Source organism: uncultured Tateyamaria sp. (assembly GCF_947503045.1).
GTDB lineage: Bacteria > Pseudomonadota > Alphaproteobacteria > Rhodobacterales > Rhodobacteraceae > Tateyamaria.
In genome coordinates, this window is sequence record NZ_CANNCF010000001.1 from 551,196 (window position 1) to 608,866 (window position 57,671).

Below are 57,671 nucleotides of genomic sequence, written 5' to 3' on the forward strand. Positions count from 1 at the left end.
GCGGATGTCGGTATCATAAGAGGTTTTGAAAACAAAGCGCATCTTCAGACCTTCTTTCGCTGTGTCTGGGAAAAGATGCCGCCGGGGCGGAAGATCAGGATCAGCAGCAGAATCGCATAGGGCGCAATCTGGCTGACCCCGGGCGGCCCGTAGCGAGAGGCCAACGGTTCGACCAATCCGATGATCAGCCCACCCAAAAGCGCGCCGGGCAAGGAACCAAACCCCCCGATGGCCGCTGCGGCAAAGGCCTTGATCCCAAGCAACCCGGTCGAGGGATCAATCGCCCCCTTCGAGGCAAAGAGGACCCCCGCAACCGCCGCGACCATGCCCGACAGGCCCCAGACAAGGCTGTGTATGCGCTTGACCGGGATGCCCATGTAATAGGCCGCCAACTGGTTTTGCGAGGCGGCCTGCATCGCCAGACCCACCCTTGTGCGCGAAAAGAACAGGAAAAAAGCGAGGGTCAGCGCGGCGGTGACAATCACGATCAGCACTTCGTCGACGCCGAGAACCAGACCGCCGGAGCGTATGTCCTGCCCGGCATAGGGGGTTTCGAGCGATGTGGGCTCATGGCTCCAGATCGCGCCGGCGGCAAAGCGGATGATAAAGCCCATGGCGATGGTCAGGATCACGATCGACGTCTGGGACTGGCCGAACATGTGGCGCAGGATGCCCCAGTTGAACAGGTAGCCAAAGGCCCCCATCACGAGGATCGACAGGGGCACGGCCAGCCAGAAATTCAGCCCCATATATTCGTGATTGGTGAACCCGATGCAGACAAAAGCGCCCAACATCATAAAGTCGCCTTGGGCGAAATTCACCGCTTCGGTCGCCTTGTAGATCAGCACAAATCCCAGTGCGATCAGCCCATAGACACAGCCATTGGCAAGACCACTGATGATCAGTTGCACAAAATCCACGGCGCTCCTCCCAAAGACCATTTGAAGAACGATACCCGCGTAAGTCGCCAGATCACAACGCTTTCTGCAGGGAAGTGGTGCGAACCCGTTTGGTCAGCGGCGCGCCGCTTGGACGCGCCCTAGTCCTTGGCGAGCACCACGTCGAAGGTGACCGCAAGGAACGGCGCATCGATCTTGCCCGACAGGGCCATGCCATCGGGGAAATCGCTCGCCGGTTTTTCCTCATAGGACATGACCAGATCGTCGCGCACACCAAACACGGTGTCCTGATCCAGATAGGGATCATCGTCGGGGAAGATCTCGGTCACAAGCGTGCGATAGCCGGGCGCCTTGACGATGAAATGCAGGTGCGAGGGGCGCCACGGGTGGCGTCCACAGGCGCGCAGGATATCGCCCACCGGACCGTCCGTGGGCACCGTGTATTCCACAGGTTTGACGGTTGTGAAGGCGTACCGCCCGTCGTCCCCCACCGTCATCAACCCGTGAAACGAAAAGGTGTCCTGTGCCTCATCCTGACTGGCATAAAGCCCGTTGGGTGCGGTTTGCCAGATGTCCAGCTCGGCCCCGGCAATCGGGTTGCCTTCGGGGTCGCGGATGACCCCTTCGGCCAGCAAGACCGGACCACCAAAGTCGCGCTTCATGTCTCCTCCGACCGGCAGAGGCGGGGCGCCGGACACATGGAATGGCCCCAGCACCGAGGACGAGGTCGCAGCCGGGCTCGAATGCAGCATATCGACCAGCGACGACAGGCCCAGCACGTCCGAGGCAAGGACAAATTCGTGACGGTCCTCAGTCTCAATCGCTGCGCAACCTTCAAGAAAGGCGATGCCCTGCCGCCATTCTTCATGGGTCAACTGGGTCTCGCGGGCAAAATCGTGCAGGTGCTGGACCAGCGCTCCCATGACCTCTCGCGTCCGCGGGGCCATGTCGTCGGCCATGTAGCTGCGGAAAACGTCGGTGATATTATCCTTGGTCACATTGCGCATAGGCGTGGCTCCTTACAACAGGGCGAGGCTGAGGATCGGGAATTCGATCAGGATGAAGAGGATGATCAGCATCACAAAGGCAAACGGCAACGCCCCCATGAACACGTCCTTGAGCGAGATGCGATCGTCGTTAAGTGTCGATTTGATCACGAAACAGGATATCCCGAGTGGCGGGGTCAGTAGGCCGATCTCGGCCCCGACGACGGTGATGATGCCAAACCAGATCAGCGACATGTCAAGCGCCTCGACCAACGGCAGGAACAGCGGCACGACGATCAGGATGATCGAGGCCGTATCGAGGATCGTGCCGAGGAATATCATCAGCAGCACGTAAAGCAGCATGATCGTCCAGAATGTCGCCGAATTCCCCGCCAGCAGGTCCTGCAACTGGTTGGGCAGGCCCGCAAGGCCCAGCATCCGGCTGTAGATCGAGGCGGCTGTGATCAGGAACAGGATGGCGGCGGTGATGTGACCGGTCTCAAGCAGCGCCTCCCAGAACCCTTTGAGCGTCATCGATTTGCGGGCAAGCGCGATGACCAGCGCCACAAGCGAGCCTGTGGCCCCTGCCTCAACAGCCGTCATCCAGCCGGTGTAAATGCCGCCGAGGACGATAGTGATCAGGCCAATGGTGGGCAGGGTTTTTGATGCAACCTCCGTCTTGGACATCCACTCGGTGTCCTCCACAACCCGCCCGCCAACGAAAGCGGGGGTAAAGCGGCCCATGACCCAGATCGCGCCCACATAGGCGATGGCCAGCATGATGCCGGGGATCACACCGGCCAGGAACATGTCGCCCACCGATTGTTCGGCCACAAAGCTGTAGATGATCAGCATCGCCGAGGGCGGGATGATCATGCCGAGCACAGAGGACCCGGCGACCACGCCCACGGCAAAGCGTGGGTTATAATCCTGCGCGATCATCTGCGGAACGGAGACTTTGGTGAACACCGATGCACTCGCAATGGACGAGCCCGTAACGGCCGCGAACACCGCGTTGGCGCCCACGGTCGCCATGCCGATCCCGCCTTTGACCTTGCGAAAACGCATTGTCATGACTTCGTAGATGTCACGGCCCAGCCCTGCCTTGGACACGATGAGGCCCATAAAGGTGAATAGCGGGATGGTGGCAAAGCTGTAGACCATCGCGCTGTCGCCGACGGCGATTTTCAGCAGGTTCAGCGACAGGGTAAAGTTGTCGCGCATCAGCCAGATCGACACCAGCGACACCATGCCAAGCGCGATGGGAATGTAGACGCCTGCATAGATCAGAAAGACAATGGCAACGACCGAAATCAGGCCGATTTCAATAGGGGTCATGGGTTTGATCCCCCTGCATTTTCATCGTCATGTTCGGGGACCCGAACCAGCGCGGGGCGGTCCTGCGCGGTGATCACCTTGAGCACAAAGATCAGGCAGGCCAGCGCACTGCCGCCCGCAATCACCAGTTTGACCGGCCACCACGGCACGGTGAAAACACCGGGAATGCCAAAGAAATCCTGCGTATCCCACATTTTGAGAAACTCAGGAAACATGATGTAGGCGATCAGCCCCATGAAAATCGCCGACGTCGCGTTGATGATGCGCCGCAGGTTCGCCGTGAGGCCCGGGCGGCGAGCATGGATCAGGTTCAAAAACCCGTCCGAGCGGGTCAACCGGTCGACCCGCACCACGTCCGGCAGTTGCAAAAAGATGATAAAGACCACCGCAAGCTGGACAATTTCGTACGTCCCCTTGAGCGGTGCATTGAACAGACTTCGCGCAATCACGTCGACATTCAGAATGGCGACCAACGTCAGAACGGTCAGCGTTCCGGCGACATTGGCTGCAATAGCAAGGGAATTTGCGACCCGAGAGAGACTGCCGATTGCAGACTTGAGCATAATTCTGGCCCCTTCTCGGGTCGTTTGCCAATTAGGGCTTTGTCCAGTCACGCACGCCGACAAAGCCTTCGGCTTCGAGCTTGGCGAGGTACGCGGCCAGCATTTCTGTGCCCGGCTCGCCATTGCCGTTCAGCGTGGCCGCCCATTCCTGCGCGATGTTGGGCATGGCAGATGCCCAGGCGGCGCGGTCCTCAGGCGAGACGTCGATGACAGTGCCACCTGCGGCCACATAAGCCTCTTCAGCGGCGGCAGCGCGGTCCATGGCGATACCGGCAAGGTGGTCGCGATAATCAACCGCGACGGCTTGCAGCACCTCTTTGACCTCATCAGGCAGACCATCCCAATACTGCTTGTTCACGGTGATTGTCTTGGAGTTCACCGCACCCAGATCAGCGCGCAGCATGTAGGGCGCCACCTCGGAAATCTTGAAGGTCGCCGCCGCTTCGGGCCAGAGCATGCCAGCATCCGCCAGACCGGTTTGTAGCATGTTGTAAAAATCGGTCAGACCTCCGCGCACGCCCGCCGCGTCCTTGATACCCTCAAGATAGCGCAGGTTCATACCCGCACCCGCAACCTTGAACCCCTGCAAATCCGAGACGCTGGACACATCCTTGGTCGAAAACACCTGATAGCTGTTCAGCACCACGCCGGTGGCAAGGTAGACTTGGTTCTGGGCTGCAAATTCGTTCTGCATTGCAGGGTATTCGCGCGCGATTTCGTCCACTGCCTTGGCCACCGCACGCGCGTCCGAAGACACGAAAGGTGTCACCGCCGACAGGCCCTGGCTCGGCAGTTTCGAGGAATGAAAGATTGTTGTGACGATGCCGATATCGCCAAGACCAAGCTCGATGCCTTCGAGAACACCCTTGGGTTTGACGATGGAGCCGCCGTAGTTTTCCTGCCAGTTCATCTTGTAGTTGCCGGTCTCGGCCAGACGGCGGTCGACCTCGGGGATGAAGAAGTTGGTGAACTCCTTGACCCACAGCGCGCGGTCCGGATAGCCGTCGATCACCACGGCGGAAATGGTTTCCTGTGCCGCCAAAGGCATGGCCGTCATCGCGGCCAGCGCGGCACCGATCACCGTGCGTCTTGTCCAGTTCATCATGTGTTTTTCCTCCCAGAAATGCGGGCTTTTTGGTGCCCGGTTGAAGTCAGTCCGCCTTTTGCCAGTTGACGGTCAGGTTTGTTCCCGCCGCCTCGAAAAGTTTGGCGATGGCGCAGTATTTCGAAGTCTCTGTCCCGACCACATCCAGCTCTTGCTGGCTGGCCGGGGTCTTGCAGTTCACCGTGAGCGTGATTTCGGGAAACGGCAGGTCGATCTCTTCTTCCATGAGCACGCCGCGCCGGTCGAACTTGCAGTCCGCGTCAATCGTGACATCGCCCAGATCAATACCCAAACGGTGCGCATTCTTGTGGCCGATCACGTTGGTGCAGGCGATCAGCGCCGTCATCGCGGATTCGGTTGGCGTGGGGCCAAGGTTGGTGCCGCCCCGCTCGGTCGGCTCGTCAATCACCACATTCAGATCGCGCACCGGGATTTCCGTGCGCGCATGGGTCGGACAGGCCGCGGTGGTGCGGTACGTCACGACGGTTTTCATCTTTATGGCCATCCGTGCCTCCTTCAGATCACGCTGCAGGTTTGCTCAAACGAGAAACGCGGCAGTTTCTGGAACAACGCAGTTTCGTCCGCGTAGCCGATGTTGCACAGGAAATTCGATTTCAGGCTGGTCCCGGCAAAGAATTCCTCGTCCACGATCGCGTTGGAAAAACCCGACATCGCGCCCACATCCAGTCCCACGGCGCGGGCTGCGATCATGAAATAGGCACCCTGCAACGTGGCGTTGCGATAGGCGGTGTCGGCGCAATAGGCGTCCTTGCCAGCAAACAGATGTCGGCGATCCTCATGCGGGAACAGGAACGGCAACTCGTGCCAGAAATTCATGTCCTGCGCGATGATCGCGGTGACCGGTGCGCCCATCATCTTGGGCACATTTTGCGGTTTGAGCGACTTGGCCAGCCGTTCTTTGGCTTCGGGCGATTTCACAAAGACAAAGCGCGCAGGCAGCGTGTTCATCGAGGTCGGGCCGTTGATGGTGATCTCGTAAATCTCTTCGAGTAGCCCGTCGGGGATCGGTCTGTCTGTCCAGGCGTAGTGCGAGCGTGCATCGCGCAAGATCAGATCAATGGCGTCATCCGACAGTCTGCTGATGCGGCTACGCAGGGCCCGATGGTCGGCCTGTGCTTGCGCGCGCAATGCCTCCAGCGTCTGACCGGTCGGCGCGTTCATTCGGCGGCTGCCATGTTTGCGTGGTCTTTTTCGTCCACAATCGGGTTCGAACAGATGCCGATCCCCTCGATCTCGATATCCACGACCTCACCCGGCACCAGCCAGCGGGGGTTGGGTTTCTTGGCGTGACCAACGCCCGGGGGTGTACCCATGGCGATCAGGTCACCCGGTTCCAGCGTGGTATATTCCGAGATCGTCGCGATGGTCTGCGCCACCGACCAGATCATGTTGCCGGTGTTCGAGGATTGCAGGATTTCGTCGCCCACGCGGCTTTCGATTTTCAGGCCCGCCGCCCCGACAGGCACCTCGTCCGGCGTGACCACAAAAGGGCCAATGGCGCCCGTGTTGTCGAAATTCTTGCCCGGGGTCCATTGATGCGTCTTTCGCTGATAATCGCGCACTGACCCGTCGTTGAACACGGTGTAGCCAAACACGTGATCCAGCGCGTCCGCTTCGGCAATATGGCGTCCGCCCTTGCCGATGATGAACATCAACTCCGCCTCGTAATCGAGCTTGTCCGAGCAGGTTGGACGCACCAGCGGCGCACCTGCGGCCATGATCGAATTCTTGCCGCGCATGAACAACGCCGGGTATTCGGGGATTTCGTATCCGCCTTCCTTGATGTGATCGGTGTAGTTCAGTCCAAGGCAGATGATCGTCCCTGGCTTGGCCACAGGCAGGGCAGGGGTGATCGAGGCCACTGGCACTTCGAGCGCACCAGCGACCCTCGCAGCCACTGATTCTGCCAATGCCGGGTCAGAGATAATTGCCATCAAGTCCTGCCCCACAGCCGCATCAATTGCAGTGAGATTAACGGCCTTGTCGCCCTGAACGGCAAAAACCGCGTCGCCGTTGGGTGTTTCCCCGACCAGGTATTTCATGCGTACAATCCTTGTAAGTTTCCTCAATTTCTGCCTACAATATGAAAAGATGTCAATAAATATCGATATTTTTGAACAATAGGGAAAAGGCCATGGTCGCTTGGGCAGAGTACAAGGCAGAAGCAAAGTCGCGCGGGGCACTGGCGCTTGAACTTTACGTCGCAATGTCGACCCCTGCGAAGGAACCGCAGAACGTGAAAGCGTCGCTGCCCGACCACCTCGCCTATCAGGCAGAGCTGGAACGCGCCGGGGCGCTTGCATTTGCCGGGCCGATGTCGGACGAGACCGGCGCACATATGCAAGGCATGGGGCTGATCATCTACCGCGCCGAAAGCCTTGAGGCCGCGCGCGCACTGGCCGACAATGACCCGATGCACAAAAGTGGTGCGCGCACATATGTCTTGCGTCGATGGATGATCAACGAAGGATCGTTGACCCTGTCTGTCGGGCTGTCTACCAGCCATGTGGCGCTGAGTTAGAAAGGGCCGTTGGCCATGAACATGATGGATGACACAGGCAGCAGAGAGATCTCGGCCACGCGAGCGGCCTACCTGTCCTTGCGCGAAATGATCCTGATCGGAAAACTGCCCGCCGGGAAAAAGCTGAAGATCGAAGAGCTGCGCACCATGCTAAATGTCGGGGCCTCCCCGGTGCGCGAGGCGCTCAGCCTGCTCACTTCAGATATGCTGGTGGAGCGGATCGATCAGCGGGGCTTTCGCGCCGCTCCGGCGAGCCTCGCCAATTTCGAAGAGATCCTGACCCTGCGCTCGACCCTCGAGGATATGGCCCTGCGCCAGTCCATCGCGCGCGCCACGCCCGACTGGGAAGAACGCCTCGTTTTGTCCCATCACCGCATGAAGCGGCTCGCGGGCAGCGAGACCTTTGAAGAGGCGCACAAGTCCTTTCACATGACGCTGCTCAGCAACGCGGATTCGCCAATGCTGCAACGCTATTGCAGCCAGCTTTATGATCTTAACATCCGCTACAGGTACCTCGCCGCAGGCGGGTCCACCTATCAAAACCGCGATATCGCCGCCGAGCACGAAGAGATCTTTGACGCCGCCGTCGCAGGCGATGCCGAGGCCGCCTCGGCCGCGCTGCTCAGCCACTACCGCCTGACTGGCGACTATCTCTCCACGCAGCTTGGCGCGCTTTAGGGCAGACCCAGCGCGAAGGACCAGAATATGACCGTGCAGCGCAATCGTTTCCTGACTGACATGCTCTCGACCCTGTTTGATCGCAGCGACCGCTTGCGCGGCAAAAACGATGCGCGTGACATCCAGGATCTGTGCCGGGCACTGTTGACCACAGAAGGGGTGATTTCCGGCCAGACGTTGGCGGCCACGGTGTTCGACCGCTACCGGTCGCTATCGGATGACGAAAAGCACACGTTTTTCCGGTTCCTCAATGACGAGTTGGACATCGACGCCGAGGCCCTCGCCACGCTCGCCACGACATATGCCCAAGAACAGACAACCGAGGCCTTTGTCGCCCTGTCGCGCGGGGCCGAACCGAAACGGCAGGAATTGCTGCGCCGCCTGAACCAGCCGATGGGGGCGACAGCGGATATCGTGGCGATGCGGGTCGATCTGCTGCGCATTCTCAAGGACAACCCTGATCTGGCCCGTACGGATCACGATTTCACCCACCTGCTGCGCAGTTGGTTCAATCGCGGCTTTCTGGTGCTCAAGGCCATCGACTGGGACACGCCCGCACGCATTCTCGACAAGATCGTGGCCTATGAGGCGGTCCACCAGATCAATGATCTGGACGATCTGCGCCGCCGTCTCTACCCGCCAGACCGGCGCTGTTTCGCGTTCTTTCACCCCGCCATGCCGGATGAGCCACTGATTTTTGTCGAAGTCGCCCTGACCGAGGCCATCCCCGGATCGGTGACCAATCTCCTGTCCGAAGGGCGCACACCGCTTGAGGCGGAGGATGCGAAAACGGCTGTGTTCTACTCGATCTCGAATTGCCAGAAGGGGCTGTCGCGGATCAGTTTCGGCAACCAGTTGATCAAGCAGGTTGTGGCCGAACTGTCGCTGGCCCTGCCTCAGCTTGAGGATTTCGTCACCCTGTCGCCGATCCCCGGTCTGAACGCCTGGCTGGCGAGCCAGACCGACAATCCCGATCACGGTCATGTGGCCGAGGCGATCCTGCAGCACCGTGCAACCCCGCAGGACGTGCGCGCGATGGCGGCGCGCTATCTGCTGCTGGCCAAGCGCGAGGGCGGCACGCCGCTTGATCCCGTGGCCCGTTTTCACCTTGGCAACGGGGCGCAGGTCTATGACATCCACGCCGATGCCGACCGCTCGACCAACGGCCTGCGGCAATCGAGCGGGGCGATGGTGAATTACCTTTACGATCTGTCGCAAACCCAGCGCCGCCACGAAGACTATGCATTGTCCTCCGCCGTCGCGGCAGCCAAACCAGCGCTTGCCCTGTCCACCGCCTCACTTTCTGCCAAGCCCAAGGAATCCTCATCGTGACCAACACCCTTTACGATGCCCTTTTTGCCCCGCATGCCACCAATGACGAGCTCTTTCTGACACTCGATGACGGCACGCAAGTCTGCTATGCCCGTTTTGTGGCGCGTATTGGCCAACTTGCGCATGTGTTGCGCGATGCAGGGGTCAATCCAGGTGATCGGGTCGTGGTGCAAGCGCCCAAGCTGATGGACACGATCGCCCTTTATGGCGCGGCGATCCAGACAGGCGCGGTCTATCTGCCGCTGAACACGGCCTATACCCAAACCGAATTGCGCTATTTCATCTCGGATGCGACGCCGGCACTGGTTGTCTGCGACGCGCAGAACGAGCAAGCCATTTCAGCGATTTGCGACGGAGCGGCGCAGGTCTTGACCCTGTCCGCAGATGGCACCGGATCGTTATCAACGCGCGCCGACACCCGCGACACCGGCTTTGACACCGTGGCACGCAGGCCGGATGATCTGGCCGCACTTCTTTACACTTCGGGCACAACGGGGCGGTCCAAGGGCGCGATGCTGTCGCACAAAAACCTGCTGTCAAACGCTGCGAGCCTGACGGACCTGTGGCAGATCACCGATCAGGACAGGCTGATCCACGCCTTGCCGATCTTCCACACCCACGGGCTGTTCGTGGCCATGAACACGGCACTTCTGGCGGGCGCGCAAGTGCGGTTCATGGCCGGGTTCGACCTTGACACGATTGTGCGCGAACTCCCCTCATCAACCCTGATGATGGGGGTGCCGACCTTTTACACCCGGCTGCTGGGCGATCCGCGCCTTGACGCCGATCTGGTCAAACCGATGCGGCTATTCATTTCCGGCTCCGCCCCGCTGCTCGCCGAAACCCACACCGATTTCGAGGCTCGCACCGGTCACCGCATTCTGGAACGCTACGGGATGACGGAAACCAACATGATCACCTCCAACCCCTATGACGGCGCGCGCGTGGCTGGCACCGTGGGCTATGCGCTGCCCGGGACCGAGATCGAGATCACCGATGCGGGCACACCTGTACCGCCGGGCGAGATCGGGATGATCGAAGTGCGCGGCGACAACGTCTTTCAGGGCTATTGGAACATGCCCGAGAAAACAGCCGAAGAACTGCGCGACACCGGGTTTTTCATCACCGGAGATCTGGGGATCAAATCCGAGGACGGGCGCATTTCCATCGTCGGCCGACAGAAGGATCTGATCATTTCAGGCGGCTACAACATCTATCCCAAGGAAATCGAAGACGTGATCAACGACGTTGACGGTGTGCTTGAAAGCGCGGTCTTTGGCGTGCCGCATCCCGATTTCGGCGAAAGCGTCATGGCGGTGATCGTGCTTGAAAACATCGAGCTTGCACCCGAACAGATTGCCGCACAGGTCGAACCGGAACTGGCCCGCTTCAAACACCCGAGACAGTACATCATTGCCGACGCATTGCCGCGCAACACGATGGGAAAGGTGCAAAAGAACGTCCTGCGCGAGGTTCACGCAGAAACGGGCGCCCATTGAGGCGGTCGAATGATCGGACCCTTTGCCCGGTCAGGATGCGTGCAGCACATTGAGCAGGTCAGGCACTGCGCGTTTGGCAACGATGGTGCGAACGGTGTCACCATAACGGCTTGTGATGTCGTACAGACTGTCCGGAGCGCTCGGCAGATCGGGAAACAGAGCGGCGAGTTCCTGACAGTCCTCTTGCCGCATCATCCGCAGGCTCATGGGGCCGGGATAAAAGCTCTCTGACGGCGCACTTTCGGCAAAAATGATCTGATGTGCATCAAACATCAGGTGGATGTAGCGCACAGCCCGTTTGCCATGGGCCACCCGCACGCCCGGCATCTCCAGCGCCAGATGCTTGGCGCGCACAAGCCTGTCCTGCCCGACCAACATGCAATGTTGCGGGGACACCAGCAGCGGGCGGGTATTTCCCAACACGTCTGCATTGATCAGGATGGGTTTCAGGTTCGGCGCGCCCGCAAGCGTTTCGTGATCCAACTGCCGCGTGCCAATCCAGCGAATGGGTTGCGGGCCATTGTCCGCGGTGATCACCAGATCGCCGACCCTCAGGTCATCGATCAGGACATCACCGCGCGGCGTGAGGATCGCCGTGCCGGAGGTAAAGCAGACGACGCCCGTGTTTTCCTGGGTAAAACTGGAGTTGTCCGCGCTCGCGCCCTGAAAGGTCAGCGAGCCCGAGCCGAACTGGTCGTTGTCGGAATAGTCGGTTGTTTGCCCTCTTGTATCGGTCGTGTTGGACTGGTTCAGGATGCCATCATCAGCTTGGTCCGCGTACAGCTCCGATATGTGGTCGTAGTAGCCGCTCAGGTCGATGAAGTCGTTGTTGGTCGTATCCCCGTCATCCAGCGTGCCAGTGTTGCCGGTGTTGAAATCGGTGATCGTGTCGTCGCCATCACCGGGCGTGTAGACAAAGGTGTCGCTCCCGGTGCCACCGGTCAGAAGGTCGTCGCCTGTTCCGCCTTCCAACCTGTCATCGCCCGCCCCGCCGTCAATCGTGTCACCACCCTGACTGCCGTAGATCGTGTCGTCACCGCCCGCGCCGTCAATCGTCTGACCGGTCGTTGCTGCGCGCGCGTCATACACATCCGACTGCTCGGTCAGGGTGACGTTTTCGATCTCGCTGAAGGTGATCGTGTCCGCGCCGTCGGTGATCGACCCCGCCTCGTCACTGGCGAAATCGACGGTGACCGGGCCGCTGAGCGCGGAGAGGTCGATGGTGTCATCGTCCGTGCCGCCTTCGCCGCCGACAATCGTGTCATTGCCAAACCCATCCTCGATGATGAACGTGTCGGCATCGTCACCGCCATCCAGATAGTCTTCGCGGACGCCGCCGACGATGGTGTCATTGCCGCCCTCGCCGTAGATCGTGTCGTCAGACAGGCTGGCACCGGAATCAAAGATGTAATCGTCGCCCGAACCGCCATAGATCGTGTCGGAATTCAGGCCGCCATCAATCGTGTCATTGCCGTCGCCGCCGCGGATCGTGTCGGTGCCCGCCCCGCCCTGGATCGAATCGTTGCCGCCATTGCCCGAAATACTGTCTTCACCATCGCCGCCCAGAATGGTGTCGTCGCCCGATCCCGCGTCGATCGTGTCGTTGCCCGTACCGCCATCGTAATAGTCGCCGACCCCATCATCGGGGATGCCGCCGCCGGATGCGAACATGCTGTCATGGCCAGCGCCGCCATATAGGGAATCCCGGCCCTGTTCGCCCGAGACGGTATCGTTGCCGTCGCCGCCATAGACCCGATCGCTCCCTGCACCACCCGATACCCGGTCCTCGCCGGTGTCGCCGAAAATGGAATCACCTCCAGCGTCGCCATTGATGGTGTCATTGTCCGAGCCGCCGCTGACAGTGTCGTTGCCATCACCGGCATTGATGTCATCCGACCCCTGGCCGCCATAGATTTCGTCGTTGCCATCGCCCCCTTCGATGCTGTCATTGCCCTCGTGCCCGGTCAGAGTGTCATTACCGGAATTGCCGTAGATCGTGTCGTTGTTGCCCCCGCCATCGGTATAGTCATCACCCTGCGAGCCACGCACATTCGTAAAGTATTCGAGCTGGGTCGACCCGCCCATGGTGGCATCGGCCGAGCCGCCATAGTCACTGTCGCCGATGACGAAAGAGGACGTCCCGTCGCTGATGACAATCCGACTCGCGTCGGGCCAGAAATCGACGGAAAAGTTGGACGGCAGGGCGGAAAAGTCGAGCGTATGGCCTGGCCCGGACTGGCTGATAGACGACCAGAAGGACGCATTGTTCCAGTTCGACGTTGTGACCGTATAGGTCGCCATAACCTGTTACTCCGATGAAAGGTGCAGGGCTTTGCCCCGACACTGAACACTCGGGCCGTTCTGGCTACCGCTTGGACGATTTTGCGCGCCAACATAGGCGGATCGGAATTGAGAAATGATGAATTGCAGCGCCCTGCCGGGTTTGCTGCCTCTATCGCTTGTCACAGGACTATGCCGGCGCGGCCCGATCAGGTGCGTGCGGCCACGTCTCTAGCGTAGTTCGTGCAGGTGCTGGTTGGGATTCCCGGCCTGTCCCGTCGTCTCAGGTGATGACGTCAGGGGCGGTCCGACCTGTATGGGCTTCAATCCCGATGATCGCATGGGCCGCGGTGATCACGTTCCTCAGGGCGGCCTGCGGTTCAAGGTCCAGTTTGCCGGTTTCGAGCGTTTCGAGATAAAGGCGCAGTGTTGCGCCGCTGGTGCCCGTCCCCGACAGCCGCACGACAAAGCGCGCACCGCCCTCAAACACAACCCGCACGCCCTGCTGGGCCGAAGTGCTGCCATCCACCGGGTCGAGATAGGCGTAATCATCCGCATGGGCGACGGTCAGCGGCCCCTCGACCCGACCTGACAGCCCGGCGAGCTTGCCGCGCAATTCGGCCATAAGCGCATCGGCCTTGTCCGTGGCAATCGCCTCGAAATCGTGGCGCGAGTAATAGTTGCGCCCGAACCGCGCCCAGTGATCACCCATCAGCTCCGGCACGGATTTACCCGTGGCCGCCATGATGTTCAGCCACATCAACACCGCCCACACACCATCCTTTTCGCGCACATGGTCCGACCCCGTGCCAAAGCTTTCTTCGCCGCACAGGGACACGCGGCCATCATCCATCAGGTTGCCGAAAAACTTCCAGCCCGTGGGGGTCTCGTAACAGTCGATTCCCAGCGCCTCGGCCACGCGATCCACGGCCGCCGAGGTGGGCATAGAACGCGCCACACCCTTCAACCCGTCACTGTAGCCCGGCGCGAGATGGGCGTTGGCCGCAATAACGGCGAGGCTGTCGGAGGGGCTGACATAACAATTCGGACCGACAATCATGTTGCGATCGCCGTCCCCATCCGAGGCGCAGCCAAAGCCGGGCGCATCCGCGCCCATCATCTCGTCCATCAACTCATGCGCCCAGGTGGGGTTGGGATCAGGATGCATGCCGCCAAAATCGGGCAGGGGGGTGCCATGGACAACCGTGCCCGCAGGTGCGCCCAGCGTGTCTTCAAGGATGCGCGTGGCGTAGGGGCCGGTAATGGCGCACATCGCATCAAAGCGAATGCGCAAGCCGCCCTTGATCATCTCGGCGATGGCCGGGAAATCGAACAGGGATTTCATCAGGTCCACATAGGCCTCGACGGGGTCGATGATGTTGACCTGCATCTCGCCCAGCGTGCTGACGCCGAGGGTCGACAGATCGACCGGGTCGCCTTGCCAGATGTGATAGGCCTCGAGGGTCTTGGTGCGCTCAAAGATCGCATCTGTGACGGATTCCGGGGCCGGGCCGCCATTGGGCATGTTGAACTTGATGCCGAAATCCTCGTCGATGCCGCCGGGGTTGTGGCTGGCCGACAGGATCACGCCGCCATCGGTCTTCATCGTGCGGATCAGGTTCGAGGCCGCAGGTGTGGACAGCAGCGCGTTCTGACCCACGATGCAGCGTGCCGCCCCATTGGCCGCAGCCATGGCCAAAATCGTCTGGGTGGCCACATCGTTGTGATAGCGCCCGTCGCCGCCCACAACCAGTGTCTTGCCCGCAACCCCGCCAATGCCGTCAAACATCGCCTGCACAAAGTTCTCGAGGTAGTGCTCACCCATGAACACGCGGCATTTCTTGCGCAGTCCTGATGTGCCGGGCTTTTGGCCATCAATCGGGGCGGTCGCAATGGTCGCTATGGTCATGGGGCGGTCCTTTTAGGCTATGGCAGTCAACGTAAAGACGGACACCGAGGGGGCGCAGACCAGAACGGTATTGCCCACCACGCAATAGGGGCCTTCATCCGGGGCGGCGGTGTTCAGGATACGCTCCCAGGTCTTGTGGGGCACGCAGGGGGGCAAGACGACCTCTTGATCGGTGCCGTTGTTGAAGACGAGGAAAATCACATCGTCCGAGGCCGCATAATAGGGCGTGGTCGACGAGGTGCGCAGTTCCACCCCGATGGTCTTGGTCTTGGGGTCTTCCCACTGCTCGCGGGTGGGGGCGGTGCCGTCGGGCAGGCGCCAGAACACGTCCGGCTGGCCGTCCTTGCTGCGCGGGCGGGAATGCAGGAACCGGGTCTGGCGCAGCACCTTGTTGTCGCGGCGCAGCGCGCTGAGATTGCGCACAAATTCCAGCATCTGGTCGTCAGCTTCGGCCCAGTTGACCCAGCCCAGCGGATTGTCCTGGCCGAAGGTGTTGTTGTTGCCCTTCTGGGTGTTGGCGATCTCGTCGCCCGCCAGCAGCATCGGCGTGCCCTGGCTCAGAAAACCGGTGGCCAGCATGTTGCGCATGCGCAAGGCGCGGGCGGCATTGATTTCGGCGTCATCCGTGGGGCCTTCGACGCCCATATTGTCGGACCAGTTGGCGTCCGTCCCGTCGCGGTTGTTCTCGCCATTGGCGTGGTTGTTCTTTTTCTCGTAGCTCACCACGTCGCGCAGGGTCATGCCGTCGTGACAGGTGATAAAGTTGATGGACGAGGTCGCCGCGCGGCCCGAATGGTCAAACGTGTCCGCACTGCCCGTGAGGCAACGGCCCAGCTTGCCCGTCAGGCCATCATCGCCGCGCCAGAACTTGCGGATGCCATCGCGATACTTGTCATTGTATTCCAGAAACGGATGCGGCCAGTTGCCCAGCTGATAGCCCCCGGGGCCAAGGTCCCACGGCTCGGCGATCAGCTTGACCCGGCTTAGCACCGGGTCCTGCCCCAGCGCGTCCAGAAAGCCGCCAAAGCGGTTGAACCCGTCCTCTTCGCGGCCCAGCACCGTGGCCAGATCAAAGCGGAAGCCATCCACATGCATGACCTCGACCCAATAGCGCAAGCTGTCCATGATCATGCGCAACACCATCGGGTGGCGCACATTCAGCGTGTTCCCGGTGCCGGTGTCGTTCACATAATACCGCGCATCTTCCTGCAATCGGTAATAGGATTTGTTGTCCAAGCCGCGGAAGGACAAGGTCGGCCCCAGATGGTTGCCCTCGCCCGAGTGGTTGTAGACCACGTCGAGGATCACCTCGATGCCAGCCGCATGAAAGCGGCGCACCATGGCCTGAAATTCCCAGATACCCGCCTGATCCATATAGCGCGGCTCGGGCGCGAAAAAGCCGATGGACTGATAGCCCCAATAGTTGCTCAGGTTCGCATCCACGAGGAACTTGTCGTCCAGAAAGGCGTGGACGGGCAGCAATTGCACGGTGGTCACGCCCAGCTTGGTCAGGTGGTCCAGGATCGGCTCGCTGGCCATGCCAAGGAAATGACCCCGTTGCGCGCGGCGCAGGCCCGGAAACTCGGCCGTCATGCCTTTGATATGGGCCTCGTAGATCAGCGTCTCTGAACTGCTGATCTCCGGGGCGACATCCTTGCCCCATTCGAAACTGGGGTCCACGACAACCGAACGGGGCACATAGGCCGCACTGTCACGCCGGTCAAAGCTGAGGTCCGCGGTCTTGGACCCGATCGAATAGCCCATGACCGCGTCATTCCACGCCACCTCACCGATAATCCGCTTGGCATAAGGGTCCAGCAGCAGCTTGTTGTGATTGAAACGATGGCCGTTTTCCGGATCATAGGGCCCGTGCACGCGGTAGCCATAGCAGGTGCCGGGGGTCAGACCAGCCACGTAGATGTGCCAGACATCGCCGTCGCGCTCCATCAGCGGAATGCGCGCAATCTCGATCCAGCCGTCATGATCAAACAGGCACAGCTCCACCCGCTCGGCATGTTCGGAAAAGACGGCAAAGTTCACCCCTTCGCCATCAAAGGTGGCGCCGATGGGGAACGGGCGGCCTGCAGACATCGAATGATGTTTCAGAACCTTGGGTAGATCGTGCTGAGCGGAGACGTTCACGCCGTTAGCCTTTCATAAAGTGCAGCATACGCCGCGGAAGAGGCCTCCCACCCCAGTTGTTGCTTCATTCCCCGTTTTTGCAGGCGGGTCCAGCCCGATTTGTCTGCAAAAAGCTCTGTGACGTTGCGCAGCGCGTGGCCAAAGGCCAGCGAATCCACCGGATGAAACTGGAAACCGGTGGACGCATTCGAGGATTGGGCCATCACATTGGCATGGATCACACTGTCCGCCAGCCCGCCGGTGGCGGCCACGACGGGCACCGTGCCATAGCGCAAACCATAAAGCTGCGTCAGCCCGCAAGGTTCAAAACGGGACGGGACCAGCACCACGTCACCACCGCCAAACATGCGATGCGACAGGGCCTCGTCATAGCCGATGCGCAAGCCGATCTTGCCCGGATGATTGCGCGCCAGCATCCGCATCTGGTCCTCGATGGCCGGATCACCGCTGCCCAAAATGGCAAGGCCGCCGCCCATGGCAACGAACTGATCGGCGGTGTCGGCGATCAGGTCCATGCCCTTTTGCGAGGTCAGGCGGCTGACGACAATGGCCAGCGGGCCGGCGATGCCGGACAGGCCGAACTCGGCCATCAGGGCCTTGCGGTTCTTGGCCTTGCCCTTGAGGGACGTGGCGGAATAGGGGGTGATCTGCGGATCGGTTTCAGGGTTCCACACATCCATGTCGATCCCGTTCAGGATGCCGCTCAGGTCCGCCGCGCGATGCGCGATCAACCCGTCCAGCCCCATGCCGAACTCGGGCCGCGTTAATTCAGCCGCGTAGGTGGGGCTGACCGTGGTGATCGCATCGGCATCGACCAGCCCGGCCTTGAGCGTGCTGATCTGGCCCCAGTATTCGAGCCCTTCGGAGGTGAACTCGGAAATCGGCAGGCCCATCGCGCCCAGCATCGCCGCCGGGGCGAGGCCCTGAAAAGCGATGTTGTGCACTGTCATGACGCATGCGATGTCGTGATCGCCGCCCAGTTTCAGGTAGGTCGGCGCCAGCCCCGCCTGCCAGTCATGGGCATGCAGCACTTGCGGCGTCCAGCCATCAGACAGTCCCTCGCGCGCAATCTGGGCCGCCGCATAGGACAGCGCGGCAAAGCGTACAGGGTTGTCAGGGAAATCCACCGGGTTGCCGTATGGCCCGCCGGGGCGGTCAAAAAGGTGCGGCGCATCCAGCAACAGAACATCCACGCCGTCGGCCTGTCCCGCCATGACACGGGCCGGGCCGCCCATCAGGTCCTTGAAGGCAAACACCTTTTTCTTGGCGCCCGCCTTGGCGATCAAGCCCGGATAGGCGGGCAGCAGGGTGCGCATCTGCCAGCCCGTCTGCGCCAGCCCCGCAGGCAGGGCCCCGGCCACATCGGCCAGCCCCCCCGTCTTGATCAGGGGAACGCATTCAGAGGTGACGGACAGAACAGTGCGCACTTGGCTACTCTCCGGCGGCTGCGCGGGCGGCGATCATCGGTTTGGTGATCAGCACGACGCCCGAATCCGTGACGCGGAACCATTTGGCATCCTCGACCGGGTCCTGCCCCACGACAAGGCCATCGGGAATCTGCACACCGCGATCAATCACGCATTTGGACAGATGTGCCTCGCGGCCCACGTCGACATAAGGCAGGGCCACCACCTGATGCAGCGACGAGAACGAGTGGCTGTGCACGCCGGTGAACAGCAGGGACTCGCTGATTTCCGAACCCGAGATGATGCAGCCCCCCGATACCATGGAAGAGACGGCAGCCCCGCGTCGCTTGTCTTCATTGTGGATGAACTTGGCCGGGGGGACGCTTTCGGCATAGGTCCAGATCGGCCACGAGTTGTCATAAAGATCCAGCGGCGGCGTGAACTTGGTGAGGTCAATATTGGCCTGCCAGAACGCATCAATCGTGCCGACATCACGCCAATAGGGTTCGGTCTCCAATCCGGACTGCACGCAACTGTCAAGGAAACGGTGTGCCTGTGCTTTGCCGTGCTTGACGACGTAAGGCACGATGTCATGGCCGAAATCGTGACTGGAATTCTCGTCGGTCATGTCCTTGATCAACAATTCACGCAGGAACGACCATTTAAAGACATAGATCCCCATCGAGGCCAGCGCGTGATCAGGATCGCCCGGAATGCTGGGCGGATCAGCTGGTTTTTCGAGGAAGTCGGTGATCCGGTCCGTTTCATCACAATGCATGACACCAAAGGCCGTGGCCTCCATCCGCGGGACTGTCAGACAACCGATAGTGACGTCGGCATCCGTGTCCACATGCTGCTGCAGCATGATCTCGTAATCCATTTTGTAGATGTGATCCCCGGCCAGAACAACAATGTATTCAATGTTATAGCTGTCGATGATGTCGATGTTCTGGGCCACGGCGTCGGCTGTGCCGACATACCACTTGTCTTCGGCGGTGCGCTGGCTGGCGGGCAGGATATCCAGATATTCGTTCCGTTCAGCGCGCAGGAATCCCCAACCGCGCTGGCAGTGGCGGATCAGGCTGTGGGCCTTGTACTGCGTGGCGATGGCCATTTTCCGAATGCCGGAATTGAGCGCATTTGACAGGGCGAAATCCACGATCCGGGTCTTGCCGCCGAAATAGACGGCGGGTTTGGCCCGGTTGTCGGTCAGCTCTTTGAGCCGACTGCCACGTCCGCCCGCCAGCACAAAGGCCATCGCGCGATTGGACAGTCTGTCGTTTGGTGTCGGTTTCATCGTCATTCCTCCCCTTCAATCAATATGACCGCCGAAAGCGGGGGCAGCGTGACGTTGACAGAGTGGGCCTGACCCATCCATTCAACGTCCTCGGCGCGCACTCCTCCCAGATTGCCACGCCCACCGCCGCCATATTCGGCAGCATCTGTATTCAGTGCTTCACGCCAGAAACCGGGGCCGGGCAAGCCGATCCTGTGATCCGCCCGCTCGATCGGTGTCATGTTTAGCACGACGACCACACGCGGGTCATCTGGCCCGCCTTGGCGTTGATAGACATAGATCGAATTTTCCATGTCGCCCCCATCAATCCACGCAAAGCCCGCCGGGCGGCAGTCATTGACGTAAAGCGCAGGGGTCGCGCGATAAAGCGCGTTGAGGTCATGCACCAGCCGCTGCATGCCCTTGTGCAGGGGCGCATCCAGCAGATGCCAATCCAGGCTCTGGTTGTGGTTCCACTCGGCCGCTTGCGCAAACTCCTGGCCCATGAACAGCAGCTTCTTGCCCGGATGGGACCACATGAACCCGTAATAGGCGCGCAGGTTGGCGAACTTTTCCCAATCGTTCCCGGGCATCTTGGAGAGCATCGACCCTTTGCCGTGCACCACCTCGTCATGGCTGATCGGCAGCACGAAATTCTCCGAAAACGCATAGTGGATGCCGAAGGTCATCAGATGGTGGTGGTATTTGCGGTTGATCGGGTCCTCTTCCATGTAACGCAGGGTGTCGTTCATCCACCCCATGTTCCACTTGAACCCGAACCCAAGCCCGCCGTGATAGACGGGGCGCGATACACCCGGAAAGGCGGTGCTTTCCTCGGCCACGGTCATGATGCTGTCATCTTCGCCATAGACAAAGCTGTTCACACCTTTGAGGAAATCAATGGCCTCGTAATTCTCGCGCCCGCCATCGCGGTTGGGTATCCATTCGCCATCCTTGCGGGAATAGTCACGGTAGAGCATCGAGGCGACCGCATCCACGCGGATGCCGTCCAGATGGTATTCCTCCAGCCAATAGAGCGCGTTGGAGGTCATGAAGTTCACCACCTCGCGCCGGCCAAAGTTAAAGATCAGCGTGTTCCAGTCCTGATGGAACCCCTCGCGCGGGTCGGCGTGTTCGTACAAGTGCGTGCCGTCAAACAGCGCCAGCCCGTGTTCGTCCGTCGGGAAGTGCGCAGGCACCCAATCGAGCAGCACCCCCAGCCCCTTTTTATGCGCCGCCGTGACCAGCGCGCGGAACTCGTCCGGGGTGCCGTGGCGGATGGTGGGGGCATACATCCCGATCGGCTGATAGCCCCACGACCCGTCAAAAGGGTGCTCGGTGATCGGCATCATCTCGATATGGGTGAACCCCATGTCAGCGACGTAATCGACGAGATCGCTGGCCAGCTCCTCATAGGACAGGGGGCGATTGCCTTCGGCGCGTTTCCAACTGGCCAGATTGACCTCGTAAATGCTGATCGGCACGTCGGTGTTGTGGTGGGCCGCGCGGCCCTTCATCCATGTGGCGTCAGTCCAGTCATGGCCTGCGATATCGCGCACGATCGACCCCGTCTTGGGCGGATGTTCAGAGCCGAACCCAACCGGGTCCGCCTTGAGTGGCAGATCAACGCCGCCCGCCCCCCGGATCGCATATTTGTACACGTCGCCGGGCATCACACCGGGCAGGAAAATCTCCCACACCCCCGAGGCACCAAGACGGCGCATCCCGTGGCGGCGCGCATCCCAGACGTTGAAATCACCGACCACCGCGACCCGCTCGGCATTGGGGGCCCAGACGGCAAAATGCACACCGGCCACATCGTCGATGGTCATCACATGCGCACCCAGCACGGTCCACAGACGCTGCATCGACCCTTCACCAAGGTAATAGAGGTCGTCATCGCTCAGCACCCGGCCAAAGCGATAAGGGTCCTCGAAATCCCAACTGTTCCCACTCGCACTCGCGCTCAGACGGTAGGGCTGGTCCTTCTTCAGCAGCGTGCAAAACAGGCCCGGCGCGTCCGGAACGGGTTCCAGCGCGGTCTTGGTGGATTTTCCGGTGATGCAGGTCACGCTGTCCGCACCAGGGACAAAAACGTTGAGCGCAAAGCCGTCAGGATGCGCGCGCAGGCCCAGAAAGTGGAAGGGATCGGCCAGATGCCCGGCCATCAGGGCCCCAACCACATCGGCGGGTGGGGCGGCCTTGAGAGCCATGTCGCGTGTCACGGGTTTTGCCATGCGATATCGGTCTTTCCAGTCTTTTGCGCCTTGCGTGGGTCGTGCAGGGCGGCTTGCAGTATCAGCGCGATGTTAGCGCCAAGAGGGCTCGGATGATACGGGCCATCTTGGCAACGCTTCGCAGGACCTAGCCCACCGGGGTATCGATCCCACGTGTTTCGACATAGGCATAGCCGAACGGTGGCAGTTTCAACCGCCCCTTGGTCAGCTCACCTTCGGCAGCACCTACAAGGGTGGCGCTGTCGTCAACACGCACCGATTGCGGTTGACCCGACAGGTTGAACACGCCCGTCAGGCTGACGCCCTCATATGTGCGGCACACGGCCAGCAGAGGGTTGCGCACCTTGGGGAAACGGGTTTCGCCCAATGAAAGTTCCGGGCGCGATTTGCGAAAGGCGAGGGCGGCACGGTAGGTGGCCAGCACAGAATCGTTCTTGCCCTCTTGCCCGGCCACTGCATGGGCGGCCTGTGGCGGCTTGACGGGCAACCAAGGCGCACCCGTGGAAAAGCCCGCATTGGGTTGGCTTTGATCCCAGACCATCGGTGTGCGACAGCCATCGCGGCCCTTGTTGTCGGGCCAGAAGTCTATGTTGCCAAGGTCCTGCAACTCGTGAAACTCGATATCGGTCTCGGTCTGGCCCACCTCTTCGCCCTGATAGACACCCAAGGTACCAGGAAAGCTGATCAGCATGTTGATCGACTGACGCGCCACGGCTTCTTCGAATTCCGGAGCAGGGGCCCAGCGGGTCACATGGCGCTGCACATCGTGGTTGGAAAAGGACCAGCAAGGCCAGCCGTCGGGGGCATCACGCATGAAGCCTTCGATACAGTCGCGGAAATGCTTGGGGGTGTGTTCGTGGCTGAGCATGGCAAAGGAATAGGCCATGTGCAGCTTGTCCTTGCCGGAGGTGTATTCCCCCATGATCTCGATCTGGCGCAATCCGTCCTCACCCACTTCGCCGATCAGCATCCGGTCGTCATATTTGTCGAGCAGGGCACGCAGTTTTTGCAAAACGGCGATGTTCTCGGGCTGGGTCTTGGAATGGATATGGCGCTGGGCACCATAGGGATTGCCGGGGAAGTCCTTGTATTTGCTGGGTGGATTGTTGCGCAGCTGCTTGTCATGCACATAGAAATTGACCGTATCCAGACGGAACCCGTCCACCCCGCGCTTCAGCCAGAACTCCATCGCTTCCAGCAACGCCTCGACCACCTCGGGGTTGTGAAAGTTCAGATCGGGCTGCGAGGTCAGAAAGTTGTGCATGTAATACTGACGCCTGCGCGGATCGAACATCCAGGCCGACCCACCAAAGACCGAAGGCCAGTTGTTGGGCGCGCTGCCATCCTTTTTCGGATCGGCCCAGACATACCAGTCTGCCTTTGGATTGGTCTTGTTCTGTCGGCTTTCCTCGAACCACGGATGCTGGTCGGAACTGTGCGACAGCACCTGATCGATGATCACTTTCAGGCCCAGATCGTGGGCGCGGGCCGTCAATGCGTCGAAATCCTCGACCGTGCCGAACAGCGGATTGACCCCGGTATAGTCCGACACATCATAGCCCATGTCCTGATCGGGCGAGGTAAAGAAGGGCGACAGCCAAATCGCATCCACCCCCAGTGAGGCGACATGATCCAGACGGCGGGTGATGCCTGGCAGATCGCCGATCCCGTCGCCATTGTCGTCCTGAAAAGACCGGGGATAGATCTGATAGATCACCGCGTCTCGCCACCACTCACGCATCTCATCACTCCTCAAATCGGCAAAATAAACCCGCAGCGGGCACGTTCCTGTTAGCGCTAGCTATGCTTATCACCACCTTCAAGACAACTGCAAAGACAGCAACCGCGGCAGATCGGTCACAGGTGTAAATGGTATGCCGTTGCATGCTGTGAAACACCTGCCCTGTAAGGGCCAAACGCCGCTGGCCCGGGCAGCCAGCGGCGTGCTTTTCTGACCCACGGGACGGCGTGGTCAGGCCGCCATGAACCGCCCCAGCGCCTCGGCCTCCGAGCGGCGCAATTCGTGCCCGCCGTCATGGAGCTCGCGGCTCAGCTGCGCACCCTGATCGGCAAACCATTTCATCAGCGCCGCGCTCATCGGCCACGGACAAATCGGATCGCGCTGCCCGGCGGAAATCAGCACGCGCACGCCGGCAAGACCGGAAACAGGCGCAGGTTGCCACGGGATCAGCGGATGCAGCAGGGCGATCCGCTCAAACAGATCAGGGCGCTCCATCACGACCGAGGTCAGAATGTTGGCCCCGTTCGAATAGCCAAACCCATAGACCGGCGCGCCCGGATGTGCTGCCACATGCGCGGCCACGAACCCGGCCATCTTCTCGGTCGCCCGCGCCAGATCGTCCATGTCATAGACACCCTCGCCCGTGCGCCGAAAAAACCGCGCCGCCCCGCCTTCGGACACGTCCCCACGGGGCGAAATTACACCCGCCCCCGGTACCAGCTGCCCCGCAAAGTCAAAGAACTGGTGCTCGTCCCCGCCCGTGCCGTGAAAGGCAAAGATCAGCGGCGCGCCCGGCGCGGGATCAGACGTGAGCGCGGTATAGGCCTGCATCGACATCGCGCCCTCAATCCGTAATCGCAGGCAACAGCGCCTCGATCTTGGCCCGATGTTCCTCGTAACGGGATGGCAGTTTCAGTGCGCTGCCCAGATTGGCGGTGTCCTCGTCGCGGTCAAACCCCGGCTCGTTCGTTGCGATTTCAAACAGCACACCCCCCGGCGTGCGGAAATAGATCGCCCAGAAATAGTCGCGATCGATCACTGGTGTGACCTGATAGCCTGTATCGAGCAGCGCGCGCCGCACCTCGAGCTGTGCCGCACGATCTTCGACCGCAAAGGCGATGTGGTGCACCGATCCGGCACCCTGATGGGCGGCCTGACCGCTTGGTGTTTCCTCAAGGTCGATCGTGTCCGCCGCATTGCCGCCCTCGATCACATAGCGGGTCACGCCATCCGCGCTCTCGCCCTTCACATAGCCCATGAAGCCCAGCAACTCGCCCGTCGCATCCGCATCATTCAGCCGAAACCGCGCCCCGCGAAACCCAAGAATACCCGCATCCTCAGGCACATCCGCACCGGTCCACGGCACACGCCCCTGCGCCTCGCTTTCCACAAGGGCAAAGCTGTCTCCGTCCGGTCCGTCAAAGCCCAGCCGCGCCTCACCCAGAAAGCTGTCCTGCGTCAGGCCCGAGACTCCTCGCGATCCCAACCGCTCCGCCCAATAGGGCAGGGCGCCTTTGGGCACCGCGAATTCCGTCACGCCAACCTCACCCACACCGCGCCGTCCACGCGGCATCTGGCCAAAAGGAAAGGTGGTCATCACCGAGCCTGGCGTGCCGACCTCGTCCCCGTAATACAGGTGATAGACCTCTGGCGCGTCGAAATTGACCGTCTTCTTGACGCGGCGCAGCCCCAGCGCGCCGGTAAAGAACGCATTGTTTTCATTGGCATCTCCCGCCATCGAGGTGACGTGGTGCAGCCCTTTGATATCCGTGATCATGTTCGACCCCTTTTGCCGCTGTATCTGTGGTTGCAAGACATCTAAGGCCATCGGAGCGAGATCAGAATAGAAAGCTATGGGTATTCACTATTGCTGAAATCGCAATAGTATCGCCAATGCATGCAATAATTGTCCGCTCTCACACCGCGCGCAGGGCAGGCATATCGCGAGGTACCACTACTTCCGCCAAATCAGTGCGGCGCAAAAACAGGATCGCCGGACTGACAAGACCCTGCGCCGCAATTTGCCCCACCAGATCGGCGGCGGCACATTCCAGCACTTTCTGATCCAAACGCTGTGCATTGCTGACGGCAGTGACCTGCACCGACCCCAGCAGCCCGGCCTCGCGCAGCGCCTCCACAATCTGCGGCGCCGTCTGCACCCCCATATAGACCGCCACATTGCAGCGCGCGCTCAGGTGCTGCACCCAATCCGGGCGCTCTACGGCATGTGCCTTGCGCCCCGTGGTCAGCACAAGCGTGTCGGTCTTGCCCCGCTCGGTGAGAAACCCGCCAACGGCGGCTGCGGCCCCGCTGGCCGCCGTGACACCGGGCACAATCTCGTAAGGCAGTCCAGCCGCCACGAGCGCCTCGGCCTCTTCCGCACCACGCGCAAACACCCCCGGATCGCCGCATTTCAAACGCACCACCCGTTGCCCGCGCAAGGCGGCCGAGACGATCAGGCTATTGATGCGATCCTGCGGCCACGCATGACAACCCGGTGCCTTGCCCACATAGACGCGCTCCGCATCGCGCCGGGCAAGTTCCAGCACGCCGGGATCGACCAGCCGGTCATAAAAAATCACATCCGCCTCCTGCAGACGCTGCACCCCGCGCAGGGTGATCAGATCGCTGCTGCCGGGGCCTGCGCCCACAAGCGCCACGGGGGCAGGCCCCGTCTCCGGCACCCGGCCCGAAGCAATGACGGCCTTGATGGCCCGCGCCACCGCAGCATCACCCTCTTGCCCGTGCTGCGCGCGGAGAGGCCCATCAAACACCCATGCCCAGAGATCACGCCGCTGGCGCGGACCCAGACGGCGGGCCGCGAACCCGCGCAACCGCCCTGCGAGGGCTGCAAGGTCGCCAAGGCGCGGCTCCAGCATCTCTTCCAACCGGCTCTTGATCTGGCGGGCCAGCACAGGGGCAGTGCCTTCGGTCCCGATGGCTACGACAACCGGATCGCGGTCGATGATCGAAGGCGTGATCGCGTCACATAAGGCAGGCTGGTCCACCACATTCACCACGGCCCCCGCGGCCTTTGCCAGCATGTGCAGGCAAACGTCCTGCCCGGGACAGCCCGTCGCCACAAACACCAGCGCCGCCCCGGCAAAAGCGTCCGGCGCAATCGCGCCGCGTTGCCAGTTGATCCGACCCGCCTGCGCGATGCTCTGCAATTCAACATCCAGTGCATCGGCCAGCACGTCGATCTGCGCCTCGGTCTTCAGCATCAACCGGCACTTCTGCGCCGCCTGCTCACCGCCGCCGACGATCACGACGCGCCGTCCGGTCATGGTCAGGAACATGGGAAAGGTTTTCATCGCGCAGTCTCCGATCCGTGAGGGGTCATTCGGCGGCAATCGCCTTGGCCGGGGGCAAGAGAAGGCCTGCCAGTTCAGGGCGACACGCGCCGCAATTGGTGCCGGCCCCAGTGGCTGACCCAAGAGCATCGACACTGCAGGCCCCGGCGGCCACGGCCCGGCGCAGATCGTTCAGGCCCACACCCATGCATGCACAAACGGTCGCGCCGGGGTCGGGCACATCGGACCGCGCGCGCCCCGACAAAGCGTCATGCATATGCACATCCGTGCCAATCAGCGCCACGGCATGGGCCCGCGAAACGACGACCGGGGAGGGCGCGCAGAACAATACCGCGCGCAAATTGCCCTCCACCCGATGGGCGATCCGCACGATCCCTGTACTCTCGTCGCGCATTTCGCTGATGTCGCCGCCTTGGGCCGAGGTCAGTACGTTGAACGCCGCACGCGCATCGGCCAATGGCGCTGCGTCCGCCAGTTCCGCCTGCCAGCCGGTCGCCGTGCGCGCGATGGCGCAATAGGCCCCGAACTGGTGCAGGGGTGTGGCAGAGGCGACAAACCCATACCATTTCGCCGCGAACCTTTGCGCCGACACCCGCCCGGATTTCAGCGCAGGCTGCCCCGACACCGGATCGACGCGCACCGAAACGACCTTGTTCACCGGCCCCGAGGCACTGCGCAGCCGCGTCCAGTGCATTGGCGCGAAGAGGGCTCCTTTTGCGACCCGTTCCGTGGGCAACGCCCTCAAGATACAGGTCTGACCCGCAGCCGCGACCTCAACCAGTTCGGCCGGGCCGAGACCCATATCACCCGCATCCTCGGGATGCATTTCCACGTAAGGCTCGCCCATATGCGCCCCCAATCGCGCGGATTTTCCCGTCCGCGTCATGGTGTGCCACTGGTCGCGAATGCGTCCGGTATTGAGGTGAAATCCCCCGGACACCTGCGCCATCGGCGCGGCAATCGGCAACATGCGCGCACGCCCATTGCCATGAAAAAACTGCCCATCCGCAAAGAACCGTGTCGAGCCCTCACCGGCCTCAGGCACAGGCCATTGCACAGGGTTCAGTGCGGCATAGTCCGCATCCGACATCCCTGCCAAACCACTGATGTCAAAATCGCGCCCGAAGGGGCGGAGCGCCGCAGACAGACCGGCATATTCACGAAAGATCGCCGCCGGACTATCATAGTCGAACGCAGCTCCATACCCCATCGCGCGCGCCACGTCGCAGATGATCCGCCAATCCGGGCGTGCGGCGCCGGGGACGGGCAGAAACGCGCGTTGGCGCGAGATCCGGCGCTCGGAATTGGTGACCGTGCCGTCCTTTTCGCCCCACCCGGCGGAGGGAAGCAGCACATCCGCCAGATCGCAGGTATCGGTGCGCGCCATGATGTCGGAGACAACGGTAAAAGGCACATTGGCGATGGCCGCCGCCACCCGCTCCGCATCGGGCATGCTGGCCGCCGGATTGGTCGACATCACCCAGAGCGCCTTGATCTTGCCGTTGGCACACGCCTCGAACAGATCGACCGCCTTGAGGCCGGGCGCGGTGCAGATCGTCGGGCTGTCCCAGAACTCCCTCACGGCGGCACGGTGATCGGCATTCTCGATATCGAGGTGATTGGCCAGCATGTTCGCCAAACCGCCGACCTCGCGGCCCCCCATCGCGTTGGGCTGGCCGGTGACCGAAAACGGGCCCATGCCGGGGCGGCCAATGCGGCCTGTCGCCAGATGGCAGTTGAGGATCGCGTTCACCTTGTCCGACCCGCAAGACGACTGGTTAACGCCTTGCGAGTAGACGGTGACCACCTTTTCGATGCCCGCCCACATCTCGTAGAATTGGCGCAATTCTCCGGCGCTCAACCCGCTGTCGGTGGTGTCCGTGCACTCTGCCGCAGCCACAGCAGCCGCGAACCCGTCCACATGTGCATCGACATAATCGGTATTCACATGCCCACCCGCAGCAAGATGCGCGAGCAACCCGTTGAACAGCGCAATGTCCCCGTCCGGCGCGATCTGCAGGTGCACATCCGCCAGTTGCGTCGTCGCCGTGCGGCGCGGATCGACATTGACCACACGCATGGATGGGCGCGCCGCCTTGGCTGCCGCGATGCGCTGGTGCAGCACCGGATGGCACCACGCCAGGTTCGACCCGACCAGCACGATCAGATCAGCATCTTCGAGATCCTCATAGGTCCCGGGCACCGTGTCGGCACCAAATGCACGCTTGTGCCCCGCGACCGAGGACGCCATGCAAAGCCTTGAATTTGTGTCGATATTGGCCGACCCGATGAAGCCTTTCATCAGCTTGTTGGCAACGTAGTAATCCTCGGTCAGCAATTGGCCCGAGACGTAAAACGCCACGCTGTCAGGCCCATGATCGCGGATCGCCTGTGCAAAACGGCTGGCCACCAGCGCGGTGGCCTCGTCCCACTCCGCATCCTGCCCACCAATGCGCGGGGCCAGCAGGCGGCCCTCAAGGTCGATGGTTTCGCCCAACGCCGACCCTTTGGAACAGAGCCGTCCGAAATTCGCGGGATGATCGCGATCGCCCTTGATCGTGCCGTCAGGCGATGCGATCACGCCGCACCCTACGCCACAGTACGGACAGGTGGTGCAGGTGCTCATGCCGCGCGCTCGGCACGCAGGCGCGAGGCGTCCAGCAATATGCGCCCGGCCTCGACACGCGCCGGATAGGTCGCAACCTGCCCCTCGTCCGGGCCCTGCACGTGGCCAGTTTCCAGCGAAATCACCCAGTTGTGCAGCGGGCAGGTCACCGCCGCACCATGCACGATCCCCTCGGCCAGCGGCCCCGCCTTGTGCGGGCAGGCATTGTCGAGAGCAAAGACTGCATCCGCCGCCGTACGGAACACGGCCACACAACCCGCACGGGTCTTGACCACCCGCGCGCCACGCACTGGCACGTCAGAAAGGGCAGCAATATCAATCCAGTCGCTCATTCCGCAGCCTCCAGTGTCAGGTTGGCCACAGGCTGAAAACTCTCGGCCCGTTTCTTGGCATGTTCGGCCCATGGGTCCTTTTGATAGACGGTCTGGGACAGATCGAACCGGGCCACCAGCGCCGCACGCTCTTCGGGGTCGGAAATACGCTCCCGTATCCACTCCAGCCCCACCTTGTTCATCCACTTGTAGATGCGGTCGAGGTACTTGGCGTTCTCGCGATAGAGCTGGCTCATCGCCTTGATCACGGCGATGGTTTCTTCTTCGGTTTCGACGTCAATCAACCGCTCGACCTCGCGCACATCCATGCCCGCAGCCCCGCCAATCCCGATCTGAAACCCTGAATCCACACATATCACGCCGATGTCCTTGCACGTCGCCTCTGCACAATTGCGCGGGCAACCCGACACGCCGAGTTTCAGCTTGTGCGGCGTCCACGCCCCCCACAGCGCCTTTTCCAGCTTGATGCCAAGACCCGTCGAATCCTGTGTGCCAAAGCGGCAATGATCCGTGCCCACACACGTCTTTACCGTGCGCAAACCTTTGGAATAGGCGTGGCCCGACACCATGCCCGCCGCGTTCAGATCGGCCCAGATGGCGGGCAAATCCTCGCCCTTGACGCCCAGCAAATCGATGCGCTGCCCGCCGGTCACCTTTACGGTTGGCACATTGAACTTGTCCGCCGCATCGGCAATCGCACGCAACTCATCCGGAGTCGTAATGCCACCCCACATGCGTGGCACTACGGAAAAAGTGCCGTCTTTCTGGATGTTTGCGTGCTTGCGCTCGTTGATGAAGCGGCTTTGCGGATCGTCCAGATACTCCAGCGGCCAGTCCGCAATCAGGTAATAATTCAGCGCCGGGCGGCACACGTGACAGCCATCGACGGTCTTCCATGCGCATTCCTGCCAAACAGCGGCCATGGATTTCAGTTCCTGAGACTTGATCATCCGCCGCACGTCCTCGTGTGACAGATCACAGCACCCGCAGATCGGCTGGGCTGTGGGCATGACAAACGCGTCGCCCAAAGTCACCGCCAAAACCTGTTCGACCAGACCCGTGCAGGTCCCGCAGGACCCCGACGCCTTGGTCACCGACCGCACGGCCCCCAGGTCACTCGCGCCCCCTTCGATCGCGTCCACGATTGCGCCTTTGCAAATGCCGTTACAGCCACAGATTTCCGCATCACGCGGTAAGGCTGCAACGGCCGCCAACGGGTCCAGGGGGGCACCCCCCTGATAGGCAGGGCCGAATATCAGCGTCTCGCGCATCTCTGAAATGTCGGTACGCTCGCGGATCAGGCCAAAGAACCAATTGCTGTCCGCAGTGTCACCATACATGACCGTACCGATCACCACGTTGTTCTCGATCACCAGACGGCGATAGACCCCGCGCCCGGGATCGCGAAACACGATGTCCTCGCGCCCTTCGCCATCAGCAAAATCCCCGGCTGAGAACAGGTCGCATCCGGTCACCTTCAGCTTGGTGCTCAGCTCTTTCTGCACGAAGGCGGCATCCTCGCCCAGAATGGTCTGCGCTGCCACCTTCGCCTGATCATAAAGCGGCGCCACAAGGCCAAAGAGCGCGCCGTCATGTTCCACACACTCACCCACGGCGAGAATATCCGCGTCCGAGGTCACCATCTGGTCATCCACATGAATGCCGCGCCCCACGGCGAGGCCCGCGTCAGCCGCCAGCGCCACGTTGGGGCGGATGCCCACGGCCATCACCAGCAGATCGCAGGGCAGTTCCGTGCCATCGTCCAAGAGCAGTGCGCGCACATGCCCATCGGCGCCAAGGATCTCCTTGGAGTTCGCCTGACACATCACCGCAATGCCCTTGTCGACCAACGCTTTGCGCAGCAGATACCCCGCCGCCTCGTCCAGTTGCCGCTCCATCAGGTGGCCCATGATGTGCACCACAGTCACGTCCACACCGCGCGCGGCCATGCCTGCGGCGGCCTCAAGACCAAGCAAGCCGCCGCCAATCACAACCACCTTGTTGCCCACACCCAGCGCCATCATCCGCTCGGTATCTTCCAGATCGCGATAGGCGATGACGCCCTCCAGATCATGGCCGGGCAGAGGGATCATGAACGGGTTCGACCCGGTGCCAAGGATCAGCTTGTCGTAAGGCAGCACATCGCCGTTTTGGGCCGTCACAGTCTTGGCCGTACGATCAATCGACGCCACGCGTTCACCAAACCGGCAAGTCACCCCATTGGCAGCATACCAATCGGCATCATGGGTCACGATCTCTTCGTAGCTCTTGTCGCCCGCCAGCACGGGGCTCAGCATGATGCGGTTATAGTTCCCGCGCGGTTCGGCGTTGAACAGGGTGACGTTCACGTCCGCCCCAGCCTCGAACAGATGCTCAAGCGCCCGGCCCGTGGCCATGCCCGCCCCAATGACAATGATGTTTTGGGTCATGTCTTTCACTCCGCTGCAATCGCTGTGGGTTTCGGTTTGGGCGCATTGCCGTGTTCGTATTCCTCAAGGAAATCAAGCACATCCTGCCGGTACGCATAGTAGTCGGGATGCTCCAGCAGCGCCTTGCGGGTGCGGGGACGGGGCAGGTCGACATCCACGATTCTACCGATGGTCGCCTGCGGCCCGTTCGTCATCATCACCACGCGGTCGGCCAGCAAGATCGCCTCGTCCACGTCATGCGTGACGCAAATGGCAGTGACCTTGGTGCGCGACCACACCTCCATCAGCACCTCCTGCAACTCCCAGCGGGTGAGGCTGTCAAGCATGCCAAAGGGCTCATCCAGCAGCAGCAGTTTCGGCGACAAGGCAAAGGCGCGGGCGATGCCGACGCGCTGCTTCATCCCGTTGCTCAAGCTGTCGGCCTGCTTGTCCATCGCATCCGCCAGACCGACCCGCTCGAGGTAGTATTCCACCACCTCCTGCCGCTCGATCCGGCTCGCCTTGGGATAGACCTTGTCCACCCCGATCGCGACGTTCTCCTTGGCCGACAGCCAGGGAAACAGGTTGGGCGACTGAAACACCACGGCACGCTCCGGATCAGCCCCTTCGACATGACGGCCATCCAGCTTGATCGCGCCTTGCGAAATCTCGTTCAGCCCCGCCGCCATCGTCAGTACGGTGGACTTGCCACACCCCGAATGGCCAATCAGCGAAATGAACTCACCGCGATTGATCTTGAGGTCGAAATCCTCGACCACGGTGAGCGGCCCCTTGGGCGTCGGATAGACCTTGTGCAGCTGCGAGAAATCCAGAAACCGGTTCTCGATCAGACCCTTCTGAGCATCCGCAACTGCCGAGGGCACACCGTGGATCGGGGTCACATCGGGCAACACGCGGCTTCCTTCCACCTTGGCCTCGATCCCCACATCCATCAGGTATTTCGTGACCTGCGCGCGCAGCGCCTTGAACGCGTCATTGTGGTTCATCTCGATCCGGTCGCGCGGGCGCGGGATGGAGACGGTGAATTCCTCACCCAGGCTCCCGTCCGGGTTCAGCGCAATGATGCGGTCGGCCAGAATAATCGCCTCATCCACGTCATTGGTGATCAGCACGCAGGTCTTCTTGTCTGCCTCCCAGATGTGTTCAATCTCGTCGGCGAGATTGGCGCGGGTCAGGGCGTCGAGCGCAGACAACGGCTCATCCAGCAACAACACTTCGGGGTTCATCGCCAGCGCACGCGCCACGTTCACCCGCTGGCGCATACCACCCGACAACTCCGCCGGACGACGCGCCGCCGCATGGCCCAGACCCACCATCTGAACATAGTGATCGACCTTTGCCGCCCGCGCGGCCTTGGGCAGCCCCGGGAAAATCGTGTCCACAGCGAGCGCGACATTCCCGCTGACGGTCAGCCACGGCATCAGCGAATAGCTCTGAAAGATGACCCCGCGTTCAGGCCCTGGCCCGGCGATGGGCGCGCCCTTGAACAGCACTTCACCGGAGGAGGGTGCCTCAAGCCCCGCCATCAGGTTGATCAGTGTGGTCTTGCCGGTGCCGGAAAAGCCCAGCAACACCAGAAACTCGCCCTCTTTCACCTGCAACGAGATGTCCCTCAGCACATCGGTGCGTTCGGTGCCCGACCCGTAAGATTTTGAAACGTTTTTGAATTCGATCACTGACATGGGCTTCACCGGTTGTTCGTGAAGGTGAACATGGACTGGATCGCGTACATCAGCCGATCCAGCAGAAAGCCGATGATGCCGATGGTGAACACGGCCACCATGATCTTGGCGAGCGATTGCGAGGACCCGTTCTGGAACTCGTCCCACACGAATTTGCCAAGGCCCGGGTTCTGCGCCAGCATTTCGGCGGCGATCAGCACCATCCAGCCGACTCCAAGGGACAGGCGCAGCCCGGTAAAGATCAGCGGCAGGGCCGAGGGCAAAACCAGCTTGGTCACTTTGGTCCACGTGCCCATCTTGAGCACCTTTGAGACACTGACGAGGTCCTTGTCGATGCTCGAAACCCCGAGCGTCGTGTTGATCAGGGTCGGCCATAGCGAACAAAGGGTCACCGTGATCGCCGAGTTGAGAAAGGATTTGTCAAACCAGCCGCCCGAATAGGTGGCCGATACAACCATGGTCACAATCGGCAACCACGCGAGCGGTGAGACCGGTTTGAAAATCTGGATCAGCGGGTTGATCGCCGCACTCACCATCGGGCTGAGGCCCGCAGCGATGCCCAGCGGAATGGCGATCAGCGAGGCGAGCAGAAAGCCGAAGAACACCGTTTTGATCGAGGTCCAGATCTGGTCGTAATAGGTCGGCTTGCCGGTATAGACGCGTTCCTTGACGCGGTCCTCGCGCCCGTCGGCGATCAGCTTGGCATTGCGCGCCTCCTGGCGTTCGTAAAACGCGGCTTCTTTCTCACGTTCGCGGATGGCATCATCGTTGAGGTTGCCGACCTGCGCCCAGACCTGCACCGGGCCGGGAATGGCCCCAAGCGAGGTTTGCACCGTCGGTGCCAGCGCGGCCCATGCGGCCAGAAACAACGCGATGGCCAGCAGCGGCACACCCAGCAGCCGCCAAATCTCGCGCCCTTGGGCACGCGGGTTGTCCCCGGCGGTGGCCTTCAGCACAGGGGTCAGCCAGGCGAGGCCCAGAACCTGGAACCATTTGTCAGCCGAGTTGATCCGGGTGAACAGACGCTGGCGGCGGGCCTCGCGGGCCTCTGCCTGCAGTTCCGATGGGTCGATTGCGGTCATGTCAGGGCGCTCCTGGCTTGGTGTCTGTGGAGCCGCGCGCGGCCCAAACGGGCGATGCTGCGCTGCGGCGGTGTACAGTGTGTGCACAGGTGGTGCACAGGTTGTGTATCGGGTGTTCCGGTCGGTTTTCCTGCGCTGCGGCATGCCTGTTTTTTAGGCAGACGGCGGCGGGTTTGTTGGTTTACGCTGCGACGCAGCGTAGTCCGGTAGGGTGGGCATTCTGCCCACCGCATCCCGGCTCAAACTCAGCCCTCGACCTTGTTGCCGATGACCTTCTGATCGCCCTTCAGCCCGATGGGCAGGCTTTCGAGATAGGCGTTGGGCGCTTTGCCGTCATACGCAATGCCGTCAATGATATCCGCGGCAGGGGTCGCAGGTTTGAACCCGTCACTGTCCCAGGGAAAATCGGCCTCATCCGCCAGCCCCTCATCGACCAGCATGCGGGCGGCCTCAAGATAGATGGCCGGTTTGTAGACTTCGGCGGCCATGTCGAAATACCACTGGTCCGGCTTGGCCTCGGCGATCTGACCCCAGCGGCGCATTTGCGTCAGGTACCAGATGGCGTCCGAATAGAACGGGTAGGTCGCGTTGTAGCGGAAGAAGACATTGAAATCCGGCGCCGGGCGACGGTCACCCTTTTCGAATTCAAAGAACCCCGTCATCGAGTTGGCAATGACTTCGTAATCCGCGCCCACATATTCCGAGCGGCTCAGGATCTCGACCGCTTCCTCGCGGTTGGCGTTGTCATTCTCATCCAGCCAGATCGCCGCGCGGATCAGCGCCTTGGTGATGGCGATGGTGGTGTTGGGGTTTTCGGCGGCAAACTCGGCGTTGATGCCAAAGACCTTCTCGGGGTTGTTCTTCCACATGTCGTAATCGGTGATGACCGGCACGCCGATGCCCTTGAACACAGCCTGCTGGTTCCACGGCTCTCCCACGGCATATCCATATATGGTGCCTGCCTCCATCGTGGCCGGCATCTGTGGGGGTGGAGTGACGCTCAGCAGCACATCGGCCCCGATCTGGCCCGAAACGTCCTCGGGGGAATAGAACCCCGGCTCAAGGCCGCCAGCGGCCAGCCAGTAGCGGATTTCGTAGTTGTGAGTGGAGACCGGAAACACCATGCCCATGTTGAAGGGCAAGCCCTGATCCTTGTAATCCTCGACCACCGGCGCAAGGGCCTCGGCGCTGATCGGGTGCTGCGGGCGACCATCATCCATCAGCGGCACATGGGGCTTCATCGCCTCCCAAATCTCGTTGGAAACGGTGATGCCATTGCCGTTCAGGTCCATGGAAAAGGGCGTGATGATATGCGCCTCGGTGCCGTATCCGATGGTCGCAGCCAACGGTTGGCCCGCCAGCATATGCGCCCCATCAAGCTGTCCGTCGATCACGCCGTCCAGCAAAACCTTCCAGTTGGCCTGCGCCTCAAGGGTCACAAACAGGCCCTCATCCTCGAAATATCCCAGCTCATAGGCGATGGCGAGCGGGGCCATATCCGTCAGCTTGATAAAGCCAAAGGTCAGCTCGTCCTTTTCCAGATCCAGCAATTCGGCATGCGCCACCGACCCCATCAGGGCGGCAACGGTGCTGGCGGCAGCAAACAGTCGTATCATCAGAATTGGTCCTTTCCGAAACAAAAAAGCCGCCCACACCGGACGCGAGGGAGGAGAAACGCGTGACCCGGGGTGAGCGGCTTTGCTCTTGTGTAAAGAGCCTCCGTCCATGGAGGCGGTGGGAAGCAGCATTGCTTCGTTAAGATGACGCTAGCGTGCGCTGCCTTGACCGATCAACAAGGTTTTGATGATTTAATGCGGATTCTTGCTGCAATGCAGCGTCTGCCCATTATTTGGTCAATCCGGGGCGGCAAAATCATAGGTTCTGCCGTCAAAGAAAGCATCCGGCCCAAGAATCATCTCGCCCTTTGTCGAGGCAACGGGCGTTGCATGGGCCAGCGCGCCTTCGACCTTGGCCGAGGCGCCCGGCATATCGACGCCGACCGGGCCCAAATGCATGCGATAGGAATCAGGGCGCATCGTGCCCTGGGCCACTGTGATGGCATGGGCGCGCTCGATCCCCGTGATCAGCGCAATCTGGGCCCCGATCCACGCGGCCTGACTGCGCCATGGGAAATTTGTGGCCCCCTCGAAAAAGCGGACAAAGTCCGGCACATGCACCGGCGGCCCGTCCGTCCGGGTGGCAAAGCGGCCAGTCAACGCATGCTCCACCGCTGAAAGTGGCAGGTTCAGATGGGCGCTGCGCGCAAGGATCTCGATGGCCAGAACGCGGTTGTCCGGCTGGTCGAGCCACCGCGCCGCGCGCGACACCGCCCGCATCAGCCCGGCCACGGCCACCGTATTGTCGTCAATCCACACACGCCGCGCGGCCAGCACCTTTTCCGGGGCCTGCGCCCAGATCGACACGCCGGGCAGGATCAATTCGCCAACCCCGGCGCTCACCGCGACCGACCCCCAGGGCTCGCCCACGCAGAACACGTCCAACTCGCCCGCGCGCACCGCGTCGGCCATCAGGGGCGGCGGCGTCGTGATGACCTGGATATCGGCAGCCGCGCCCGCTTCCCTGATCCAGTATTCAAACAGCAAGCGGTGCATCGAATAGGGAAAGGGCACGCCGACCCGCAAGGGCCGGTTGAGGGCGGCCAGCATGGGCCCGACGGTTCCGGCAGGGTCATCAAACCCGCTTTGCCAGCCCTTGGCCCGCATTGCATCCGCCATCATCGATGACACGCCGATCACCGTTCCGTTGGCCGACAGCACCATCAGCGCGTCGATCTGCGCAGGCGGCCCGCTCAGCCCCAGCGACATGGCCGTCGGCATGGGCGAGAGCATATGGGCCACATCGAGATGCCCCAGCGCCAGCAGATCACGCAGCGCCGCCCACGAGGGTTGTGGCAACAGGTTCAGCTCGATCCCCTCGTCTGCGGCAAAGCGCAATTCCTGCGCCACGATCAGCGGTGCACTGTCCACCAGCGGAACATATCCGCAGGTCAGTCGCTGTGTGCTCATGACAGCAAGTCCGCTGCCGTCAGCAGGGCTTGGGCCACGTCGATGACCTTGCGGTTTTGCGACATGGCCGTCTTGCGCAACAGGGCATAGGCCTCTTCCTCACTGATGCCACGCGCCCGCATCAGCATACCCTTGGCGCGGTCCACGGTCTTGCGATCGACCAGCGCCTGCTTGGCGGCTTGCAGTTCCAGACGCATCTGGCTCATCATCTGAAAGCGGGCGATTGCGGTCTTGAGAACGGGGCGGATGCGCTCCGTCTGCAGCTCGCCCACCACGTAGGCCGACAGGCCCGCAGCCACTGCGGCTTGGGTCATTTCATCGTCCGAGCGGTCGACAAACATCGCCACCGGTCGGCTTTGGGCATCCGAAGCAGCGCTGATCTGTTCCAGTGCGTCGCGGCTGGGATTGGCCAGATCAATCAGCACCAGATCGGGGTTCAGTGCTGCCAGCTTGCGTGCAAGGCCAATCACGTCGCCCAGCACGACGACGTCTTGCCAGCCGTCTTCTTTCAGCGCGTCGATAATCTCGCGCGCGCGGTCGGGGTCGGGTTCGACGACCGCTATTTTCATCTCATTCGCCACGCCTATGCCTCGGCCAGCGCAGCAGGGATGCCAACGCGACGTGACCCGAGGGCGCACGATTGCAAAGCCCGACCAACCCGCCACGCTGCATGCGCAGGCGCGATGCCCGTTTGTTGGGCACGCGAGAAAATCCCATCTGGCGCAAGGCGCAATTTGCCCCCAAGGTGCCCGCCAAAGAGTCGATGTATCGCGAAAGGAAGATCATGAGTGCTCAAGCCACAACGCCGATACGGCAAACCTACGATGTCGTCATTGTCGGCGGCGCGATCATGGGCGCCTCGACGGCGTGGTTCCTGTCGGACAATCCCGACTTTGACGGCTCTGTCCTAGTGATCGAGCGGGACATGACTTACGAGAATTGCTCGACCGCGCACACCAACAGCTGCATGCGCCAGCAGTTTTCGACCGATCTGAATGTGCGCATCAGCCAGTTTGCCGCCGATTTCGTCAAGAATATCAGGCAGTACATGGGCAATGACGACCGCGTGCCGGAACTGTCGATCCGCAATTTTGGCTATATGTATCTGGCCGACACCGAGGATTTCGCCAACGTCCTGCGCGACAATATCGCCGTGCAACATGCCGCCGGGGCGGGCACGCAACTGATGACTCCCGAGCAGATCAAGGCGACCTATCCGTTCTACAATGTCGATGACATCGTGCTGGGCTCCATCAACACGGTGGACGAAGGGTACTGGGACGGCGCCGCGGTGTTTGACTGGTGGCGGCGGCAATCGCGCGAACACGGTGTGGAATATGTGCAGAACGAAGTTGTGGCCATGACCCGCAGCGCGAATGGGCAGCGCGTTGAGAGCGTCACGCTGGCCAGTGGCGAGGTGATTGGCTGTGGACAGGTTGTGAACGCTTCGGGTCCGCGCGCGTCGCGCACTGCGCAGATGGCGGGCATCGACGTGCCGGTCGAGCCGCGCAAACGCTTTTCCTGGATATTCTCGGCCGAAAAACCGCTGGAGGTCGATCTGCCACTGACCATCGATCCATCAGGCGTGCACGTACGCGAAAACGGCGGCGGGACCTACCAGTGCGGTGGCCATTCCGACATTGATCCGGCGGTGGACTATGACGATTTCCACATGGATCACGCAATGTGGGAAAACCATGTCTGGCCGATCCTCGCCACCCGCATTCCGCAATTCGAGGCGATCAAGGTGACCCATGAATGGGGTGGGCATTATGCGATGAACACGTTTGATCACAACGCAATCATGGGCCCGCACAACGAGGTCGAGAACTTTGTCTTTCTCAACGGCTTTTCCGGCCACGGGCTGCAGCAATCCCCCGCCATGGGCCGGGGCACCGCGGAATGGCTGACTTACGGCACATACCGTGCCCTTGACCTGTCCCCCTTCAACTATGCGCGGATCGTCCAAGACCGCCCGATCATCGAAAAAGCCGTCATCTGATACGCAGGAGCAACAACATGAAAAAACTGGTTTTGACAGGTGCCGCTGGCAGCCTCGGGTCCCGCCTGCGCGCGCCTTTGGAGGCGATGTGTGAGACACTTGTGTCCACGGATATCGTGGATGACATCGGCGATCTGGCCGCAAACGAGACCTATGTGAAGGCGGACATTGCCGACATGGCGGCGGTTGATCCGTTGCTCGAAGGGGCTGACATGGTCATCCATTTCGGCGCGGTTGTGGATGAGGCCCCGTTCGAGGAACTGCTGGGCCCGAACTTCGTCGGTGCCTACAACGTGTGGGAGGCCGCCTACCGCCACGGGGTGCGCCGCGTTGTCTATGCCTCATCGATCCACGCGGTCGGGATGTATCCCAAAACGCAAGCCATCGGCGTCGATGTCCCCCACCGCCCCGATACGTTCTACGGGCTGGCCAAGTGCTTTGCCGAGGATCTGGGCCGCATGTACTGGGAGAAACGGGGCCTCGAATCCGTCTGCCTGCGCATCTATTCCTGCGCGCCCGTCAGCAATCCGCGCGCAGTGGGCAGTTGGCTCAGCTATGACGACATGATCCAGCTGGTGGAAAAGTCGATCACCACGCCGGTCACCGGCTTCTCCATCGTCTACGGCATTTCCGACAACGATCGCGCGCCCGTGGACAATTCCGCAGCCCGCCATCTGGGATACCGCCCCAAGGACAACGCCGAACAGTTTGCCGCCGATATCTATGCCAAGTTCGGCCCCCTCGATCCGCATGAGGCGTCCAATTTCCGCCACGGCGGGCCTTTTGCCGGGATCGAGCTGGGCAAGGGCGCCATGGGCCTGTTCAATTTCGAGGACAAGGATGATGGCTAGCTCATGCGCATAGACAACCTGCAATACTGCGCCTGGTCGGAAAAGATTTTCCGCCAGTTGCGCGAAGGGCAGGTGGATGCCATCCACGTCACCATCGCCTATCACGAGAATTTCCGTGAGACGGTACTGAACTTCGAAAAGTGGAACCGCTGGTTCGAACAGTACCCCGACCTGATTATCAGAGGGCTCTGGGCGTCCGACATCGACCGCGCCCGCGCCGCCGGGCAGACGGCGGTGTTCTTTGGCTTTCAAAACCCGAGCCCCATCGAGGACGACATCGGTCTGGTCGAGATCGTCCACACCCTCGGGGCGCGGTTCATGCAGCTGACCTATAACAACCAGTCCCTGCTGGCGACGGGCTGTTACGAGGCTGAAGACACCGGGATCACCCGGATGGGCAAACAGGTGATCAAGGAAATGAACCGCGTCGGGCTTGTGGTGGACATGAGCCATTCGGCTGATCGCTCCACCATTCAAGCGGCCGAGATTTCGGAACGCCCCATCGCCATCACGCACGCGAACCCGCATGACTGGCACCCGGCCTTGCGCAACAAGCGCGACGATGTGATCCGTGCGGTGACCGAAAGGGGCGGGATGCTCGGCTTTTCGCTTTATCCGCATCACCTCAAGGATGGTTCTGCCTGCACGCTGCAGTCTTTCTGCGAGGCGATTGCGCGGACAGCCGAACGCTATGGCGCCCACACCATCGGTATTGGCTCCGATCTGTGTCAGGACCAGCCGGACAGCATTGTCGAATGGATGCGCGTGGGCCGCTGGAGCAAGGAGATCGACTATGGCGAGGGCTCGGCCTCTGCCCCCGGTTTTCCGCCCCAGCCCGACTGGTTCCGCGACAACCGCGACTTTGGCAATATCGAGGACGGGTTGCGGGCCACCGGCATGGACGCTGGCGAAGTGGCGGGCATCATGGGCGGCAATTGGTACCGCTTTTATCAGCAGAATTTCACACCCCGCCCCTGACGTGTCGCAAACAGGACGGACAGCACTCTGCCCCCGGTTTTCCTTGACCTGAAACACGGGGAGACACGCATGAAAATCGGATTTATCGGGCTGGGGAATGTGGGCGGCAAATTGTCGGGCAGCCTGCTGCGCAATGGGCATGACGTGGCCGTGCATGACCTAAACGCAGACTTTGTGGCCGCCAAGGTGGCCGCCGGTGCCACAGATGGCCAAAGCCCGGCCAACCTGATGCAGACCTGCGATGCGGTGATCACCTGCCTGCCCAGCCCCGTCGCCTCGGCCGCTGTCATGGACGAAATGCTGCCCCATATCGGCCCCGGTAAGATCTGGATGGAGATGTCGACGACGGATGAAGCCGAAGTCAAACGCATCGGCGCGCAGGTCATCGCGGCGGGCGGTGCGGCGGTGGACTGCCCGGTCTCGGGCGGGTGCCACCGGGCGGATACGGGCAATATCGCGATCTTTGCAGGCGGTGATCGGCCCACATTCGAACGCATCCTACCTCTGCTGACCACCATGGGGCGGCGGGTGTTGCACACGGGCGATCTGGGCTCTGCCTCGGTGCTCAAGGTGCTGACCAATTTCCTCGCCACTGCCAATCTGGTCAGCGTCGCCGAGGCGCTGACCGTGGCCAAGGGCGCGGGCATGGATCTGGGTGTGGCCTACGAGGCGATGGCGATCAGTTCGGGGACGTCCTTTGTGCATGAAACCGAAGGGCAGGTGATCTTGAACGGGAGCCGCGATATCTCGTTCACCATGGACCTTGTGGCCAAGGATATCGGCCTGTTTCAGGACGTGGCAGACCGCGCAGGCGTGCCGCTGGAACTCAATCCTTTGCTGATCGACATCTTTCAGGACGGGATCAAACGCTTTGGCCCGCGCGAGTTGTCGCCCAACATCATCAAACGGCTGGAAGAAGCGACAGGGTTGGACGTCACCGCCCCCGGTTTCCCCCCCGAAATGGTCGATGACGAACCCGAGGAACCGGGGGCAGAAGTCATCGTGCGGCGCTGAGAGGGCTTGTGAGCCGTCCCGTGCCGGGCTAGGTCCGGCGCATGTTCACTGACAAAGCCCCTGACGCCGTTCTTGCCACCATCACCGCCTCACCGGGGCGGCGGATTCTGGGCATCGGCTCGCTTTGGATCCTGTCGCTGATGGTGATCTATGTGGGCATCGTGCAGCCGCCGGAACTCGGCTGGCAGTTGTTCCTCTTTGCGCTTGGGGGCGGGTCGATCTGGATCGCCGAGCAGATGCGGCGCGCCACTGCCGTGACGCTCGAACTGACGCGCGAGGAACTGCGCGACACGGCGGGCGTGGTGCTGGCGCGGATGGACGAGGTCACAGGCCTTGATCGGGGCATGTTCGCCTTCAAACCCTCGAACGGGTTTCTGCTGCGGCTCAACAGCAAAAAGCCCAGGGCGTGGCGCCCCGGGCTTTGGTGGTCTTTGGGTTCGCGCGTCGGTGTCGGGGGGATGACCCCGGCCCATCAGGCGAAGTTCATGGCCGAGATCATTGCCGCCATCCTCGCCGAGCGGGACGGCGAATGATCAAAACGAAGTCGACTCGTTGAACAGAACCTGCGGCGCATAGCGTGGACGGGTGAACACGAAGTTGTGGATTTCGCGGTTGGTCAGCCCGGTGTTGAAGGGCGGATCGTACCTCACGAATGTTTCCACCACGACGACCGTCTCATTGTCCGGCATGATCGGCAGATCTTCACGCAGCGCCTGGATCGCTTCATTGCTGAGCGCAGGCATCCAGCCTTTTTTCTCGGACCAGAACTTGATGTACTCGTCATTGTCCTCGTCATAAGTCACGCTGGTGATGCGAATGGCGACATCGCTGACTTCGTTGGCTGTCAGGTAGGCAAGCATTTGTTGCGTCCCGGACATGTACGAGGCGTCCAGCGGATTCGTTTCGCGCGAGATGATGTCACCGATGGTGTAGGCAGCCTTCTGGTTGATCGAATGCTGCCGGTAGGCGTCAAAGATCGCGAACATCGACAGGTAACCCCAGAACAGCACGGGCAGGATCAGAACTGTCTCGACCGCGATGCTGCCCCGGTCTTCGTCGCGAAAGCTGCGCAGATAGGTAAAGATGCGTTGCATTATCCTGGCTCCTGTACAAACCCGGACAGCGACACCATCTTGGCGCGGCCCGAGCCGTCCTTGGTGAACGAGTATCCAAGCCCCGTGGTTGGGAAGACGGGTTCGAACATGTAGCAGGCGCGCAGCAACATCAGTTGGTGTTCGCCGCCGTGAACAAAGGATCGCGATGGCGTCACGGGCTGGGACACATCTGCGCAATCGGCAGATCCGGTAAAGCCGCTGAACGCCCGCGGGTTGATCGGGTTCATCTCGAGCTTGAGCGCACTGTCGCAGTCGCTGAGGAACCCAGAGAAATCACACACCATCTGCTTGACGTCATTATGCGTGTAGTTGGCACCGGTGTTCAGGCGGACGTTGCGCACCGCCATGTCCAGCCCCCTGTCCAGAAAGTTCTGGCGCAGCGCATAGATGCCCATCTCGACCGAGGTCATGAAGAGGGTGAAGATCAGGGGCACGGCGAGGGCGAATTCGACCATCATCTGCCCGTCTTCCTTGCGCGCAAAGCGGCGCAGGAAATTGGTGGCTTTGCGGATCATTGTGTCAGCCTCAACTGGTTGATTTGCTTGGCAATTGCCTCGAACGCTTCACTGATCTCGACACCTTCCACCCGGAAGAAGTGGCTGGGGGACGAGGCGCAGTTTTCCATGATGCCGGCAGAGAAGTTGGTGACTTCGAAGCCGATGGACCACACAACGATGCCCTGGGCTTTGGCGGCGTCGCAGATGTCCTCAAGCATGTCGTCGGCTTGGGCGGACGTGTACTTGGTGTAGCGCCAGTTGTCCCAGCTGCCCCCGACATAGTTGTTGAGGTACCAGTAGAGCGGATAGCGCGACCAGTGCACATAGTGGCTGGGCTGGGCATAATACCAGTCCTGGATACGAACGGTCGGCACATTTTCCCCATCCGTCATCAGGATGATGGTTTTGAGCGTCTCAGTGTCCGTATAGGCCGCCGGGCGGTTGGCAAAGGCAGAGTCGATGCGGTTCTCGAGCGACAAGGCCTGCGTGATCGGCTTGAAGCTTGGGTCAAGCAGGGCCACGCCCCATTTCATGCCGAGGTGGATCGACGTGTTGGCCCGGGCACGGTAATTGTCGATGCGCGCCTTCAGGTTGTTGGCATCCTGGCTATAGGCCATGATCTCTTCGTAATCCTGCTGCGGGCAGCCAGGGTTGGTGATCGGGTAGGCATAGTTCCAGCCGGATTCAAAGTGCTGCATCTGCTCGTATGTCGTGCCGAAATCGAGAGCGGCGGACTGGAAGTCGTCCTGTTCGAAGTCGATGCAGTACGAGAAGTCGTGCAGGTGATTGGTGGTCAGCTCGGCAAAGATCGGCTCGCCCGCATTCACCTGCGCGGTGTAGGGGATCAGCGACAGCGAGATCAGGTCTTCGGTCTCGTCACGGATGACGGTGTCGATAAAGGTCTTGGCCGCGTCCTGCAGGTTCTCCATCTTGCTGTTGCGGCCCATCGAGCCGGAGATGTCCAGAACCATCGAAATTTCGACGTTGGCGACCTTTTCTTCGGCCTGTCCGCGTGCTGGCACGGCCAACTCGTCGACACCCATCAGGCGCATGAACTGTGTACGGGTTGTCGTGCGCGCCTGTGCGGTCACAGTGCGATAGTTCAGTCCCTCGTCCACGGTCACGGATGTCAGGTAGCCGGACATCCCCGCCTTGGCGAAATAGTCGTTTACAACTGCCGTGGGATCCAGCGTCTGGTCCAGGTCGGCAGCGGCCAGCACAGCGCGGTCGATTGTGGCCTGCACACGGGTGCGTTCCATCTCGTTGCGCATCAGGTCAACGCCGATACCGCCCACAAGGAGCATCATCATCAGCATCATGACCGCGAATATGGTCATTGTGCCGCTTTCATCTCGCACAAACCTGTAGGCGCTGCTTTTGAGGGCGGCCTTGGCTGTGGTTTTCGCAGTCGTGTCCATATGCATGATACACCTAACTTGTTATCGGTTTTGTGCCTTGAAGGCATTTTCGTCCAATGTTCGGTGTGCTCTCAGAATGTGTTCGAAATCGGGCAAAACGGCGAAAGCTGTGTGGTGTTTTGCATGCAGTTGTCGCCAATATCGCAGGCGCCACGGCATTGTTTACGAATTGTTAACCCGTGTGCTCGCCAGGGTTGTAGGCTGGAAACTTTTCACATTGCGCACAAAAAGTTGGCAGTTTGGTGCGAAACCATCTTAGGCTGGCTCTGTGCCGGTGTCGCCACATCGGACGCGCCGGAACAAGGAGCCCGATAATGAATACCCCGAACGAACCGAGTTTTCGCGAAAGTGTCGACATCATGTTCAACCGCGCCGTGGCGCTGATGGACCTGTCGCCCGGGCTCGAGGAAAAGATACGCGTGTGCAACGCCACCTATACGGTGCGCTTCGGGGTGCGGTTGCGCGGGCAGATCCAGACCTTTACCGGTTACCGGTCCGTTCACTCCGAACATATGGAACCGGTCAAGGGCGGCATCCGCTATGCGATGGGGGTCAATCAGGACGAGGTCGAGGCGCTGGCCGCGCTGATGACCTACAAATGCGCGCTGGTCGAAGCCCCCTTTGGCGGCTCCAAGGGCGGGTTGTGCATCGACCCGCGCGACTATGACGAACACGAACTGGAACTGATCACCCGCCGCTTTGCCTATGAGCTGATCAAGCGCGACCTGATCAACCCGTCCCAGAACGTGCCCGCCCCCGACATGGGCACGGGCGAGCGCGAGATGAGCTGGATCGCCGATCAGTACAAGCGCATGAACACCACCGACATCAACGGCACCGCATGTGTGACCGGCAAGCCGACGAACGCGGGCGGCATTCAGGGCCGGACCGAGGCAACGGGGCGCGGTGTGCAATATGCGCTGCAGGAATTCTTCCGAGACACGGAGGGCGTCAAAAAAGCCGGGATGTCCGGCAAACTCGACGGCAAGCGGGTTGTGGTGCAGGGTCTCGGCAATGTGGGCTATCACGCCGCCAAGTTCCTGAGCGAGGAAGATGGCTGCAAGATCGTCGGCATCATCGAACGGGACGGGGCCTTGACGGATCCGAATGGTCTGGATGTCGAGGCCATTCGCAACTGGATTGCGGGCCATGGTGGGGTCGCAAGCTATCCAGATGGCGCCCATGTCGAAGACGGCGCGAAGGTTCTGGAACTGGATTGCGACATCCTGATCCCGGCGGCTCTTGAGGGTGTGATCAACCTTGGCAATGCCGAACGGGTCACCGCGCCGCTGATCATCGAGGCCGCCAATGGCCCGGTGACCGCTGGCGCCGACGCGGTGCTGCGTGGCAAGGGCACGGTGATCATCCCGGACATGTATGCCAACGCGGGAGGTGTGACGGTCTCCTATTTCGAATGGGTCAAAAACCTCAGCCACATCCGCTTCGGCCGGATGCAGCGCCGTCAGGAAGAGTCGCGCCACCAGTTGATCATCGATGAGCTGGAGCGTCTGAGTTCGGACAGCGGCATCGGCTGGGAACTGAGCCCGGATTTCAAGACCAAGTACCTGCGCGGTGCAGGGGAGCTGGAGCTGGTCCGCTCGGGTCTGGATGACACGATGCGCACGGCCTACCAGTCGATGGCCTCGGTCTGGCACGAGCGTGACGACGTGGACGATCTGCGCACGGCTGCCTATCTGGTCGCCATCGGCAAGGTCGCTGACAGCTACCGGGCCAAGGGGCTCTGACGCAGCCCGCGTGGTTTGACAAGAATTGAGGCGCTGCCGCGCCACGTGATTTATGCCGCGACCTCCGGTCGCGGCGATTTCATCCGCCCAGCCCGTGTTCGAAAATGCGCCCGGCCTATTCGGTGACCGGGTCAGGCATCGCCGCGCTGATCTGGTCGTAGACCGCGTTGCAGATATCATCCATCGCGATCATGAAAAAATTCTCGGCCGCCTTCGTGTTGGGATGGTAGGGGTCCTTGACCTTGCCCTTGCTGTTGACGCGGAAATAGTGGGTGTTGCCCTGATTTGCGGCCACGGTTTCGGGCGTTGCCCCTTCGATAAAGCTGCATTGACTGCCGGTCTCATCAAAGGCGCGTTTCAGGTTGGCCTGCGCCTTGATCCGCAGATCGGTGATCTTTTTTGAATAGCTCGGGGCGGTTGTCATGAAGATGCAGGGCGTGCCTGCAGGCAGCTGCGCGTTCATCTTTGCAACATCGCTCAGGGCACTGTCAAAATCCGTGGCCCAGCGTTTGGCCGAATTGCCCAGAAAGGATAGAAAGATCAGCTTTGGGGCGTAGTAGTCGGGGCGGAACATCACCTAAAAGGCGGATTTGTCCATCTCGCAGAACTGGTAGGCGTCCCCCTGTCCGATCTGTTTGTACTTGTTGCCGCTGCTGTTGATGAAGCCGTAGGTACCGGCGTTGACCTTCCATTTCGGATCGACATCGCAGATCGCGCCCTTGGCCTTGCCCATCGTCGCGGTCCAGGAATGCAGCGAGGTCGAGCGCACGCCAATCACCGCCACCTTCATGTCCGCCAGCACTTCGAGGTTGCTGGCCTGTTCGGCGGTCGGAGGGCAGTGGGACTTGATGTTTTCGAAGAACTCGAGAAACACCGGCCCGGAGCCAAAGGGGATCTGACTGTCGCCAAGGATCACGATCGAGGGGGAGTCAAACCCTTTTTGCTGTGCCATCCCCATGGTTGCAACGCATGCGGCCAGCGTCGCCGCGCGCAATATCTTAAGTATCATCCAACGTCCCCCAAAACGAGCGTGTCCCCAATGAACCCTGAAATGCCATGTCAAAACAGTGAAATCCACGTGAACTCTGCAATCAGTCGCAGCCAGACCCGCCCATGTCGAAAAGCGCGCGGGTGCGATCCATGTCCCCTTGCTAGTCTGGCGCGGATGTTGAAGGTGTGATGGTACATATCAGCGGAGGGCTTGATGCGCTTTTCAGGACTGAAGGTCCTTGCCGAAGGGCTGACAGGAAACAAGGGATGGGGCCCGCACTGGCGCAGCCCCGAGCCCAAGGCCGAATATGACATCGTCCTGATCGGGGGCGGTGGCCATGGCCTCGCCACGGCCCACTATCTGGCGAAGGTGCATGGGCTGACCAATGTGGCCGTACTGGAAAAGGGGTATCTGGGGGGCGGCAATGTCGGGCGCAACACGACGATCGTGCGCGCCAACTACATGTTGCCGGGCAACTCTGAATTCTATTCCCATTCGCTGAAACTGTGGGAAGGTCTGGAAGAGGACCTGAACTACAACGTCATGCACTCGCAACGCGGGATTATCAATCTGGTCCATTCGGACGGGCAGCGTGATGCCTTTGTGCGACGCGGCAACATGATGGTCGGGCAGGGCGATGATGCCGAGATGCTCGATCCTGCGGGTGTGCGCAGGCTGCTGCCGATGATCGATTTCGATCAGACCCGCTTTCCCATCTTTGGTGGCCTCTATCACCGCCGGGGCGGCACCGCGCGCCACGATGCGGTGGCCTGGGGCTTTGCCCGCGCGGCCTCGGATCGCGGGGTGGACCTGATCCAGCAATGCGAAGTCACCGGCATCGACGTCGAAAACGGCGTGGTCAAAGGCGTGCAGACATCCCGTGGCCCCATCCGCGCCAAAAAGGTCGGCATGGTCGCCGCAGGCCGCTCAAGCCAGGTGGCCGCAATGGCCGGAATGCGCCTGCCCATCGAGAGCCACGTCTTGCAGGCCTTTGTGACCGAAGGTTTGAAACCCTGCCTTGATCATGTGGTCACCTATGGCATGGGCCACTTCTATATTAGTCAATCGGACAAGGGCGGTCTCGTCTTTGGCGGCGATCTGGACATGTATTCAAGCTATGCGGCGCGCGGCAACCTGCCGCTGGTTGAACATGTGACCGAGGCTGCAATGACCCTGATGCCGCAGATCGGCAAGGCGCGCATGCTGCGCAGTTGGGGCGGGATCATGGACATGTCGCCCGATGGGTCTTTCATCATGGACCGCACGGATATCGACGGGCTCTTTGTCAATTGCGGCTGGTGCTATGGCGGGTTCAAGGCGACGCCTGCGTCGGGTCATACTTTTGCGCACCTGCTGGCCACCGGCAATCCGCACCCGACCACTGTTCACCACCGGCTGGACCGGTTTCGCACCGGCACCGGGATCATGGATGAAGAATCCACCGGCTCGCAACACAATCTGCACTGACACAAGGCACGTTCATGATCATGAAAACACGTTTCAATCTGCGCGCCCTGGCGATGATGTCTGCGCTGGTGCTGGTGGCGGCATGTGAACCGCAGCCCCGGTCGTTCTCACCAGCAGAAATCGATCTGGCCGCCCGATTGTTCGAGGCAAAGGTCAAGCAGGATATCGGCAAGGACATGGACGGCGATTTCCGCGTCAGATCAGTGTCGCGTGACGACACGGCGATCACCATGAGCCTCGAACTGCTCGACGAACGCATCGTAGCGCTTGCCAATACGGACCGGGACCTGTTCGGGCGGATAATGACAACCGTCATCGCAAAAGAGATTTGTTCCGACAGGGACGCCCGCGCTCTGTTCAATTCGGGCTTCAAGCTCAACATCCGTTTCTTGTCCGCGCGCGGTCGACCGCTGTTCACCAGCGCCATCAATCGTTGCTAAGGGAGGATCGGTCCGTGCGCATTTCATGTCCGATCTGCGGTGAACGCGATCACCGCGAGTTCTACTATCAGGGAGCGGCGGTGATGCTGTCCCGTCCCGCGCCCGATGCCGGAGAGGCAGCGTGGGACGACTACCTTTACTTGCGGGAAAACCAGCCCGGCGATCTGGAAGAGTTGTGGAGCCATGATGCAGGCTGCGGGGCATGGCTGAAAGTGCTGCGCAACACGGTGACCCATACGGTCCACTCGACCGAGCTGGTCACGGAGGCCAGGCGATGAGGATTCCGGGCAAAGGACTGATCGACCGCAGCACGCCGCTGTCCTTCCGCTTTGATGGCAACACCTATCGCGGCTTTGCCGGGGACACGCTGGCCTCGGCCATGCTTGCCAATGACGTGCGCATGGTGGGCCGCTCTTTCAAATACCACCGCCCGCGCGGCATCCTGACGGCAGGGTCGGAAGAGCCTAATGCGCTGGTGACCGTCGGGACCGGTCCCGCGACGGACCCCAATGTGCGCGCAACGGTGCAGGAGCTCTACGAGGGTCTTGAGGCGCGCCCGCAGAATGCCTGGCCCTCGCTGAGCTTCGATCTGCTAAGCATCAATGATCTTGCTGCCCCGTTTCTGGGGGCGGGTTTTTACTACAAGACTTTCATGTGGCCGCGCGCCTTTTGGGAAAAGGTGTACGAACCTGCAATCCGTCGCGCGGCGGGTCTGGGTGCGCTTGGTTCCGAAAAAGACACGGTCCCTTACGAAAAAGCCTATGCGTTCTGCGATCTGCTGATAATCGGGGCCGGACCCGCGGGCCTGATGGCCGCGCTTGTTGCCGCACAATCCGGCGCGCAGGTGATCCTCGCGGATGAGGACAGCTTGATGGGCGGGCGACTGAATGCCGAAACGCTCAGTGTCGGTGGCATGGCGGGGGCCAAGTGGGCGGCAGAGACAATCAAGACGCTGGAAGGCATGGACAATGTCCGTCTGATGCCTCGCACTACAGTGACCGGTGCCTATGACGGTGGAACATACGGTGCGCTGGAACGGGTGGGTCATCACGTGGCCGATATGCCCAAGGGCGGGGTGAAGGAGACGTTCTGGCGCATCGTGGCGCAGCGCTCCGTACTGGCCGCAGGCGCGATCGAACGTCATATCGCCTTTCAGAACAACGACCGCCCCGGCATCATGGGGGCAGGGGCTGTGCGTGCCTATCTCAATCGCTGGGGCGTGGCGCCGGGCAAGGCGGTGACTGTGTTTGCCAACAATGATGATGCCCACCGCACAGCAGTGGACATGATCGAGGCCGGTGTGCATGTGGCCGCCGTGATCGACAGCCGTGCGGATGCCCGCGCGCTGGGCGATTATCGCGTGATGGCAGGCGCCATGGTGTTAGGCAGCTCCGGGCGCAAACGGCTTGAGGCGATTACCGTGCAAACTGGGTCGGGCAGTGAAAGCATCATGACCGATTGTCTGGCCGTCTCGGGCGGCTGGAACCCGACCGTCCACATGACCTGTCACATGAACGGGCGACCAACATGGAATGCGGACATCGCAAGTTTCGTCCCCACACCGGGCTCCATTCCGGGAATGGAAGTCGCCGGGGCTTGCAACGGCGCATTTTCGACGGCGGCCTGCCTTACCCAAGGGGCTGCGGCGGCTAAGGCGAGCCTTGAAGCGCTGAATATGAAAGCCGCGGATGTAGAGATGCCGATGGCGGATGACACCTCTTATGCGATTGAACCGCTCTGGGCCGTGCCGGGCAAAGGGCGCGCGTGGCTCGATTTCCAGAACGATGTCAGCGTTAAGGACGTGAAACAGGCGGCGGTCGAAAACTTCACCTCGGTTGAGCATATGAAGCGCTATACCACCCAGGGCATGGCGACCGATCAGGGTAAGAACTCGAACGTCACGGCGCTGGCTTTGCTGGCTGACGCGACGGGGCGGGGCATTCCCGAGACCGGAACGACGACCTTCCGCCCGCCCTACAGCCCTGTGGCGCTGGCGGCATTGGGCGCAGGCGCGCAAGGCACAGGCTTTGCGCCCGAGCGCAAGACCACCAGCCATGCCGCCAGCGTGGCCGCGGGTGCACCGATGATCGCGGCGGGGCTGTGGTATCGCCCCTCTTACTTCCCCGCGCCGGGTGAAACGACCTGGCGGCAATCCTGTGACCGCGAGGTCGGCTATGTGCGCGAGGCGGTTGGGGTCTGCGATGTCTCGACGCTGGGCAAGATCGACATTCAGGGGCCGGATGCGGCCAAGCTGCTCGACTTTGTCTACACCAACATGTTCTCGACCCTGAAAGAGAACCGTGTGCGTTACGGTCTGATGCTGCGCGAGGACGGGTATGTCATGGATGACGGCACCACCGCGCGGTTGGGCCTCAATCATTACGTGATGACGACGACCACTGCGGCGGCCGGACAGGTGATGCGCCATCTGGAGTTCGTGACACAAGCCCTGCATCCTGACTGGGACGTGCGGATCGTTTCGGCCACCGAGCAATGGGCGCAATTTGCCGTGGCAGGCCCGAAGGCGCGCGAATTGCTGAACGGGCTGCTCGATCAGCCCATCGACAACGATGCCTGGCCCTTCATGGCCTGTGGCCCGGTTGCGTTGCAGGGGGTGAGCGGGCGGCTCTTCCGCATCTCGTTCTCGGGCGAACATGCCTATGAACTGGCCGTGCCGTCGCGCTATGGCGACGCACTATTCCGCCTTTTGGTTGCGCGGGCCGAGGCGCTGGGCGGCGGGGCTTACGGGATGGAAGCGCTGAATGTGCTGCGTATCGAAAAGGGGTTCATCACCCATTCGGAAATCCATGGTCGTGTCACCGCGCAGGATATCGGCATGGGTCGCATGCTGTCCCAGAAAAAGGATTTTGTCGGCAAGACCATGGCCCACCGTCCCGGCTTCCTTGCTGAAGGGCGCGAACAACTGGTCGGCATGAAACCTGTCGGCCCGGTCAAGCAGTTGACCGCGGGCGCACATATCTATTCCGACGGGGCCGAGCCGGTGCGGGCCAACGATCAAGGCTATGTCACTTCGGTCGCGTTCTCGCCGAGTTTCGGGCACTACCTTGGCCTCGGCTTTGTGCAGAATGGCCTCAGCCGTCATGGTGAAGTGCTGAACATGGTGGATCACCTACGCGGCATCCAGTCACGGGTGGAGTTGTGCAATCCGGTGTTCCTTGATCCCGAAGGAGGGCGCGCACGTGGCTGAGTTGATCGCAAAGACGCCGTTGGATGGTATGGGTGAAAAGACCATCGGCACGGTCACGCTGGCCGAGGTCGATCTTGGTGCGCTGACGTCCGTGGCGCCCTACAAAGGGGCAGCCAAGGCGGCGGGCGAGGCGCTGAAAAAAGCGCATGACACAAGTTGGCCCGCGCCCCTGCGCGCCACCGGCAAAGACGGTGCGCGCGCGATCTGGTTCGGGCGCGAGATGATCCTGCTGGCCGGGCCTGCGCCTGACGCGACCTTGGGCGTACATGCGGCACTCACCGACCAGAGCGACACGTGGGTGGCCGTGACCCTGTCGGGCGCGCGGACCGAGGACGTTCTGGCGCGCCTCGCACCGGTTGATGTGTCACTGGCCACATTCAAACGAGGCCACACGGCGCGCACGCAAATCCAGCACATGAATGGCTCACTCACTCGCATTGGGACGGACACATTCCTGATCCTCGTATTCCGATCCATGGCGGGCACCCTTCTTCACGATCTGGAAAGGGCCATGGAAAGCGTCGCAGCGCGCGGCTAAAACCTCTGGCAGTGATTCTTGTTTCCGGAGCCTGCCATGACCCGTTTTGCCCTGATCCTCGCCACCGCTGCCTTTGCCACGCCCGCCTTCGCGCAGGACAAGGAAGAAACCTGCGGATTTCAGGCAGACGTGGTCGCAGCGATCCAGCAGGCCCGTCTAGATCGCGTGTCCGAACGCAACGTGCAGGAGCATATTCTGGCCAACGGCCCGGAATGGCCTGAAAAATACAACAATGCCATTCCGTTGATCACGCCCTGGGTCTACGAGCAAAAGCGCAAAGTCATCCGCAACGAAGACCTGAGTGCGGCCTGGAGCGAGCTTTGCCTGCAGCAATAGGGTCGACTCTGGGGCCCGCCGCCCCAATATTAACGACATGAGCCTGCCCCCTGGATTTCTCGACGAATTGCGCACGCGCCTGAGCCTCGGGCAGGTGGTCGGGCGCAAGGTCATGTGGGACGCGCGCAAATCCAATCAGGGCAAGGGCGATCTTTGGGCGCCGTGCCCGTTTCACCATGAAAAAACCGCCAGCTTTCACGTCGATGATCGCAAGGGTTATTACTATTGTTTTGGCTGCCACGCCAAGGGTGATGCGATTTCATTTGTCCGCGAAACCGAGAATGTGGGTTTTATGGAGGCGGTCGAAATCCTCGCCGGAGAGGCGGGCATGCCGATGCCCGAACGCGACCCGCGCGCGCAGGAAAAGTCCGACCGTCGCACGTTGCTCGCCGAAGTCATGGAACAGGCGGTGCAACATTTCCGCCTGCAACTGAAAACCGGTGCCGCGTCCGAGGCGCGCGACTATCTCGAACGGCGTGGGCTGGATGCAGCCGCGCAAGATCGTTGGGAAATCGGCTTTGCCCCCGATGCCTGGCAGGGCTTGTGGGATGCGCTGAAGGCCAAGGGTGTCGAGGACGACCTGATCCTTGGTGCGGGGTTGGCCAAGCCCAGCCAGAAGGGTGGCAAACCCTATGACACGTTTCGCGGGCGCATCATGTTTCCGATCCGTGATGCGCGCGGGCGCTGCACCGCCTTTGGCGGGCGTGCGATGGATCCCAATGACAACGCCAAATACCTGAACTCGCCCGAGACCGAACTGTTCGACAAGGGCCGCAGCCTTTACAATCACGGACCTGCCCGCACCGCCGTCGGCAAGGGGCAACCGCTGATCGTCGCCGAGGGGTATATGGACGTGATTGCGCTGGCCGAACATGGCTTTGGCGCTTCGGTCGCCCCCTTGGGCACGGCCATCACCGAGCACCAACTGGCCATGCTGTGGCGGATCGCGGATGAACCGATCATTGCGCTTGATGGTGATACGGCGGGCCTGCGCGCTGCGATGCGCCTGATCGATCTGGCCCTGCCCGCGCTTGAGGCGGGAAAATCCCTGCGCTTTGCGCTGATGCCCGAAGGGCAGGACCCCGACGATCTGCTGAAAGCCCAAGGGGCTGCTGCGCTGCAAAAGCTTCTGGACGAGGCGACCCCGATGGTGCGCCTGCTCTGGCAGCGCGAAACCGAAGGCAGAGTGTTTGACAGCCCCGAACGCAAGGCCGCGCTCGACAAGGCGCTGCGCGAAAAGATCAAGCTGATCCAGGACCCGTCGATCCGGCAGCACTATGGCCAGGAAATCAAGGACCTGCGCTGGGAGCTGTTTCGCACCAAGCGCCCGGCAGCCCAACCTTCGGGAGGCTGGCAAGGCGGCAAGGGCAGGCGCGGATGGCAAGCTCCGCCCACCCCGATGCCCAGCACCAAATCCTCTGCCCTCGTGGCGGGGGGCGATCAGGTGGGGGTGCACCTGCGCGAGGCGGTGATCCTTGCGGCGCTGATCTGCACTCCTGATGTGGCCGAGGAATTTGAAAGCGGGCTTGAATCACTGGCCTGTACCGACCCTGATCACGCGGTGCTGCGCAACGTGATTCTGCACCACGCCCATGCGGGCAAAGAGGTGTTGCGCGAAAAGATTTTCAGCGCACTTGGGCCTGAAACCCTTGATAACCTGCTGTCCTCGCGCCATGTGGCATTGATACCTTGTATCCGCACACCAGGCGACAGCGATATGGCCCGCATGACCGTGGCCGAAGAGCTCGCAAAACTCAGCGCGGCCAAGGGACTGGACGCCGAGATCGCGGACGCGATGCAGGACCTCGAAGGGGTCGCAGACGAAGGGGTGACCTGGAGGCTGGGACAAGCTGCAGCCGCTGCCAACAATGCTACCCGCACGGGAAAAGAGGACAACGCCGAATATGACACCGGTGCCAACGGCGCCCGAATCAGCAAAAGCGAACGGGATGCCTTTGCCTCGCTGATGGACCAGATAAGCTTTTCCAAGCCGCGGCGGTGATGCGTTTTGGCCGCGAATCATTAGGAAAATGCATGTAAGAGGGTGGCCGAATCACCCAGAGCACGAAATGATTCTTTTAGCGATTCGGGGGAACGAATCGCCTTAGGAGCCCCGATAAAGGAGCCCAGCATGGCCGCAAAAGACACGAACGAAGACGCCAAGACAGACGATCAGGACAGCGGTCACTCGCTGGACATGAGTCAGGCTGCCGTCAAGAAGATGATCGGCGAAGCCCGTGAAAAGGGCTACATCACCTATGACCAGCTGAACACGGTGCTGCCACCCGATCAGGTCAGTTCCGAACAGATCGAAGACGTGATGTCGATGCTCTCGGAAATGGGCATCAACATCATCGAGGATGAAGAGGCCGAAGAGGAAGAGCAAAAAGGCTCGACCGATGTGACCACAACCGAAGGCACCCGCGATCTGACGCTGGGCGCCACGGGTCAGGAAAAACTCGACCGGACGGACGATCCGGTGCGCATGTACCTGCGCGAAATGGGCAGCGTCGAATTGCTGAGCCGCGAGGGCGAGATCGCCATCGCCAAGCGCATCGAGGCTGGCCGCAACACCATGATTGCAGGGCTTTGCGAAAGCCCGCTGACCTTTCAGGCGATCACGATCTGGCGCGACGAACTTCTGAGC

Annotated in this window: 51 protein-coding genes (2 of these 51 cut by a window edge); 18 read left to right on the forward strand and 33 right to left on the reverse strand. The window is 61.3% G+C overall.

Features of this window, described 5'->3' with window-relative positions:
• The 9 genes from Q1A89_RS02890 to Q1A89_RS02930 all read right to left on the reverse strand — a co-directional run.
• Positions 1-42, reverse strand: the 5' end (the start) of a protein-coding gene (locus Q1A89_RS02890) for a branched-chain amino acid ABC transporter permease (protein WP_299723480.1). The gene continues 1,065 nt to the left of window position 1, outside the view; only the first 42 of its 1,107 coding nucleotides appear in the window; it begins with the start codon at positions 40-42; its stop codon lies off the left edge, out of view.
• Positions 43-44: 2 nt separating this feature from the next.
• Positions 45-920 (reverse strand): branched-chain amino acid ABC transporter permease, encoded by an 876-nt coding sequence (locus tag Q1A89_RS02895; protein ID WP_299723483.1) that lies wholly within the window; start codon positions 918-920, stop codon positions 45-47.
• 119 nt (positions 921-1,039) lie between these two features.
• The gene (locus tag Q1A89_RS02900) at positions 1,040-1,906 is read right to left on the reverse strand and encodes a dioxygenase (RefSeq protein WP_299723486.1); all 867 of its coding nucleotides are present in this window, start codon (positions 1,904-1,906) and stop codon (positions 1,040-1,042) included.
• Between the two features lie 12 nt (positions 1,907-1,918).
• Positions 1,919-3,223, reverse strand: coding sequence for a TRAP transporter large permease (locus tag Q1A89_RS02905; protein ID WP_299723489.1), 1,305 nt, complete (start codon positions 3,221-3,223; stop codon positions 1,919-1,921).
• Entirely contained in the window at positions 3,220-3,786 is a 567-nt protein-coding gene (locus Q1A89_RS02910) for a TRAP transporter small permease (protein ID WP_299723492.1), read from the reverse strand. Before Q1A89_RS02910 ends, Q1A89_RS02905 begins: the two co-directional genes overlap by 4 nt.
• Positions 3,787-3,817: 31 nt before the next feature.
• On the reverse strand, positions 3,818-4,891 hold the full coding sequence (locus Q1A89_RS02915) for a C4-dicarboxylate TRAP transporter substrate-binding protein (protein WP_299723496.1): 1,074 nt from the start codon (positions 4,889-4,891) through the stop codon (positions 3,818-3,820).
• A 46-nt stretch (positions 4,892-4,937) separates the two neighbouring features.
• The gene (locus tag Q1A89_RS02920; protein ID WP_299723500.1) at positions 4,938-5,396 is read right to left on the reverse strand and encodes an OsmC family protein; all 459 of its coding nucleotides are present in this window, start codon (positions 5,394-5,396) and stop codon (positions 4,938-4,940) included.
• An 11-nt stretch (positions 5,397-5,407) separates the two neighbouring features.
• Positions 5,408-6,073, reverse strand: a complete 666-nt coding sequence (locus Q1A89_RS02925; RefSeq protein WP_299723503.1) for a malonic semialdehyde reductase — start codon at positions 6,071-6,073, stop codon at positions 5,408-5,410.
• On the reverse strand, positions 6,070-6,954 hold the full coding sequence (locus Q1A89_RS02930) for a fumarylacetoacetate hydrolase family protein (RefSeq protein WP_299723506.1): 885 nt from the start codon (positions 6,952-6,954) through the stop codon (positions 6,070-6,072). The genes Q1A89_RS02925 and Q1A89_RS02930 overlap by 4 nt, the downstream gene beginning before the upstream one ends.
• A gap of 92 nt (positions 6,955-7,046) precedes the next feature.
• Here Q1A89_RS02930 and Q1A89_RS02935 point away from each other — a divergent pair, with 92 nt between their 5' ends.
• The 4 genes from Q1A89_RS02935 to Q1A89_RS02950 are packed head-to-tail and all read left to right on the forward strand — an operon-like array spanning position 7,047 to position 10,942.
• Complete coding sequence (locus Q1A89_RS02935) at positions 7,047-7,433, forward strand: YciI family protein (protein WP_299723509.1); 387 nt, start codon at positions 7,047-7,049, stop codon at positions 7,431-7,433.
• Positions 7,434-7,454: 21 nt separating this feature from the next.
• Entirely contained in the window at positions 7,455-8,111 is a 657-nt protein-coding gene (locus tag Q1A89_RS02940; protein WP_299723512.1) for a GntR family transcriptional regulator, read from the forward strand.
• Between the two features lie 27 nt (positions 8,112-8,138).
• Complete coding sequence (locus tag Q1A89_RS02945; RefSeq protein WP_299723515.1) at positions 8,139-9,443, forward strand: malonyl-CoA decarboxylase family protein; 1,305 nt, start codon at positions 8,139-8,141, stop codon at positions 9,441-9,443.
• Positions 9,440-10,942 carry a malonyl-CoA synthase gene (locus tag Q1A89_RS02950; protein WP_299723518.1) on the forward strand — a complete coding sequence of 501 codons (1,503 nt, stop codon included), beginning with the start codon at positions 9,440-9,442 and terminating at the stop codon, positions 10,940-10,942. Before Q1A89_RS02945 ends, Q1A89_RS02950 begins: the two co-directional genes overlap by 4 nt.
• Positions 10,943-10,972: 30 nt before the next feature.
• On the opposite strand, the gene Q1A89_RS02955 is transcribed toward Q1A89_RS02950, so the two are convergent.
• The 18 genes from Q1A89_RS02955 to Q1A89_RS03040 all read right to left on the reverse strand — a co-directional run bounded on the left by Q1A89_RS02955 (position 10,973) and on the right by Q1A89_RS03040 (position 39,005).
• A complete protein-coding gene (locus Q1A89_RS02955) occupies positions 10,973-13,243 on the reverse strand; it encodes a Hint domain-containing protein (protein ID WP_299723521.1) in 2,271 nt (756 codons plus the stop codon).
• 262 nt (positions 13,244-13,505) lie between these two features.
• The gene (locus Q1A89_RS02960) at positions 13,506-15,131 is read right to left on the reverse strand and encodes an alpha-D-glucose phosphate-specific phosphoglucomutase (protein ID WP_299723562.1); all 1,626 of its coding nucleotides are present in this window, start codon (positions 15,129-15,131) and stop codon (positions 13,506-13,508) included.
• Between the two features lie 12 nt (positions 15,132-15,143).
• Positions 15,144-17,222 (reverse strand): glycogen debranching protein GlgX, encoded by a 2,079-nt coding sequence (gene glgX / locus Q1A89_RS02965; RefSeq protein ID WP_299726057.1) that lies wholly within the window; start codon positions 17,220-17,222, stop codon positions 15,144-15,146.
• Between the two features lie 47 nt (positions 17,223-17,269).
• Positions 17,270-18,700 carry a glycogen synthase GlgA gene (glgA, locus tag Q1A89_RS02970; RefSeq protein ID WP_299723565.1) on the reverse strand — a complete coding sequence of 477 codons (1,431 nt, stop codon included), beginning with the start codon at positions 18,698-18,700 and terminating at the stop codon, positions 17,270-17,272.
• Positions 18,701-18,704: 4 nt separating this feature from the next.
• The gene (gene glgC / locus Q1A89_RS02975; RefSeq protein WP_299723568.1) at positions 18,705-19,976 is read right to left on the reverse strand and encodes a glucose-1-phosphate adenylyltransferase; all 1,272 of its coding nucleotides are present in this window, start codon (positions 19,974-19,976) and stop codon (positions 18,705-18,707) included.
• Between the two features lie 2 nt (positions 19,977-19,978).
• Positions 19,979-22,192 (reverse strand): 1,4-alpha-glucan branching protein GlgB, encoded by a 2,214-nt coding sequence (glgB, locus tag Q1A89_RS02980; protein WP_299723571.1) that lies wholly within the window; start codon positions 22,190-22,192, stop codon positions 19,979-19,981.
• A gap of 127 nt (positions 22,193-22,319) precedes the next feature.
• Positions 22,320-23,933, reverse strand: coding sequence for an alpha-amylase family glycosyl hydrolase (locus Q1A89_RS02985; RefSeq protein ID WP_299723574.1), 1,614 nt, complete (start codon positions 23,931-23,933; stop codon positions 22,320-22,322).
• A gap of 231 nt (positions 23,934-24,164) precedes the next feature.
• Positions 24,165-24,770: an alpha/beta hydrolase gene (locus tag Q1A89_RS02990; protein WP_299723577.1), complete on the reverse strand. Its 606-nt coding sequence runs from the start codon at positions 24,768-24,770 to the stop codon at positions 24,165-24,167.
• A gap of 7 nt (positions 24,771-24,777) precedes the next feature.
• Entirely contained in the window at positions 24,778-25,710 is a 933-nt protein-coding gene (locus Q1A89_RS02995) for a VOC family protein (RefSeq protein ID WP_299723580.1), read from the reverse strand.
• A 139-nt stretch (positions 25,711-25,849) separates the two neighbouring features.
• Positions 25,850-27,247, reverse strand: coding sequence for a siroheme synthase CysG (gene cysG / locus Q1A89_RS03000; RefSeq protein WP_299723583.1), 1,398 nt, complete (start codon positions 27,245-27,247; stop codon positions 25,850-25,852).
• Between the two features lie 25 nt (positions 27,248-27,272).
• On the reverse strand, positions 27,273-29,873 hold the full coding sequence (locus Q1A89_RS03005; RefSeq protein WP_299723586.1) for a nitrate reductase: 2,601 nt from the start codon (positions 29,871-29,873) through the stop codon (positions 27,273-27,275).
• Positions 29,870-30,205, reverse strand: coding sequence for a nitrite reductase small subunit NirD (gene nirD / locus Q1A89_RS03010; protein ID WP_299723589.1), 336 nt, complete (start codon positions 30,203-30,205; stop codon positions 29,870-29,872). The genes Q1A89_RS03005 and nirD overlap by 4 nt, the downstream gene beginning before the upstream one ends.
• On the reverse strand, positions 30,202-32,634 hold the full coding sequence (gene nirB, locus Q1A89_RS03015) for a nitrite reductase large subunit NirB (RefSeq protein WP_299723592.1): 2,433 nt from the start codon (positions 32,632-32,634) through the stop codon (positions 30,202-30,204). Before nirB ends, nirD begins: the two co-directional genes overlap by 4 nt.
• 5 nt (positions 32,635-32,639) lie before the next feature.
• Entirely contained in the window at positions 32,640-34,316 is a 1,677-nt protein-coding gene (locus Q1A89_RS03020) for a nitrate ABC transporter ATP-binding protein (protein ID WP_299723595.1), read from the reverse strand.
• A 5-nt stretch (positions 34,317-34,321) separates the two neighbouring features.
• On the reverse strand, positions 34,322-35,398 hold the full coding sequence (locus Q1A89_RS03025; RefSeq protein WP_299723598.1) for an ABC transporter permease: 1,077 nt from the start codon (positions 35,396-35,398) through the stop codon (positions 34,322-34,324).
• A gap of 245 nt (positions 35,399-35,643) precedes the next feature.
• Positions 35,644-37,014: a CmpA/NrtA family ABC transporter substrate-binding protein gene (locus Q1A89_RS03030; RefSeq protein WP_299723601.1), complete on the reverse strand. Its 1,371-nt coding sequence runs from the start codon at positions 37,012-37,014 to the stop codon at positions 35,644-35,646.
• A gap of 237 nt (positions 37,015-37,251) precedes the next feature.
• The gene (locus Q1A89_RS03035) at positions 37,252-38,424 is read right to left on the reverse strand and encodes a CmpA/NrtA family ABC transporter substrate-binding protein (RefSeq protein WP_299723604.1); all 1,173 of its coding nucleotides are present in this window, start codon (positions 38,422-38,424) and stop codon (positions 37,252-37,254) included.
• Entirely contained in the window at positions 38,421-39,005 is a 585-nt protein-coding gene (locus tag Q1A89_RS03040) for an ANTAR domain-containing protein (RefSeq protein WP_299723607.1), read from the reverse strand. Before Q1A89_RS03040 ends, Q1A89_RS03035 begins: the two co-directional genes overlap by 4 nt.
• 203 nt (positions 39,006-39,208) lie before the next feature.
• Here Q1A89_RS03040 and Q1A89_RS03045 point away from each other — a divergent pair, with 203 nt between their 5' ends.
• From Q1A89_RS03045 to Q1A89_RS03065, 5 genes are all read left to right on the forward strand, one after another.
• Positions 39,209-40,426 (forward strand): FAD-binding oxidoreductase, encoded by a 1,218-nt coding sequence (locus tag Q1A89_RS03045; RefSeq protein WP_299726061.1) that lies wholly within the window; start codon positions 39,209-39,211, stop codon positions 40,424-40,426.
• A gap of 17 nt (positions 40,427-40,443) precedes the next feature.
• Positions 40,444-41,277: an NAD(P)-dependent oxidoreductase gene (locus Q1A89_RS03050; protein ID WP_299723610.1), complete on the forward strand. Its 834-nt coding sequence runs from the start codon at positions 40,444-40,446 to the stop codon at positions 41,275-41,277.
• Positions 41,278-41,280: 3 nt separating this feature from the next.
• Entirely contained in the window at positions 41,281-42,255 is a 975-nt protein-coding gene (locus Q1A89_RS03055) for a membrane dipeptidase (RefSeq protein ID WP_299723614.1), read from the forward strand.
• A 69-nt stretch (positions 42,256-42,324) separates the two neighbouring features.
• Positions 42,325-43,269, forward strand: coding sequence for an NAD(P)-dependent oxidoreductase (locus tag Q1A89_RS03060; RefSeq protein WP_299723617.1), 945 nt, complete (start codon positions 42,325-42,327; stop codon positions 43,267-43,269).
• A 41-nt stretch (positions 43,270-43,310) separates the two neighbouring features.
• Entirely contained in the window at positions 43,311-43,802 is a 492-nt protein-coding gene (locus Q1A89_RS03065) for a hypothetical protein (RefSeq protein ID WP_299723620.1), read from the forward strand.
• Here the strand turns inward: Q1A89_RS03065 and Q1A89_RS03070 are convergent, their stop codons facing one another.
• The 3 genes from Q1A89_RS03070 to Q1A89_RS03080 are packed head-to-tail and all read right to left on the reverse strand — an operon-like array spanning position 43,803 to position 46,299.
• Positions 43,803-44,363, reverse strand: coding sequence for a TadE/TadG family type IV pilus assembly protein (locus Q1A89_RS03070; RefSeq protein ID WP_299723623.1), 561 nt, complete (start codon positions 44,361-44,363; stop codon positions 43,803-43,805).
• Positions 44,363-44,899, reverse strand: a complete 537-nt coding sequence (locus Q1A89_RS03075) for a TadE family protein (RefSeq protein ID WP_299723626.1) — start codon at positions 44,897-44,899, stop codon at positions 44,363-44,365. The genes Q1A89_RS03070 and Q1A89_RS03075 overlap by 1 nt, the downstream gene beginning before the upstream one ends.
• On the reverse strand, positions 44,896-46,299 hold the full coding sequence (locus tag Q1A89_RS03080) for a Tad domain-containing protein (RefSeq protein WP_299723629.1): 1,404 nt from the start codon (positions 46,297-46,299) through the stop codon (positions 44,896-44,898). The genes Q1A89_RS03075 and Q1A89_RS03080 overlap by 4 nt, the downstream gene beginning before the upstream one ends.
• Before the next feature lie 314 nt (positions 46,300-46,613).
• On the opposite strand from Q1A89_RS03080, the gene Q1A89_RS03085 reads away from it, so the two are divergent.
• Complete coding sequence (locus Q1A89_RS03085) at positions 46,614-48,044, forward strand: Glu/Leu/Phe/Val dehydrogenase (protein WP_299723632.1); 1,431 nt, start codon at positions 46,614-46,616, stop codon at positions 48,042-48,044.
• A gap of 115 nt (positions 48,045-48,159) precedes the next feature.
• Here Q1A89_RS03085 and Q1A89_RS03090 read toward each other — a convergent pair whose 3' ends face one another.
• Positions 48,160-48,618, reverse strand: coding sequence for a hypothetical protein (locus Q1A89_RS03090; RefSeq protein WP_299723635.1), 459 nt, complete (start codon positions 48,616-48,618; stop codon positions 48,160-48,162).
• Between the two features lie 3 nt (positions 48,619-48,621).
• Positions 48,622-49,053 (reverse strand): hypothetical protein, encoded by a 432-nt coding sequence (locus tag Q1A89_RS03095; protein ID WP_299723637.1) that lies wholly within the window; start codon positions 49,051-49,053, stop codon positions 48,622-48,624.
• A gap of 195 nt (positions 49,054-49,248) precedes the next feature.
• On the opposite strand from Q1A89_RS03095, the gene Q1A89_RS03100 reads away from it, so the two are divergent.
• Positions 49,249-50,502, forward strand: coding sequence for a sarcosine oxidase subunit beta family protein (locus Q1A89_RS03100; RefSeq protein ID WP_299723640.1), 1,254 nt, complete (start codon positions 49,249-49,251; stop codon positions 50,500-50,502).
• 33 nt (positions 50,503-50,535) lie between these two features.
• Here Q1A89_RS03100 and Q1A89_RS23480 read toward each other — a convergent pair whose 3' ends face one another.
• Positions 50,536-50,613 carry a hypothetical protein gene (locus Q1A89_RS23480; protein ID WP_366524458.1) on the reverse strand — a complete coding sequence of 26 codons (78 nt, stop codon included), beginning with the start codon at positions 50,611-50,613 and terminating at the stop codon, positions 50,536-50,538.
• A gap of 65 nt (positions 50,614-50,678) precedes the next feature.
• On the opposite strand from Q1A89_RS23480, the gene Q1A89_RS23485 reads away from it, so the two are divergent.
• The 7 genes from Q1A89_RS23485 to rpoD form a co-directional block, all read left to right on the forward strand.
• The gene (locus Q1A89_RS23485) at positions 50,679-50,942 is read left to right on the forward strand and encodes a hypothetical protein (protein WP_366524438.1); all 264 of its coding nucleotides are present in this window, start codon (positions 50,679-50,681) and stop codon (positions 50,940-50,942) included.
• A gap of 14 nt (positions 50,943-50,956) precedes the next feature.
• A complete protein-coding gene (locus tag Q1A89_RS03110) occupies positions 50,957-51,220 on the forward strand; it encodes a sarcosine oxidase subunit delta (RefSeq protein WP_299723646.1) in 264 nt (87 codons plus the stop codon).
• Positions 51,217-54,150 carry a sarcosine oxidase subunit alpha family protein gene (locus Q1A89_RS03115; protein ID WP_299723649.1) on the forward strand — a complete coding sequence of 978 codons (2,934 nt, stop codon included), beginning with the start codon at positions 51,217-51,219 and terminating at the stop codon, positions 54,148-54,150. Before Q1A89_RS03110 ends, Q1A89_RS03115 begins: the two co-directional genes overlap by 4 nt.
• Entirely contained in the window at positions 54,143-54,688 is a 546-nt protein-coding gene (locus Q1A89_RS03120; protein ID WP_299723652.1) for a sarcosine oxidase subunit gamma, read from the forward strand. Before Q1A89_RS03115 ends, Q1A89_RS03120 begins: the two co-directional genes overlap by 8 nt.
• A gap of 36 nt (positions 54,689-54,724) precedes the next feature.
• Positions 54,725-55,024, forward strand: a complete 300-nt coding sequence (locus Q1A89_RS03125) for a hypothetical protein (protein WP_299723655.1) — start codon at positions 54,725-54,727, stop codon at positions 55,022-55,024.
• A gap of 37 nt (positions 55,025-55,061) precedes the next feature.
• On the forward strand, positions 55,062-57,026 hold the full coding sequence (gene dnaG, locus Q1A89_RS03130) for a DNA primase (protein ID WP_299723658.1): 1,965 nt from the start codon (positions 55,062-55,064) through the stop codon (positions 57,024-57,026).
• Positions 57,027-57,155: 129 nt separating this feature from the next.
• Positions 57,156-57,671 carry the 5' portion of an RNA polymerase sigma factor RpoD gene (gene rpoD, locus Q1A89_RS03135; RefSeq protein ID WP_299723661.1) on the forward strand. Its footprint extends 1,473 nt past the window's final position, so the window shows 516 of its 1,989 coding nt (coding positions 1-516); the start codon lies at positions 57,156-57,158; its stop codon lies beyond the right edge, outside the window.

Excerpts from the sequence above, each read along its gene's own strand:
- Q1A89_RS02900 (WP_299723486.1), bottom strand. The coding sequence starts at position 1,906 with ATGCGCAATGTGACCAAGGATAATATCACCGACGTTTTCCGCAGCTAC.
- Q1A89_RS02905 (WP_299723489.1), bottom strand. The coding sequence starts at position 3,223 with ATGACCCCTATTGAAATCGGCCTGATTTCGGTCGTTGCCATTGTCTTT.
- Q1A89_RS02910 (WP_299723492.1), bottom strand. The coding sequence starts at position 3,786 with ATGCTCAAGTCTGCAATCGGCAGTCTCTCTCGGGTCGCAAATTCCCTT.
- Q1A89_RS02915 (WP_299723496.1), bottom strand. The coding sequence starts at position 4,891 with ATGATGAACTGGACAAGACGCACGGTGATCGGTGCCGCGCTGGCCGCG.
- Q1A89_RS02920 (WP_299723500.1), bottom strand. The coding sequence starts at position 5,396 with ATGGCCATAAAGATGAAAACCGTCGTGACGTACCGCACCACCGCGGCC.
- Q1A89_RS02925 (WP_299723503.1), bottom strand. The coding sequence starts at position 6,073 with ATGAACGCGCCGACCGGTCAGACGCTGGAGGCATTGCGCGCGCAAGCA.
- Q1A89_RS02930 (WP_299723506.1), bottom strand. The coding sequence starts at position 6,954 with ATGAAATACCTGGTCGGGGAAACACCCAACGGCGACGCGGTTTTTGCC.
- Q1A89_RS02935 (WP_299723509.1), top strand. The coding sequence starts at position 7,047 with ATGGTCGCTTGGGCAGAGTACAAGGCAGAAGCAAAGTCGCGCGGGGCA.
- Q1A89_RS02940 (WP_299723512.1), top strand. The coding sequence starts at position 7,455 with ATGATGGATGACACAGGCAGCAGAGAGATCTCGGCCACGCGAGCGGCC.
- Q1A89_RS02945 (WP_299723515.1), top strand. The coding sequence starts at position 8,139 with ATGACCGTGCAGCGCAATCGTTTCCTGACTGACATGCTCTCGACCCTG.
- Q1A89_RS02955 (WP_299723521.1), bottom strand. The coding sequence starts at position 13,243 with ATGGCGACCTATACGGTCACAACGTCGAACTGGAACAATGCGTCCTTC.
- Q1A89_RS02960 (WP_299723562.1), bottom strand. The coding sequence starts at position 15,131 with ATGACCATAGCGACCATTGCGACCGCCCCGATTGATGGCCAAAAGCCC.
- glgX (WP_299726057.1), bottom strand. The coding sequence starts at position 17,222 with ATGTCTGCAGGCCGCCCGTTCCCCATCGGCGCCACCTTTGATGGCGAA.
- glgC (WP_299723568.1), bottom strand. The coding sequence starts at position 19,976 with ATGAAACCGACACCAAACGACAGACTGTCCAATCGCGCGATGGCCTTT.
- glgB (WP_299723571.1), bottom strand. The coding sequence starts at position 22,192 with ATGGCAAAACCCGTGACACGCGACATGGCTCTCAAGGCCGCCCCACCC.
- Q1A89_RS02985 (WP_299723574.1), bottom strand. The coding sequence starts at position 23,933 with ATGCGTGAGTGGTGGCGAGACGCGGTGATCTATCAGATCTATCCCCGG.
- Q1A89_RS02990 (WP_299723577.1), bottom strand. The coding sequence starts at position 24,770 with ATGTCGATGCAGGCCTATACCGCGCTCACGTCTGATCCCGCGCCGGGC.
- Q1A89_RS02995 (WP_299723580.1), bottom strand. The coding sequence starts at position 25,710 with ATGATCACGGATATCAAAGGGCTGCACCACGTCACCTCGATGGCGGGA.
- cysG (WP_299723583.1), bottom strand. The coding sequence starts at position 27,247 with ATGAAAACCTTTCCCATGTTCCTGACCATGACCGGACGGCGCGTCGTG.
- Q1A89_RS03005 (WP_299723586.1), bottom strand. The coding sequence starts at position 29,873 with ATGAGCACCTGCACCACCTGTCCGTACTGTGGCGTAGGGTGCGGCGTG.
- nirD (WP_299723589.1), bottom strand. The coding sequence starts at position 30,205 with ATGAGCGACTGGATTGATATTGCTGCCCTTTCTGACGTGCCAGTGCGT.
- nirB (WP_299723592.1), bottom strand. The coding sequence starts at position 32,634 with ATGACCCAAAACATCATTGTCATTGGGGCGGGCATGGCCACGGGCCGG.
- Q1A89_RS03020 (WP_299723595.1), bottom strand. The coding sequence starts at position 34,316 with ATGTCAGTGATCGAATTCAAAAACGTTTCAAAATCTTACGGGTCGGGC.
- Q1A89_RS03025 (WP_299723598.1), bottom strand. The coding sequence starts at position 35,398 with ATGACCGCAATCGACCCATCGGAACTGCAGGCAGAGGCCCGCGAGGCC.
- Q1A89_RS03030 (WP_299723601.1), bottom strand. The coding sequence starts at position 37,014 with ATGATACGACTGTTTGCTGCCGCCAGCACCGTTGCCGCCCTGATGGGG.
- Q1A89_RS03035 (WP_299723604.1), bottom strand. The coding sequence starts at position 38,424 with ATGAGCACACAGCGACTGACCTGCGGATATGTTCCGCTGGTGGACAGT.
- Q1A89_RS03045 (WP_299726061.1), top strand. The coding sequence starts at position 39,209 with ATGAGTGCTCAAGCCACAACGCCGATACGGCAAACCTACGATGTCGTC.
- Q1A89_RS03050 (WP_299723610.1), top strand. The coding sequence starts at position 40,444 with ATGAAAAAACTGGTTTTGACAGGTGCCGCTGGCAGCCTCGGGTCCCGC.
- Q1A89_RS03055 (WP_299723614.1), top strand. The coding sequence starts at position 41,281 with ATGCGCATAGACAACCTGCAATACTGCGCCTGGTCGGAAAAGATTTTC.
- Q1A89_RS03060 (WP_299723617.1), top strand. The coding sequence starts at position 42,325 with ATGAAAATCGGATTTATCGGGCTGGGGAATGTGGGCGGCAAATTGTCG.
- Q1A89_RS03065 (WP_299723620.1), top strand. The coding sequence starts at position 43,311 with ATGTTCACTGACAAAGCCCCTGACGCCGTTCTTGCCACCATCACCGCC.
- Q1A89_RS03070 (WP_299723623.1), bottom strand. The coding sequence starts at position 44,363 with ATGCAACGCATCTTTACCTATCTGCGCAGCTTTCGCGACGAAGACCGG.
- Q1A89_RS03075 (WP_299723626.1), bottom strand. The coding sequence starts at position 44,899 with ATGATCCGCAAAGCCACCAATTTCCTGCGCCGCTTTGCGCGCAAGGAA.
- Q1A89_RS03080 (WP_299723629.1), bottom strand. The coding sequence starts at position 46,299 with ATGGACACGACTGCGAAAACCACAGCCAAGGCCGCCCTCAAAAGCAGC.
- Q1A89_RS03085 (WP_299723632.1), top strand. The coding sequence starts at position 46,614 with ATGAATACCCCGAACGAACCGAGTTTTCGCGAAAGTGTCGACATCATG.
- Q1A89_RS03090 (WP_299723635.1), bottom strand. The coding sequence starts at position 48,618 with ATGTTCCGCCCCGACTACTACGCCCCAAAGCTGATCTTTCTATCCTTT.
- Q1A89_RS03095 (WP_299723637.1), bottom strand. The coding sequence starts at position 49,053 with ATGATACTTAAGATATTGCGCGCGGCGACGCTGGCCGCATGCGTTGCA.
- Q1A89_RS03100 (WP_299723640.1), top strand. The coding sequence starts at position 49,249 with ATGCGCTTTTCAGGACTGAAGGTCCTTGCCGAAGGGCTGACAGGAAAC.
- Q1A89_RS23485 (WP_366524438.1), top strand. The coding sequence starts at position 50,679 with ATGGACGGCGATTTCCGCGTCAGATCAGTGTCGCGTGACGACACGGCG.
- Q1A89_RS03115 (WP_299723649.1), top strand. The coding sequence starts at position 51,217 with ATGAGGATTCCGGGCAAAGGACTGATCGACCGCAGCACGCCGCTGTCC.
- Q1A89_RS03125 (WP_299723655.1), top strand. The coding sequence starts at position 54,725 with ATGACCCGTTTTGCCCTGATCCTCGCCACCGCTGCCTTTGCCACGCCC.
- dnaG (WP_299723658.1), top strand. The coding sequence starts at position 55,062 with ATGAGCCTGCCCCCTGGATTTCTCGACGAATTGCGCACGCGCCTGAGC.